The 49,601-nt window shown below is 67.6% G+C and carries 57 protein-coding genes and 2 tRNA genes; 37 read left to right on the top strand and 22 right to left on the bottom strand.

The window, feature by feature from the left end; all coding sequences use genetic code 11:
- Positions 1 to 386 precede the first annotated feature (386 nt).
- Positions 387 to 1,412: a ferredoxin--NADP reductase gene (locus J0J01_RS30635; protein WP_296387431.1), complete on the bottom strand. Its 1,026-nt coding sequence runs from the start codon at positions 1,410 to 1,412 to the stop codon at positions 387 to 389.
- A gap of 147 nt (positions 1,413 to 1,559) precedes the next feature.
- Between J0J01_RS30635 and J0J01_RS30640 the strand changes: the two genes are divergently transcribed.
- The gene (locus J0J01_RS30640; RefSeq protein ID WP_296387432.1) at positions 1,560 to 2,627 is read left to right on the top strand and encodes a ferritin-like domain-containing protein; all 1,068 of its coding nucleotides are present in this window, start codon (positions 1,560 to 1,562) and stop codon (positions 2,625 to 2,627) included.
- A 6-nt stretch (positions 2,628 to 2,633) separates the two neighbouring features.
- Here J0J01_RS30640 and J0J01_RS30645 read toward each other — a convergent pair whose 3' ends face one another.
- The 3 genes from J0J01_RS30645 to J0J01_RS30655 form a co-directional block, all read right to left on the bottom strand.
- A complete protein-coding gene (locus J0J01_RS30645; RefSeq protein WP_296387433.1) occupies positions 2,634 to 3,287 on the bottom strand; it encodes a hypothetical protein in 654 nt (217 codons plus the stop codon).
- Positions 3,287 to 3,949, bottom strand: a complete 663-nt coding sequence (locus J0J01_RS30650) for a hypothetical protein (protein ID WP_296387434.1) — start codon at positions 3,947 to 3,949, stop codon at positions 3,287 to 3,289. The genes J0J01_RS30645 and J0J01_RS30650 overlap by 1 nt, the downstream gene beginning before the upstream one ends.
- Before the next feature lie 17 nt (positions 3,950 to 3,966).
- Positions 3,967 to 4,042: transfer RNA gene (locus J0J01_RS30655), tRNA-Ala, on the bottom strand.
- A 99-nt stretch (positions 4,043 to 4,141) separates the two neighbouring features.
- On the opposite strand from J0J01_RS30655, the gene J0J01_RS30660 reads away from it, so the two are divergent.
- From J0J01_RS30660 to folD, 6 genes are read left to right on the top strand one after another with little or no spacing between them, the layout of a single operon-like run.
- Positions 4,142 to 4,534 (top strand): RidA family protein, encoded by a 393-nt coding sequence (locus tag J0J01_RS30660; protein ID WP_296387435.1) that lies wholly within the window; start codon positions 4,142 to 4,144, stop codon positions 4,532 to 4,534.
- A 19-nt stretch (positions 4,535 to 4,553) separates the two neighbouring features.
- The gene (locus J0J01_RS30665) at positions 4,554 to 4,802 is read left to right on the top strand and encodes a hypothetical protein (protein WP_296387436.1); all 249 of its coding nucleotides are present in this window, start codon (positions 4,554 to 4,556) and stop codon (positions 4,800 to 4,802) included.
- A 2-nt stretch (positions 4,803 to 4,804) separates the two neighbouring features.
- Positions 4,805 to 5,434 carry an FHA domain-containing protein gene (locus J0J01_RS30670; protein WP_296387437.1) on the top strand — a complete coding sequence of 210 codons (630 nt, stop codon included), beginning with the start codon at positions 4,805 to 4,807 and terminating at the stop codon, positions 5,432 to 5,434.
- Positions 5,435 to 5,450: 16 nt separating this feature from the next.
- Positions 5,451 to 5,741 (top strand): YggT family protein, encoded by a 291-nt coding sequence (locus tag J0J01_RS30675; protein ID WP_296387438.1) that lies wholly within the window; start codon positions 5,451 to 5,453, stop codon positions 5,739 to 5,741.
- A gap of 35 nt (positions 5,742 to 5,776) precedes the next feature.
- A complete protein-coding gene (locus J0J01_RS30680) occupies positions 5,777 to 6,046 on the top strand; it encodes a DUF167 domain-containing protein (RefSeq protein WP_296387439.1) in 270 nt (89 codons plus the stop codon).
- On the top strand, positions 6,039 to 6,941 hold the full coding sequence (gene folD / locus J0J01_RS30685; protein ID WP_296387440.1) for a bifunctional methylenetetrahydrofolate dehydrogenase/methenyltetrahydrofolate cyclohydrolase FolD: 903 nt from the start codon (positions 6,039 to 6,041) through the stop codon (positions 6,939 to 6,941). Before J0J01_RS30680 ends, folD begins: the two co-directional genes overlap by 8 nt.
- A 68-nt stretch (positions 6,942 to 7,009) precedes the next feature.
- On the opposite strand, the gene J0J01_RS30690 is transcribed toward folD, so the two are convergent.
- From J0J01_RS30690 to J0J01_RS30700, 3 genes are all read right to left on the bottom strand, one after another.
- A complete protein-coding gene (locus J0J01_RS30690; protein WP_296387441.1) occupies positions 7,010 to 7,864 on the bottom strand; it encodes a zinc ABC transporter substrate-binding protein in 855 nt (284 codons plus the stop codon).
- A gap of 41 nt (positions 7,865 to 7,905) precedes the next feature.
- Entirely contained in the window at positions 7,906 to 8,364 is a 459-nt protein-coding gene (locus J0J01_RS30695; RefSeq protein WP_296387442.1) for an SRPBCC family protein, read from the bottom strand.
- Positions 8,365 to 8,425: 61 nt separating this feature from the next.
- The gene (locus tag J0J01_RS30700) at positions 8,426 to 8,956 is read right to left on the bottom strand and encodes a prolyl-tRNA synthetase associated domain-containing protein (protein WP_296387443.1); all 531 of its coding nucleotides are present in this window, start codon (positions 8,954 to 8,956) and stop codon (positions 8,426 to 8,428) included.
- Between the two features lie 22 nt (positions 8,957 to 8,978).
- On the opposite strand from J0J01_RS30700, the gene rfbA reads away from it, so the two are divergent.
- From rfbA to J0J01_RS30725, 5 genes are all read left to right on the top strand, one after another.
- Entirely contained in the window at positions 8,979 to 9,848 is an 870-nt protein-coding gene (gene rfbA, locus J0J01_RS30705) for a glucose-1-phosphate thymidylyltransferase RfbA (protein WP_296387444.1), read from the top strand.
- 87 nt (positions 9,849 to 9,935) lie between these two features.
- A tRNA-Gly gene (locus J0J01_RS30710) sits at positions 9,936 to 10,010 on the top strand.
- Positions 10,011 to 10,086: 76 nt separating this feature from the next.
- Entirely contained in the window at positions 10,087 to 11,148 is a 1,062-nt protein-coding gene (hisC, locus tag J0J01_RS30715) for a histidinol-phosphate transaminase (protein ID WP_296387445.1), read from the top strand.
- Positions 11,149 to 11,155: 7 nt separating this feature from the next.
- Positions 11,156 to 12,235: a hypothetical protein gene (locus J0J01_RS30720; RefSeq protein ID WP_296387446.1), complete on the top strand. Its 1,080-nt coding sequence runs from the start codon at positions 11,156 to 11,158 to the stop codon at positions 12,233 to 12,235.
- A gap of 81 nt (positions 12,236 to 12,316) precedes the next feature.
- Positions 12,317 to 13,369: a hypothetical protein gene (locus tag J0J01_RS30725; protein ID WP_296387447.1), complete on the top strand. Its 1,053-nt coding sequence runs from the start codon at positions 12,317 to 12,319 to the stop codon at positions 13,367 to 13,369.
- 3 nt (positions 13,370 to 13,372) lie between these two features.
- On the opposite strand, the gene J0J01_RS30730 is transcribed toward J0J01_RS30725, so the two are convergent.
- The 3 genes from J0J01_RS30730 to J0J01_RS30740 form a co-directional block, all read right to left on the bottom strand.
- Positions 13,373 to 13,984, bottom strand: coding sequence for a LysE family translocator (locus J0J01_RS30730; RefSeq protein WP_296387448.1), 612 nt, complete (start codon positions 13,982 to 13,984; stop codon positions 13,373 to 13,375).
- Between the two features lie 148 nt (positions 13,985 to 14,132).
- Complete coding sequence (locus tag J0J01_RS30735; RefSeq protein ID WP_296387449.1) at positions 14,133 to 15,410, bottom strand: acetyl-CoA C-acyltransferase; 1,278 nt, start codon at positions 15,408 to 15,410, stop codon at positions 14,133 to 14,135.
- Between the two features lie 11 nt (positions 15,411 to 15,421).
- Positions 15,422 to 16,312, bottom strand: a complete 891-nt coding sequence (locus tag J0J01_RS30740) for a TauD/TfdA family dioxygenase (protein WP_296387450.1) — start codon at positions 16,310 to 16,312, stop codon at positions 15,422 to 15,424.
- 51 nt (positions 16,313 to 16,363) lie between these two features.
- Between J0J01_RS30740 and J0J01_RS30745 the strand changes: the two genes are divergently transcribed.
- The 4 genes from J0J01_RS30745 (at position 16,364) to J0J01_RS30760 (ending at position 19,553) form a co-directional block, all read left to right on the top strand.
- Positions 16,364 to 17,356 carry a D-2-hydroxyacid dehydrogenase family protein gene (locus J0J01_RS30745; protein ID WP_296387451.1) on the top strand — a complete coding sequence of 331 codons (993 nt, stop codon included), beginning with the start codon at positions 16,364 to 16,366 and terminating at the stop codon, positions 17,354 to 17,356.
- 148 nt (positions 17,357 to 17,504) lie between these two features.
- A complete protein-coding gene (locus J0J01_RS30750) occupies positions 17,505 to 17,912 on the top strand; it encodes a YciI family protein (RefSeq protein ID WP_296387452.1) in 408 nt (135 codons plus the stop codon).
- Positions 17,913 to 17,949: 37 nt separating this feature from the next.
- The gene (locus J0J01_RS30755) at positions 17,950 to 18,330 is read left to right on the top strand and encodes a YciI family protein (protein ID WP_296387453.1); all 381 of its coding nucleotides are present in this window, start codon (positions 17,950 to 17,952) and stop codon (positions 18,328 to 18,330) included.
- Entirely contained in the window at positions 18,330 to 19,553 is a 1,224-nt protein-coding gene (locus tag J0J01_RS30760) for a DUF6596 domain-containing protein (RefSeq protein ID WP_296387454.1), read from the top strand. Before J0J01_RS30755 ends, J0J01_RS30760 begins: the two co-directional genes overlap by 1 nt.
- Before the next feature lie 492 nt (positions 19,554 to 20,045).
- Here the strand turns inward: J0J01_RS30760 and J0J01_RS30765 are convergent, their stop codons facing one another.
- On the bottom strand, positions 20,046 to 21,296 hold the full coding sequence (locus J0J01_RS30765; RefSeq protein ID WP_296387455.1) for a methyltransferase: 1,251 nt from the start codon (positions 21,294 to 21,296) through the stop codon (positions 20,046 to 20,048).
- Between the two features lie 34 nt (positions 21,297 to 21,330).
- Between J0J01_RS30765 and J0J01_RS30770 the strand changes: the two genes are divergently transcribed.
- From J0J01_RS30770 to J0J01_RS30790, 5 genes are read left to right on the top strand one after another with little or no spacing between them, the layout of a single operon-like run.
- A complete protein-coding gene (locus tag J0J01_RS30770) occupies positions 21,331 to 21,903 on the top strand; it encodes an RNA methyltransferase (RefSeq protein WP_296387456.1) in 573 nt (190 codons plus the stop codon).
- Complete coding sequence (locus tag J0J01_RS30775) at positions 21,900 to 22,457, top strand: DUF2585 family protein (protein ID WP_296387457.1); 558 nt, start codon at positions 21,900 to 21,902, stop codon at positions 22,455 to 22,457. Before J0J01_RS30770 ends, J0J01_RS30775 begins: the two co-directional genes overlap by 4 nt.
- A gap of 34 nt (positions 22,458 to 22,491) precedes the next feature.
- Complete coding sequence (gene rlmN, locus J0J01_RS30780; RefSeq protein ID WP_296387458.1) at positions 22,492 to 23,628, top strand: 23S rRNA (adenine(2503)-C(2))-methyltransferase RlmN; 1,137 nt, start codon at positions 22,492 to 22,494, stop codon at positions 23,626 to 23,628.
- 32 nt (positions 23,629 to 23,660) lie between these two features.
- Positions 23,661 to 23,924: an AbrB/MazE/SpoVT family DNA-binding domain-containing protein gene (locus J0J01_RS30785; protein WP_296387459.1), complete on the top strand. Its 264-nt coding sequence runs from the start codon at positions 23,661 to 23,663 to the stop codon at positions 23,922 to 23,924.
- On the top strand, positions 23,905 to 24,297 hold the full coding sequence (locus tag J0J01_RS30790) for a type II toxin-antitoxin system VapC family toxin (protein WP_296387460.1): 393 nt from the start codon (positions 23,905 to 23,907) through the stop codon (positions 24,295 to 24,297). Before J0J01_RS30785 ends, J0J01_RS30790 begins: the two co-directional genes overlap by 20 nt.
- On the opposite strand, the gene J0J01_RS30795 is transcribed toward J0J01_RS30790, so the two are convergent.
- Positions 24,298 to 25,326 carry a class I SAM-dependent methyltransferase gene (locus J0J01_RS30795; RefSeq protein ID WP_296387461.1) on the bottom strand — a complete coding sequence of 343 codons (1,029 nt, stop codon included), beginning with the start codon at positions 25,324 to 25,326 and terminating at the stop codon, positions 24,298 to 24,300. It abuts the gene before it with no gap.
- A 94-nt stretch (positions 25,327 to 25,420) separates the two neighbouring features.
- Between J0J01_RS30795 and J0J01_RS30800 the strand changes: the two genes are divergently transcribed.
- The 12 genes from J0J01_RS30800 to phoB all read left to right on the top strand — a co-directional run bounded on the left by J0J01_RS30800 (position 25,421) and on the right by phoB (position 36,875).
- A complete protein-coding gene (locus J0J01_RS30800) occupies positions 25,421 to 26,677 on the top strand; it encodes an argininosuccinate synthase (protein WP_296387462.1) in 1,257 nt (418 codons plus the stop codon).
- Complete coding sequence (locus J0J01_RS30805) at positions 26,674 to 27,378, top strand: prolipoprotein diacylglyceryl transferase family protein (RefSeq protein WP_296387485.1); 705 nt, start codon at positions 26,674 to 26,676, stop codon at positions 27,376 to 27,378. Before J0J01_RS30800 ends, J0J01_RS30805 begins: the two co-directional genes overlap by 4 nt.
- Positions 27,379 to 27,387: 9 nt before the next feature.
- Positions 27,388 to 28,803 (top strand): radical SAM protein, encoded by a 1,416-nt coding sequence (locus J0J01_RS30810; protein WP_296387463.1) that lies wholly within the window; start codon positions 27,388 to 27,390, stop codon positions 28,801 to 28,803.
- Complete coding sequence (locus J0J01_RS30815) at positions 28,800 to 29,069, top strand: hypothetical protein (protein WP_296387464.1); 270 nt, start codon at positions 28,800 to 28,802, stop codon at positions 29,067 to 29,069. Before J0J01_RS30810 ends, J0J01_RS30815 begins: the two co-directional genes overlap by 4 nt.
- A 72-nt stretch (positions 29,070 to 29,141) precedes the next feature.
- Positions 29,142 to 29,813, top strand: coding sequence for a rhomboid family intramembrane serine protease (locus J0J01_RS30820; protein ID WP_296387465.1), 672 nt, complete (start codon positions 29,142 to 29,144; stop codon positions 29,811 to 29,813).
- A 3-nt stretch (positions 29,814 to 29,816) separates the two neighbouring features.
- A complete protein-coding gene (locus tag J0J01_RS30825) occupies positions 29,817 to 31,199 on the top strand; it encodes an ATP-binding protein (protein ID WP_296387466.1) in 1,383 nt (460 codons plus the stop codon).
- Positions 31,200 to 31,583: 384 nt separating this feature from the next.
- Positions 31,584 to 32,630, top strand: a complete 1,047-nt coding sequence (gene pstS, locus J0J01_RS30830) for a phosphate ABC transporter substrate-binding protein PstS (protein WP_296387467.1) — start codon at positions 31,584 to 31,586, stop codon at positions 32,628 to 32,630.
- A 100-nt stretch (positions 32,631 to 32,730) separates the two neighbouring features.
- The gene (gene pstC, locus J0J01_RS30835; RefSeq protein WP_296387486.1) at positions 32,731 to 33,714 is read left to right on the top strand and encodes a phosphate ABC transporter permease subunit PstC; all 984 of its coding nucleotides are present in this window, start codon (positions 32,731 to 32,733) and stop codon (positions 33,712 to 33,714) included.
- Position 33,715: 1 nt separating this feature from the next.
- Positions 33,716 to 34,570 carry a phosphate ABC transporter permease PstA gene (gene pstA / locus J0J01_RS30840; protein ID WP_296387468.1) on the top strand — a complete coding sequence of 285 codons (855 nt, stop codon included), beginning with the start codon at positions 33,716 to 33,718 and terminating at the stop codon, positions 34,568 to 34,570.
- Between the two features lie 6 nt (positions 34,571 to 34,576).
- A complete protein-coding gene (gene pstB / locus J0J01_RS30845; protein WP_296387469.1) occupies positions 34,577 to 35,401 on the top strand; it encodes a phosphate ABC transporter ATP-binding protein PstB in 825 nt (274 codons plus the stop codon).
- 26 nt (positions 35,402 to 35,427) lie between these two features.
- The gene (phoU, locus tag J0J01_RS30850; protein WP_296387470.1) at positions 35,428 to 36,141 is read left to right on the top strand and encodes a phosphate signaling complex protein PhoU; all 714 of its coding nucleotides are present in this window, start codon (positions 35,428 to 35,430) and stop codon (positions 36,139 to 36,141) included.
- A complete protein-coding gene (phoB, locus tag J0J01_RS30855) occupies positions 36,138 to 36,875 on the top strand; it encodes a phosphate regulon transcriptional regulator PhoB (protein WP_296387471.1) in 738 nt (245 codons plus the stop codon). Before phoU ends, phoB begins: the two co-directional genes overlap by 4 nt.
- Positions 36,876 to 37,016: 141 nt before the next feature.
- Here phoB and J0J01_RS30860 read toward each other — a convergent pair whose 3' ends face one another.
- The 4 genes from J0J01_RS30860 to moeB are packed head-to-tail and all read right to left on the bottom strand — an operon-like array spanning position 37,017 to position 40,578.
- Positions 37,017 to 38,429: an MFS transporter gene (locus J0J01_RS30860; RefSeq protein WP_296387472.1), complete on the bottom strand. Its 1,413-nt coding sequence runs from the start codon at positions 38,427 to 38,429 to the stop codon at positions 37,017 to 37,019.
- Positions 38,426 to 39,397, bottom strand: coding sequence for an adenosine kinase (locus J0J01_RS30865; protein ID WP_296387473.1), 972 nt, complete (start codon positions 39,395 to 39,397; stop codon positions 38,426 to 38,428). Before J0J01_RS30865 ends, J0J01_RS30860 begins: the two co-directional genes overlap by 4 nt.
- On the bottom strand, positions 39,394 to 39,777 hold the full coding sequence (locus tag J0J01_RS30870; protein ID WP_296387474.1) for a DsrE family protein: 384 nt from the start codon (positions 39,775 to 39,777) through the stop codon (positions 39,394 to 39,396). Before J0J01_RS30870 ends, J0J01_RS30865 begins: the two co-directional genes overlap by 4 nt.
- A gap of 30 nt (positions 39,778 to 39,807) precedes the next feature.
- Positions 39,808 to 40,578, bottom strand: a complete 771-nt coding sequence (moeB, locus tag J0J01_RS30875; RefSeq protein WP_296387475.1) for a molybdopterin-synthase adenylyltransferase MoeB — start codon at positions 40,576 to 40,578, stop codon at positions 39,808 to 39,810.
- A 33-nt stretch (positions 40,579 to 40,611) separates the two neighbouring features.
- Between moeB and J0J01_RS30880 the strand changes: the two genes are divergently transcribed.
- Together J0J01_RS30880 and J0J01_RS30885 are read left to right on the top strand one after the other, a co-directional pair.
- Positions 40,612 to 41,841 (top strand): Bcr/CflA family multidrug efflux MFS transporter, encoded by a 1,230-nt coding sequence (locus tag J0J01_RS30880; RefSeq protein ID WP_296387476.1) that lies wholly within the window; start codon positions 40,612 to 40,614, stop codon positions 41,839 to 41,841.
- Positions 41,841 to 43,034 (top strand): Bcr/CflA family multidrug efflux MFS transporter, encoded by a 1,194-nt coding sequence (locus J0J01_RS30885; RefSeq protein ID WP_296387477.1) that lies wholly within the window; start codon positions 41,841 to 41,843, stop codon positions 43,032 to 43,034. The genes J0J01_RS30880 and J0J01_RS30885 overlap by 1 nt, the downstream gene beginning before the upstream one ends.
- Positions 43,035 to 43,079: 45 nt before the next feature.
- Here the strand turns inward: J0J01_RS30885 and J0J01_RS30890 are convergent, their stop codons facing one another.
- From J0J01_RS30890 to J0J01_RS30905, 4 genes are read right to left on the bottom strand one after another with little or no spacing between them, the layout of a single operon-like run.
- Positions 43,080 to 43,517, bottom strand: coding sequence for a HEAT repeat domain-containing protein (locus J0J01_RS30890; RefSeq protein WP_296387478.1), 438 nt, complete (start codon positions 43,515 to 43,517; stop codon positions 43,080 to 43,082).
- Positions 43,518 to 43,546: 29 nt separating this feature from the next.
- Positions 43,547 to 43,792: a hypothetical protein gene (locus J0J01_RS30895; protein WP_296387479.1), complete on the bottom strand. Its 246-nt coding sequence runs from the start codon at positions 43,790 to 43,792 to the stop codon at positions 43,547 to 43,549.
- Positions 43,793 to 43,795: 3 nt separating this feature from the next.
- Positions 43,796 to 44,845, bottom strand: a complete 1,050-nt coding sequence (locus J0J01_RS30900; protein WP_296387480.1) for a WD40 repeat domain-containing protein — start codon at positions 44,843 to 44,845, stop codon at positions 43,796 to 43,798.
- On the bottom strand, positions 44,842 to 45,819 hold the full coding sequence (locus tag J0J01_RS30905) for a GTP-binding protein (protein ID WP_296387481.1): 978 nt from the start codon (positions 45,817 to 45,819) through the stop codon (positions 44,842 to 44,844). The genes J0J01_RS30900 and J0J01_RS30905 overlap by 4 nt, the downstream gene beginning before the upstream one ends.
- Positions 45,820 to 45,933: 114 nt before the next feature.
- On the opposite strand from J0J01_RS30905, the gene J0J01_RS30910 reads away from it, so the two are divergent.
- Positions 45,934 to 47,148, top strand: coding sequence for an MFS transporter (locus tag J0J01_RS30910; protein WP_296387482.1), 1,215 nt, complete (start codon positions 45,934 to 45,936; stop codon positions 47,146 to 47,148).
- Positions 47,149 to 47,216: 68 nt separating this feature from the next.
- A complete protein-coding gene (locus J0J01_RS30915; protein WP_296387483.1) occupies positions 47,217 to 48,023 on the top strand; it encodes an alpha/beta hydrolase in 807 nt (268 codons plus the stop codon).
- A 19-nt stretch (positions 48,024 to 48,042) separates the two neighbouring features.
- On the opposite strand, the gene J0J01_RS30920 is transcribed toward J0J01_RS30915, so the two are convergent.
- Positions 48,043 to 49,329: a UbiH/UbiF/VisC/COQ6 family ubiquinone biosynthesis hydroxylase gene (locus tag J0J01_RS30920; RefSeq protein ID WP_296387484.1), complete on the bottom strand. Its 1,287-nt coding sequence runs from the start codon at positions 49,327 to 49,329 to the stop codon at positions 48,043 to 48,045.
- Between the two features lie 62 nt (positions 49,330 to 49,391).
- Positions 49,392 to 49,601, bottom strand: a 210-nt coding sequence (locus J0J01_RS30925; protein WP_296387328.1) for a TorF family putative porin, incomplete at its 5' end; no start/stop codon positions are given.

A 49,601-nucleotide genomic window follows, 5' to 3' on the forward strand; every position in this document is an offset into this window, starting at 1 on the left:
CTTCTACGGCTTCAAATCCGAACAGGTCCGCGATACACTCTGTGGGCATCGGAGCATTCCTTTGGGAGTGAGACGGTCGTTGTTGCAAAACAACTTTCTCAGAACCCGCGCTCCGATGCACCTCTTCCTGTGAGATATCCGGGCTAGAGAACACAAGAGGCCATTGCCCATATTGGGAGTCTGGCGCGCGCTGCTGCAGTGTGGCGCGCGTGACGACACTCCTCTTTTTTTCGAACTGCCGCGCGCCACGGGCGGGAGAGCCGGTGCGCAAAAAGGCAGGACTTCTCAAAAATTTTTTGGGACTCAGAGGCCTCCGATGTTGATGCCATCGGCATTCATCCATCCCGTCCCACGGCGCCTTGGGACGGGTGGAGCGGGGGCTGAGGCTAGACGACGTCGTAGGTGATCTCGACCTCTGCGCCGAAGCAATGGCCCTGGCAGGTGAGGATCCAGTTGTTGGCGAGATCGTCGGTCGTATAGATGTCGTTCTTGGCCAGCACGACCTTGCCCTTGATGGTCTTGGCCGCGCACGAGGCGCAGAAGCCCTCCTCGCAGGACGACAACGGATTGAGCCCCGCGGCGCGTGCCGCCTCGAGGATGGTCTGGCCCTTCTTGTAGGGCACCTTGTGGACCTTGTTCTCGATGTGGATGGTGATCTCGCTCGGGATCACCTCGCCCTCTTCCTGCGGCGGGACGGGGACGGCGTCGTTGCCCGACGCTTCGAAGCGCTCGAGCAGCACCTTCTCCCGCGGCATGCCCGCATCGACGAGCGTGCGTTCGACGAGCGTCATGAACGGCCCCGGGCCGCAGAGATAGGCCTCGGCGTCCTCGAAGCCCTTGAGCGCGCCGTGGATCTCCTCCGGCCTGGTCAGGCCCTGCTCGGCGTCGAGGTGATGAATCACCTCCAGCCGGCTGGAATGGTCGGCCAGCAGCTCGAGCAGCTCCTTGTCGAAGATGATCGAGGGCCTGTCGCGGTTGGCATAGAACAGCCGGATCTTGCGCGCGCCCGAGCGCAGCGCCGACTTGATCAGCGACATCATCGGCGTGATGCCGCTGCCGCCGCCGAACAGCAGCAAGGGCGCATTGCCCTCCTTGAGCACGAAGCGGCCGGCCGGCGGCAGGACGTGCAGGGCATGGCCCTCGATCAGCTGGTCATTGAACCAGTTCGAGCCCTTGCCACCCTCGACTCGCTTGACCGTTACCTTGAGGTGCCGGCCGTCGGTCTCGGGCGCGCTCGACAGCGAGTAGCAGCGATTGAGGTCGCCCGCCTCGTGCGGCACCCGGAAGGTCAGGAATTGGCCGGCGCGGTACTTGAACCGATCCGCCAAATCCTCAGGTACTTCCAACACGAAAGACCGGGCATCCGGGGTCTCCTGGACGATCTTGGCAATGCGCAACTGATGGTAGGCCATAAGTAAATCCACGTTCACACGGCGTGCGGGTTTCCCCGAGGACTTGCGTACCGCTTTGTGGTACGTTTCCTGGGAAAATGAACACGGCGTCAGATTTTATCTGCCGCCCGTGAAAGAACGAAATTCAGCGGCCGGAGGCAAGACCCCATGACGACGCAAAAGATCTATCAGCTCCCCGTCGAGGTCACGAACTGGAAGTTCGACGGCGCGACCGAGATCGCCTTCAACTGGGAATACGAGGACGGCTCGGCCGATCTGCTGGGCCTCTACGAGAAGGGCAAGCAGCAGCAGTGGGACACCTCGACCCGCATCGACTGGAGCCAGGAGCTGTTCGAGGACAACCCGATGGGGATGGCCGACGAGTCGATCCCGATCTACGGCTCGCCGTTCTGGGAGAAGATGACCGAGAAGGAGAAGAGCTGGCTGCGGTTCAATCTCCAGTGCCATTCGATCTGCCAGTTCATGCACGGCGAGCAGGGCGCGCTGATCGCGACCGCCAAGATCGTCAACACCGTGCCGGACATGAACGCCAAGTTCTACGCCGCGACCCAGGTGATGGACGAGGCGCGCCACGTCGAGAGCTACAAGCGGCTGATCCACGAGAAGTTCAGGCAGGCCTATCCGATCACCGACTCGCTCAAGAACCTGCTCGAGCAGACGCTGAGCGACCGGCGCTGGGACATGACCTATCTCGGCATGCAGGTGCTGATCGAGGGCCTGGCGCTGGCCGCCTTCCAGCGCATCCGCGATTCGGCGAAGAACAATTTGGCCGCGGCGGTGAACGCCTACGTCATGCAGGACGAGGCGCGGCACGTCACCTTCGGCCGGATGGCGCTGCGCGAATACTACCCGCACCTCTCCGACGCCGAGCGCGCCGAGCGCGAGGAGTTCACGGTCGAGGCGCTCTACTTCATGCGCGACCGCTTCAACCAGGGCGAGGTCTGGATGCGCTCGGGCCTGCCGGTCGATAAGCTGATGGAATACGCCTACAACTCGGGCGCCATGCAGCAGTTCCGCTCGCGGCTGTTCACCCGCATCGTGCCGATCCTCAAGGAGATCGGCCTGTTCGGGCCGAAGGTGCAGAAGGCGCTGGGCGACATGGGCGTGATGGAATACGCCAAGATCGACGTCGAGCAGCTGATCGGCAACGACATGAAGGTCGCCGAGGATTTCGACGCCAAGAAGTTCGTCAAGAACGCGCTGGCCGCCGAATAGCGCGAGCTACCGGCAGCTCTCCACCTTGGGCGGCGCGTCGATGACGAGCGCCACCTTGGAGATGTCGACGCAGCGCGTGCCCAGCCACCCCTTCTCCTGCACCAGCAGGCCAAAGCGCGAGAAGGTCGTCGCCTGCTCCGCCGGCGTCGGCCGCGAGCGCGCCAGCAGCCAGGCCAGCGCATAGAGATTGCCGGTGGCGAAATCCGCCGCCGCCATGTCGAGATGCTGGCTCCACAGCTTGGCGTTCTTCTGCGCCGCCCCCGTCGGGTCGGCGAGGCCGGCCAGCCAGGCATGGGCGTTGGTGGCGAGCGCATAGGAGCCGCCCTGCTCGGCGATCAGGGCCTTCACCTTTTGCGCCATCGCGACATAGGGCTGGCCCTCGATTGTATTGCCGGGGCAACCGGGCACCCGGCACAGCGCGGCGAAGATGAGATACTCGGCGAGCGTATTCTCGACATTGCCGTTGTTGTATTGCCGCCAGGTGCGCGCCAGCGACCAGCCTTGGCGCAGCTCGGGACCCCAGGCCTTGTTGGCCAGCGGCGTATCGCGCTCGAACTCGCCGATCACCGCCTGCGCCGCCGCCTGCCATTCGGCCGGCGGCTGCACCTGCGCATGGACCGGCGCCGAGATCAGCAGCAGGACGGCGACGAGCCAGCCCATCAGTATCTCCGTGCGCGCCGCCGGTCGGCGCTTTCGTATTGCACCATGTCGTCGGCCCGCATCTCGATCGCGTCGCGCGGCAGCAGGCGGCGCTCCTGGGCGCGCGTCAGCACGCGGAAGTGCCTGACGTCGCACAGCGCGGCGCCGACTTCCCAGCAATCCTCCTCGCTGGTCACCCACATGTCGGTCGGGAAACGGCGCAGGTCGACCGGCAGCGAGTAGGTGCGCAGCGACTTGAGGCCGTCATTGTTGGCGTATTCGTGGAAGTACGACATCACGAGCTCGCGCGGAGAACGGTAGATCGGATCGCGCCAGCGTAGCCAGATGTGGTTGCTCTTGGAAATGGCACCCCAGAAGCTGCCGCGCTTGAACACGGTGATGACATGGTCCGAATCGCCCTTGGCGACAAGGTCGAGCACCAGCGGCGGCAGGCCCTGCAGCCACAATGCGCAGGCCGCGGTGAAGGCCGCCTCGATGCAATGCGCCCGGCGATGCCGCAGCACGCCGCGCACCGAGCGCAGGGTGTCGCCCTGCTCCTCGAAGTTGGCGCTGAGGCCGATGATGAACTGCTGGATGTCTTCCGGCGTGCGTAGGGCGCCGAGGGTGTCGCCCTCGTCGGGGGTCAGTCCTATTTGCGCGGGGGTCGGACGCTTGAGCCGCAATACGTCTCTCTCGGGGTTGGTGGAGCTGAGGGGGATCGAACCCCTGACCTCCTCATTGCGAACGAGGCGCTCTCCCAGCTGAGCTACAGCCCCCCACGTCCCGAGGATGCGCCGGATAGAGCCTGCAGCGCCGCCTGTCAAGCAAACGGCCATATGCTAGCGTGTTTCCGCCTTTTTAGGAGTGCAAACCCAGTGTCCAACGGCAAGAAGATGGTGAAAACCGATGCGGCTCCCGGCGCTCTCGGGCCCTATTCGCAGGCGATCGTGGCCGGCGGGATGGTCTATTGCGCGGGCCAGATCCCGCTCGATCCCGCCACGGGGCAGATCGTGAGCGGCGGCGTTGCGCCGCAGACCGAGCAGGTGCTGAAGAACCTGCGAGCCGTCCTGAAGGCCGCCGGCAGCGATCTCGACCGCGCCGTCAAGACCACGGTCTTCCTCAAGGACATGAACGACTTCGGCGCCATGAACGAAGTCTACGGCCGGCCCGAGTTCTTCGGCGCCGAGCCGCCCGCCCGCTCGACCGTCGAGGTCGCGCGCCTGCCGCGCGACGTCCGGGTCGAGATCGAAGTCGTGGCGCTCGCCTGAAGTGGATGTCGAGGCCAACATGATGACCGTGATCGGCTGGCTGATCGGGCTCAGCATGTTCGCCCTGATGGCGATCCTGGTCGTGCACGTGCTGTTCGCGCTGCTGCTGATCGTGCCGAGCTGGCGCATCTTCGAACGCGCCGGCTACTCGGGGCTGCTGTCGCTGTTCCATCTCGTGCCGGCGATCGGCCCGTTCATCGTCATGGCGATCCTGGCCTTCGGCGACTGGCCCACCGGCGAGGGCCGGCCCAAACAAGCAGGATCGTGATCATGGGCTTCGACGTCGCCGCCGTCCTCGGCCTGTTCGGCTTGACCAGCGCCTTCGCTCTGGTCGCGTTGGTGCTCGCCGGCTGGATGTGCTGGCGCATCGCCGAGAAGGCGGGCCTGCCCGGCTGGGCCGGCGCGGCTGCGATCCTGCTGACGCTGACCGGCATCGGCTCGCTGATCTCGCTGATCCTGCTCTGGGTGTTCGCCTTCATGCGCTGGCCGCGCGACAGCGTGGCGCTCGCCGGCGCCGCCCATGCGCCGATGCCATCCGGCATGGCGCCACCGGCGCCGACTGCCTTGCCGCCGCCCCCCAGGGTGCTGGCCGACCGGCGCGGCTGGATGCTGAGCGGCGGGGGCGTGACGCTGCGTTTCGATGACAGCCGGGCTGCCTACACCCTGACCGGCGTGGCCGCCGGCGGACCGGACGAGCTGGTGCTGGCCGATCCCTCGGTCGGCCAGCCGCATGCGCGGTTGCTCACCGCGGCGGGCCGCATCGGGTTGCAGGATCTCGGCAGTCCCGGCGGCACCTATATCGACGGCGCCCGCCTGCTGCCGGCCCACGGACCGCGCGATATCACCGCCGCGCGCACCCTGACGCTCGGCAACGTCGAGCTTGCCCTATCGCGAACCTAGGGTAGGGTGCCGCCCCATGAATCCCTTCATTTGGTTGATCGAGGCGCTGATCGAGCTGGTCACCTGGATCGTGATCGCGAGCGCCATCATGAGCTGGCTGGTTGCGTTTGGCGTGGTCAACATGCGCAACCAGTTCATCCGCACCATCGTCGAGACCCTGTACCGGCTGACCGAGCCGATGCTGCGGCCGATCCGCCGCATGCTGCCCAACCTGGGCGGCGTCGACATCTCGCCGGTCATCCTGCTGCTCGGCCTGTTCTTCGTGCGCGAGGCCCTGCGCTACTACATCTGGCCGTCCTTCTATTGAGCGATCCCGGATTCCTGAAACGCAGCGTCTCCGGCGTGACCGTGGACCTGCACGTGCAGCCGCGCGCCCGGCGGGCCGTGCTCGCGGCGGCCGACGGAGCGCTCAGGGCCCAGGTCATCGCGCCGCCCGAGGACGGCAAGGCCAACCAGGCGGTGATCGCGCTGCTGGCCGAGGCGTGGCGGCTGCCGAAATCGTCGTTCGACGTCATCAAGGGCCAGACCGCGCGGGCCAAGACCATCCGCGTCGCCGGCGCGCCCGAGGCGATCGTCGAGCGTGTCACCCATTGGATGCAGGTCCATGGCTGAGGCGAAGCTGATCGACGGCAAGGTCTTCGCCGCCGGCCTGCGTGCGCGCGTGGGCGCGGGTGTCGCGGAGCTTCATGCCGTCACCGGCATCAAGCCCGGCCTCGCCACCGTGCTGGTCGGCGACGATGCCGCGAGCCAGGTCTATGTGAAGAGCAAGGGCCGGGTCGCGGCCGAGCTCGGCATGGCGAGCTTCGACCATCGCCTGCCCGCGAGCACGACCGAGCTCGAGCTGCTGCAGCTCATCACCCGGCTCAACAAGGATCCGGCGGTGCACGGCATCCTGGTGCAGCTGCCGCTGCCCAAGCACATCGTCACCCCCGACATCCTGCTCGCGGTCGATCCCGACAAGGACGTCGACGGCTTCCATCCGATGAACGTCGGCCGGCTGGGCTCGATCGCATCCGGCGCGCCGCTCGATTTCCCGGTGCCCTGCACGCCGCTCGGCTGCTCGATGCTGCTGGCCGACGCGCTGGGCGCGCTTTCGGGCAGGCACGCCGTCGTGCTCGGCCGCTCGACGCTGGTCGGTCGGCCGGTGGCGCAGCTTCTGCTGAAGGCCGATTGCACGGTGACGATCGCGCATTCGCGCACCCGCGATCTGCCCGCGCTCTGCCGCACCGCCGACATCCTGGTGGTGGCGATCGGCAAGCCCGCGTTCGTGCGCGGCGACTGGATCAAGCCGGGTGCGGCGGTGATCGACGTCGGAATCAACCGCATCTCTGCGGGTGACAGCAAGACCAGACTGGTGGGTGACGTCGCCTTCGACGAAGCGCGCGCGGTCGCGGGCCATCTCACGCCCGTGCCGGGCGGCGTCGGCCCGATGACGGTGGCGTGCCTGATGTACAACACGCTGCAGGAAGCCCGCCGCCGCGCAGGTTTGCCCTTCACGGCGGTCTGATCATTGGACCGCGGGCTTCCAGCCCGCTCATCATTCATGAGCGCGCAGGATGCGCGCGGTCCAATGAGCTAGTTCCTCTGCATCCCCGCGACCAGCGCGCTGACGTTGTGGCGCATCATCGCCTCGTATGTCGCGGCCGGGCCGTCGGGCCTCGACAGCGCATCGCTATAGAGGCGCGGGCCGACCACGGCGCCCGAGTCGCGGGCGATCTCGGCGACCAGCGACGGATTGGTCATGTTCTCGACGAACACCGCCTTGACCTTCTGCTCGCGCACGTGGCGGATCAGGTTGGCGACGTCGCGCGCCGTCGGCTCGCTGTCGGTCGAGTAGCCGCGCGGCGCGCTGAAGCGCACGTCGTAGGCGCGCGCGAAATAGCGGAACGAGCTGTGGCCGGTGATCGCCTGCCGGCGGTCTTCGGGCACGCCGGCGATCTCGCGGCGGATCCAGTCGTCGAGCGCCGCCAGTCGTTGATCGTATTGCGCCGCGCGATCGCGGTAGGCGGCGGCGTTGGCGGGATCGGCCCTGGCGAGGCCTTGGGCGATGTTGGCGATGTAGCGCCGCGTGCAGGCGACGTCCTGCCAGCAATGCGGATCGGCCTCGGCCGGCGCGCCGGCGGAAGCGACGATGCGCGTGCCCTTGAAGCCCGCCGCGTCGGCCAGGCGATCGATCCAACCCTCGAAGCCCAGCCCATTGCTGACCAGCACCTTGGCCGTGGCGAGCGTGCGCGCGTCGGTGGGCCTGGGCTGGTAGGTGTGGGCGTCGCTGTCCGGCCCGACCAGCGTCGTGACCTCGACCGCCTCGCCGCCGACCTCGCGTACCAGATCGGCCAGGATTGAGAAGGTGGCGACGACCTTCAGCCGGGAGTCCGCCCAGGCGGGCGCGGCGGTCAGCAGAACGGCAAGCAACAAACAGGCGAAGCGCATTTGTTACAATGTAACATCCGCGCCGGCCTTGTCACCTGCGGCTAGAGAGTCTTGGCCAGCGCCGCCATCTGGTCGGTGGCGATGCCCCAGCCTTCATGGAAGCCCATCTTCTCGTGGGCCTCGCAGTCTTCCCGGGTCCAGTGCAGCGCACGGGCCGTGTAGAGGGTCTGGCCGCCCTGGGTCTCGAAGGTCAGCACGCCGGTGAAGAACGGCTTGGCCGACGGCTGCCAGGAGCTGGTGTAGGCGTCGGTGAAGACCAGCTTCTCGTTCGGGATCACCTCGAGATAGACGCCGCGGTTGGGCATCTCCTGGCCCTCGGGGCCCTTCATGACGACATAGCTCGAGCCGCCCGGCCGCACGTCGGTCTCGGCATGGATGGTCTTCCACGGCGGCGGCGTGAACCACTGCACCATCAGCTTCGGCTCGGTCCAGCAGCGCCATAGCCTCTCGCGCGGCGCGTCGATCAGCCGGGTGAGCACCAGCTCCTTGTCGGTCGTCATGGCAGCAACCTCGCTACACTTAACTATATGGTTAAGTATCTAGGATCGACTGACGCAGGTGTCAACCCGCCGCCAGGTGCAGCCCCAGGTCCAGCCCCAGGTCCAGCCCCAGGTCCAGCCATTGCGGGGTGTGGCCGGTGGCCTCGAAGAAGCGCAGCAGGTCGGCCAGCGCGATCGCCGTAGTCATGCTGTTGGTGAGCGGATGGGCGTTGACCGGGCCGCTTTCCTTCAGGCCTTCGTCGAGCACCAGGCGTACCGCGTGGCGGGTGTCGTTGACCACGGAGAAGGGCGTCACCGAGCCCGGCTCGACGCCGAGATAGCTGCGCAGCCGCTCGGGGCTGCCGAAGGAGAGGCGGCCGGCGCCCAGCCGCTCGCCCAGCTTCTTGAGGTCGATCGTGCGATGCTCCAGCGCCACCACCAGCCACATCGCCTCCTTCTTGTTGCGCAGGAAGAGGTTCTTGATGTGATGGCCGGGCAGCACGCCGCGATGCTGCTTGGACTCCTCGACGGTGAAGACGGGGACATGCTCCACGGTGCGATGGGCGAGGCCCAGCGCGTCGAGGCGGGCGAATAGTTGTTGCGGGCTCAGCATCGGGGCGGTCTACAGTGCCTTAATGAAGGGAATCGTCCTCAGCGGCGGCAGCGGCACGCGGCTTTACCCGATGACCCGGGCCGCCAACAAGCAGCTCCTGCCGGTCTACAACAAGCCGATGGTCTATTACCCGCTGACCACGCTGATGCTGGCGGGCTGCCGGGAGATCCTGCTGGTCGTCAATCCGCACGACGAGGAGTCCTATCGCCGCCTGTTCGGCGACGGCCGGCAGTGGGGGCTCGAGATCAGCTACGCCGTGCAGTCCCGGCCTGGCGGCATCGCCGAGGTCTTCCTGGTCGGCCGCGGGTTCGTCGGCTCGGACCGGGTCGGGCTGATCCTGGGCGACAACCTGTTCTACGGCGATTCGCTGCCGGCGGTGGCCGAGCGCGGCGCGAAGGGCAGCGGCGCGGTGATCTATGCCTACTGGGTGAGCGATCCCTCGGCCTATGGCGTGGTCGAGTTCGAGCGCGATGGCGAGACGCCGCGCGGCATCGTCGAGAAGCCCAAGGCACCGCGCTCCAACTGGGCGGTGACCGGCCTCTATTTCTACGACGCCGATGTTTGCGACGTCGCCGCGCAGATTCCGCGATCGGCGCGCGGCGAGCTCGAGATCACCGACGTCAACGCCTGGTACCTCAAGGAGCGGCGGCTGACCGTCGAGAAGCTCGGCCGCGGCTATGCCTGGCTCGACACCGGCACGCCGTCGAGCCTGCTCAGGGCGGCGCAGTTCGTCGAGACCGTCGAGGACCGCCAGGGCCTGCAGATCGGCAGCCCCGAGGAGGTCGCCTGGCGCAAGGGCTATATCGACGATGCCGGGCTGGAGCGCCTGATCGAGCCGATCGCCAGCAGCGAATACGGCAAATATCTGCAAAGGCTGTTGGAGCAGGGCTGATTGTCTGATGTCTGTCGGGCTTGCAAAGGCTCGGAAAACCCCCTATCACCACCGCCTTCCGGCAACCTACCCGGCCGGATACGGAGCGCGGGCGTAGCTCAGGGGTAGAGCACGACCTTGCCAAGGTCGGGGTCGAGGGTTCGAATCCCTTCGCCCGCTCCAATTTTCTTCCGGTCTTTGCCGCTTTCCCGGGCCGATGGCATAAGCCGTCGCTTGGAAGCCAAGCCGGACGCCCCCGATGAACGCATTCTGGAGCCAGATCGCCGGCGAGCTGTCGCCCTACGTGCCCGGCGAACAGCCGCGTATCGCCGATCTGGTGAAGCTCAACACCAATGAAAGCCCGTTCGGCCCGTCGCCGCTGGCGATCGAGGCGATGCGTGCCGCCGCGGCCGACACGCTGCGGCTCTATCCCGATCCCGAGGCGACCGAATTGCGCGGGGCCCTGGCCGACCATCACGGCGTGAGGCCCGAACAGGTGTTCGTCGGCAATGGCTCGGACGAAGTGCTCGCCCATGCTTTCGTCGGGTTGCTGAAGCAGCCGAGGCCGCTGCTGTATCCGGACGTCACCTACAGCTTCTATCCGGTTTGGGCTCGATTGTTCGGCCTCGCCTGCGAGACCGTGCCGCTGGACGGCCAGATGCGCCTCCGGATCGAGGACTATCGGCGCGAAGCCGGGTCGATCGTGATCGCCAACCCCAACGCGCCGACGGGGATCGCCCTGCCACGCGCGCTCATCGCCCAACTGCTCGAAGAGCATGCCGACATCCCGGTGCTGATCGACGAGGCCTATGTCGATTTCGGCGGCGAGAGCGCGGTTCCGCTGGTCGCCGACCATCCGAACCTGCTGGTCGTGCAGACGATGTCCAAGTCGCGCGCCCTGGCCGGGTTGCGCGTCGGCTATGCGATCGGCGATGCCGGTCTGATCGAGGCGCTGAGCCGCGTAAAGGACAGTTTCAACTCCTACCCGCTCGGCCGCATCGCGCTCGCGGGCGCGACGGCGTCCGTTCGCGACGATGCCTGGTTCCGCGAAAGCTGCGCCAAGGTCGTCGCGGGTCGTGAGGCGATGACGCGCGAGCTGGTCCGGCTGGGCCTGGTCGTTCTGCCGTCCAGCGCGAACTTCGTCTTCGCCCGGCGTCCGGAGCGCGACGGGGCGGCATTCGCGGCGGCGCTCCGCGAGCGTGCGGTGCTGGTCCGACACTTCGACAAGCCGCGCACGGCGCCGTATATGCGCATCACAGTCGGGTCGGCGGACGACATCCGACGGCTGGTCGCGGCGGTGGCGGATATTCTTGGGGGATGACGGGGGCATGAATCCCAAACTGCGCGAGCCCCTGGAGAGCTGGCGATCGATTCTCTGGCTGGCGGGGATCGCGATTGCCGCGCAGATCGTGTTCGGCGGCATGCGCCCGGTCGACGGCTCGGTCCTCGCGGCGCTGGCGCGCGACGGCTTCCGCGCCGAGCTGCCGGCCTTCGCGCAGTACCTGTTCGATTCGCCGCTCAAGATCGTTCTGCTGAAGGCGATCGGCCTCCAGTCGCCGACCCTGCTGGCCGGGCTGTTCCTGGTACTGTCGTTCCTGCCGTTCGCCGCTTCGTTCCTCGCCGCGGATGACGAGCGGCGGAAGTCTGCCTTCCTGCTCGCGGCGGCCTTGCCGCTGACCCGCATCTCCTTCGGCAGCCTCGGGGTGGGTGACGCCGTGATGTTCGCGGGCGCCATCGCCGTCGTCGCCAGCCGCTCGCGGCTGGTGCTGTTGGTCGCATCGTTCATTCTGGCTGGCTGGCATGTGCAGCAGGGCATCCTGCTGCTCGGGATCGTGGTCGTGCTCGGCTGGGTGACCGGCGAGCGGCGCGATCGCGCGAGCCTCGCCATGATCGTCGCGGGCGTGGCGCTGGGCATCGCCTTCTTCCTGCTGAGCCGCACCTGGCTCGCCTTTCCCTATCAGAGCCGGTTGGGCTTCCTGCTGGCGCATCTCGACCGCTTCCTGCTGCGCATCGTCTTCTACTGGCCGGCGGCGATCGCGGTCGCGCTGCCCGGCTTCCTGCTGCTGTGGCTGATTCGGGGCTTCCGATCGGTGTCGTGGTGGCTGTTCGCCGGCACGGCGGCGAGCTTCGTGGCGGCCAGCGTCACGTCGGATGTCAGCCGCGTGTTCTTCGTCCTGCACTGGCCGATGCTGCTGATGGTCCTGATGTCGAAACCGGACACGATTCGCTCAGTGCGCAGTCCGACGGTGATCGTGCCCGTGATGCTGCTGAGCGCCGTCGTGCCGTTGCTCACCTGGTCGGGCGTCGAGGTGTTCGATTGGAAGGCGCTGGCCCAGACCTTGCAGAAGTATGGCGGTCCGTCGGGCTGGGCGCAGCTGTTTCTCTCGCTGGCTGGGGCTTTCGACTAGTGGCGAGTTGCAGGCGCGCCGGCATCGGTCCAAATTAGCCCGAGCCTGAAATTTGGCCTGAGGGAGAGAACGCTGAAGATCATGATCATGGGCGCGTCCTACGGGTCGCTGCTCGCTTCCAAAGCGCTGTTCGGCGGCCACTCGGTGCACCTGATCTGCCTGCCGGCCGAAGCGGACCTGATCAATTCGGAGGGCTTCCGCGTGCGCATGCCGATCCGCGGCCGCAAGGACCCGGTCGAGATCGACTCGCGCAAGCTCCCGGGCAAGGTCACCGCCGGCGGCACCGACAGCGCCAACCCGGCCGACTTCGACCTGGTCGGGCTCGCCATGCAGGAGCCGCAGTACCGCTCGCCCGGCGTGCGCGAGCTGCTCGATGCCGTCGCCAAGTCGCGCAAACCCTGCATGTCGATCATGAACATGCCGCCGCTCGCCTACATGCGCCGGCTGCCCGGGCTCGATGCCGAGACGCTGAAGCCCGCCTACACCGATGCCAGCGTGTGGGACAATTTCGATCCCGAGCGCGTCACGCTGTGCAGCCCCGATCCGCAGGCGATCCGTCCGCCGGACGAGAAGGTCAACGTCCTGCAGGTCACGCTGCCGACCAACTTCAAGGTCGCCAAGTTCAAGGACGCCGCGGCCAACGCGCTGCTCGCCCAGCTCGAGAAGGACATCGACGCCGTCCGCTTCGACGCGCCCGAGGGCAACATCGAGCTGCCGGTGAAGCTCAGGGTCTACGACTCGCTGTTCGTGCCGCTCGCCAAGTGGGCGATGCTGCTGGCCGGCAACTACCGCTGCGTCACCAAGGACGGCATGCGCACGGCGCAGGAGGCGGTGCACAGCGACATCGAAACCTCGCGCTCGGTCTACAACTTCGTCTTCGACCTGTGCGTCAAGCTCGGCGCCAACCCGGCCGACCTCGTGCCGTTCGAGAAGTACGCCGCGGCGGCGCAGAGCCTGACGCGGCCCGCCTCGGCGGCGCGCGCGCTCAACAACGGCCTGCCCAACATCGAGCGCGCCGACAAGCTGGTGCAGCTGATCGCCAAGCAGAAGGGCCTCAACCACCCGGTGATCGACGCCGGCGTGGCGCTGGTCGATTCCCGCCTCGAGGCCAACCGCAAGAAGGCGGCGGCTTAGTGATCAGCGCTCGGCCAGGGCGAGCCGGGCGCCGAGCATCACGAACGCGGCGGCGAAGGTGCGGCGCATCCAGGCCAGCACCTTCGGCCGCGAGATGACGTGAGTCCTGATCGACGCGGCGAACAGGCCGTAGCCCACGAACACCACGAAGGTCAGCAGCATGAAGACGGCGCTCAGCTCCAGCATCAGGGGCAGGCCGTCGCTCGCGTCCGCCGGCACGAACTGCGGCAGGAAGGCGAAGAAGAAGATCGTGAGCTTGGGGTTCAGGATGTTGATCAGGATCGCATGCGCGATAACCTGCAGGGTGGAGCGCGCGTCGGTCTGCTTGTCGACGCCGAGCGCGCCCGATTCCTTGAGCGTCATCCAGGCCATCCAGAGCAGGTAGGCGACGCCGGCATATTTCAGCATCTGGAAGGCGATCGCGCTGGTGTGCAGCAGCGCCGCGAGGCCCAGGATCGCCGCCGCCATGTGCGGCACGATGCCGAGCGTGCAGCCGAACGCCGCGACGACGCTCGCCTTGCCGCCGCGCGCGAGGCCGGTCGCCAGCGTGTAGAGCACGCCGGTGCCCGGCGAGACGACGACGATCAGGGCGGTCAGCAGGAATTCCCAGCTCATGACGTTTTCCTCTCCTCCGGTGGCGGCTCCCAGCCGAAGACGCTGCGGCCATCATACTCGCGAGACGAGCCACGGCGGCACGCGGCCGCTGTGCAGCGGCGGGTCGGCGCTTTCGGATCGTCGGGCCATCGCGCCTTTAGCCGTCGAGTTAGGCCGATTCGAGGAGCAGCACGCTGCCCAGGCCGCCGTCGGCGCAGATGCTGACGATGGCGCGGCTACCTTTCGGCATCGCCGCCAGCTCCTTGACCGCCATGCTGATGATGCGTGCACCCGTCGCGCCGAAAGGATGGCCGAGCGCCGTGCTGCCGCCGTTGGGATTCATCCGCTCGCGCGGGAACGGCCCGAAGTCGCGCGGCACATGCGCCCGCTCGGCGAGGAACTCCCGGTCCTGCAGCGCCTTGAGATGGAAGGCGACCTGGGCCGCGAACGCCTCGTGGATCTCCCAGAGATGGACGTCCTCGTAGCGCAGGTCATGGCGCGCCAGCAGCCGAGGGATCGCGAAGGCGGGCGCCATCAGCAGGCCCTCGACGCGGAAGTCGACCGAGGCGATCTCCCAGTCGACCAGTTTTACCCGCGGTGTCGTCGAGGGAAGGCGCGCCATGCCCTTCGACGAGCCGACCCAGATCCCGGCGGCGCCGTCGGTCAGCGGCGAGGAGTTGCCGGCCGTGAGCGAGCCGTTACCGCTGGTGCGGTCGAACGTGGGCGGCAGCCTGGCGAGCTTCTCCAGCGAGGTGTCCTTGCGCGGGATGGTGTCGCGCTTTGTGCCGGCCACTTCGATCACGATGTCGTCGAAGAAGCCCTTGTCCCAGCCTGCCACCGCGTTGCGATGGCTCTGCAGCGCTATTTCGTCCTGCTCCGGCCGGCCGATCTGCCACTCCTTGGCAGTGATCTCGGTGTGCTCGCCCATGCTGAGGCCGGTGGTGCGGTTGGCGATCGCCGGGATGAACAGCCGGATGTCGCTGAGCTGCACGTGCGTCACCTGGTCGATCTTCTGGCCGAGCGAGCGCGCCGACTGGAACTTGCGCAGCCAGTCCGACAGCTTCTGCCCCAGCCCGATCTGGATGCGGCTCAGGCTGTCGACGCCGCCGACCAGCGCGAGATTGCAGGCATCGCCGTCGATCATGCCGGCGGCTTCGATACAGCCCATCATGCTGGTCGAGCAGGCCATCACGGTCGAGAAGGCGGGCGTCGTTGGATCGACGCCGGCATCCATCAGCACCTCGCGGCCGATGTTGCTCCACATCAGGCTCGGCACCACCGCGCCCCACACCGCGAGGTCGGGCTTGCCGCCGTTCAGCAGCCCCACCATGTGCCGCGCCACGGGCACCGACAGCTCGATGGCATCGAGCGCCTGCAGCGCGCCGTCGACCTTGGCGAAGGGCGTGCGCACGCCCGAGGCGAGCCAGACGTCGTTCGGTCTCGGCATCGGGTGTCTCTCTAGGCCGCTTGTTCGAGGGTCGAGGCTGTATCACGCGTCGTGACGCGGCGCAGGTCGCGCGCCTTGGTGGTGTCGAACGGCCGCGCGCGATGCATGGTGCAGCGGTTGTCCCAGATCACCAGGTCGCCCTCGCGCCATTTGTGGCCGTGCACGAACTGCGGCCTGGTCGCGTGCTCCATCAGGTCCATCAGCAGCAGCCGGCCGTCGGGCACCGGCATGCCCTCGATGTGCGAGGCGTGCGCGGCGAGATAGAGTGTCTTGCGATGCGAGCCGGGATGGGTGCGCACCAGGCGCTGCGGCACCGGCGGCAGGCTCGCCAGCTCTTCGTCCGTGTACTTCGAGCGGTTGACGTCGAGCTGACCGCGCGAATGCCAGATCGAATGGATGGCGATCAGGCCTTCGAGCTGCTTCTTCGTGCCGTCGGGCAGCGCATCGTAGGCCGCGCGCATGTCGGCGAACTCGGTATCGCCGCCTTCATCCGGAATGACGTGGGCATAGAGCAGCGACAGCGCGCCGGGGATGGCGCGGAACGAGGCGTCGGTATGCCACAGCCGGTTGGCCAGCCAGTCGAGCCGGCGCTTGGCGTTGGCGTCGAGGATGTTGCCGTCGCCGTCGAGGTTGGAGATGTCGGCGAGCTCGGTGCGCTCCAGGCGGTGTTTGATGCCGGTGTGCCGCGCGCGCTGGGCGGAGGAATGGATCGGCCCGAAATGGGCCGAGAAATCGATCTGCTGGGCGTCGGTGAGCGTCTGGCCGCGAAAGACCACGACCGCGTAGCGGTTGATTGCATCCGCGACGGCGTCGCGGTCGTTGGGCTGCAGCGGCCGCGCGAGATCGATGCCGGAGATCTCGGCGACGAAGGACGGGGTGATGGGCGCAACCGTGATGCTCACCGGAGCCTCCTGCGGCTATAGTGCGGCGACCATTTTCTCCCAGGAAACGCCATGCCGCAAACCATCAAGCTCGCCCTGCTCGACGATTACCAGAAGGTCGCCCTGCGCATGGCGGATTGGGACCGCCTGAAGAAGCGCGGCATCGAGATCACCGTGTTCCACGAGGCCTTCAAGTCGGTCGACGAGGCGGCGCAGAAGCTCGCGCCCTTCGAAATCCTCGGCCTGCTGCGCGAGCGCACGGCCTTCCCGCGCGCCCTGATCGAGAAGCTGCCGAACCTCAAGTTCATGGTGCTGACCGGCGCGCGTGCCGCCAGCCTCGACGACAAGGCGGCGGCGGAGCGCGGCATCCCGATCTCGACCACGCCGGGCGGAGGCTCCAACGCGGCGACGGCCGAGCTCGGCTGGGCCCTGCTGATGATGTGTGCCCGCGACCTCGGCAAGGCCGAGCGGCTGGCGCGCACCGGCAAGTGGCACGACGGTATCGAGCAGGCGATCGTGCTCGAGGGCAAGCGGCTCGGCATCCTGGGTCTCGGCAAGCTCGGCAGCCGAGCCGCGCACTACGGCAAGGCCTTCGGCATGGAGGTCGTCGCCTGGAGCCAGAACCTCACACCCGAGAAGGCCGCGGCCGGCGGCGCCAAGTATGTCAGCAAGGACGAGCTGCTTTCGACCTCGGACTTCGTGTCGATCCATCTCGCTCTGTCGGATCGCACGCGCGGCCTGATTGGCGCGGCCGATCTCGCCAAGATGAAGAAGACCGCGATCCTGGTGAACACCTCACGCGGTCCGATCGTCGACGAGGCGGCGCTGATCGCGGCGCTCGAGAACCGCACGATCCTGCATGCCGGCCTCGACGTCTACGACAAGGAGCCGCTCTCGGCCGACCATCCCTTCACCAAGCTCGACAACGTCACCCTGATCCCGCACCTCGGCTACGTGGTCGAGGACAGCTACCGGCATTTCTACAAGGGCACGATCGAGGACATCGAGGCCTGGCTGGACGGCAAGCCGATCAACGTCCTCAACCCGGACGCGCTCAAGAAGTAGGTCAGCGGTTCTGTCATCCCGAGCGCAGCGAGGGATCCTTCCGGGCCAGAAAGATCCCTCGCTTCGCTCGGGATGACAAATTTTAGATTTGGATGTCGATTCCGGGCGCTCTCGAACGTCAATCGGAGAGCCCTCAAGGGAGGTCGACATGGCGGCCTATTTGCTCATCCTGCATCGCGACCGTAACCGGCCGGCGCTTTCGCCGGCGGAAATGGCTGAGATCGTGCGGCGCTATGCCGAGTGGGGCGATGCCTTGCGCGCCAGGGGAAAGCTCATCAGCAGCGAGAAGCTCGCTCCCGGCGGCCATTGTATCCGCCGGCAGGAAGGCGCGCTGCTCGTCACCGACGGGCCGTATGCCGAGACCCGCGACGTGATCGGCGGCTACTATGTGTTCGAGGCTGAGGACGAGGCCGAGGCGTTGGCCATCGCCAAGTCGAGTCCCCACCTCTGGAGTACCAACTGGATCGAGCTGCGCGCCGTCGACCGTGACGCAGTGGCCGAGGCGAGAGCCCGCGTGGAAGAGATGTCGATTCCCGCCGGTGCCGAACGTCGTTGAGGTGGCAGGCAACTGCCACAAACCGAAGGAGATCGACATGGCTCAATTCATGGCATTGTTGCACCAGGCCCCCAACGACAACGTCGACCTGCCGCGCGAGAAGATGCTGGAGATGACCAAGCGCTACATGGCTTGGGCGGACAGCATGCGTCAGCGCGGCAAGCTGGTGGGCGGCGAGAAGCTCGCGGCGCATGGCGGCCGCCAGTTCCGGGTCAAGGACGGCAAGACCGTCGTCAGCGACGGCCCTTATGCAGAGGCCAAGGACGTGGTCGGCGGTTATTTCGTGATCGAGGCCAAGGACCTGGCCGAGGCCGAGGCGCTGCTCCTCGACTGCCCGCACTTCACCCTGTCGCCGACCAACTGGGCCGAGCTGCGGCCGATCGACGACATGAGCCAGGCGCGCGCCGCGGCGGGCTGATGGATCGCACCGTCCACCGGCTCGTCGATTCGCTCGCCCGCGATTCGACGAGCCGGCTGGTCGCCGCCCTGGCGCGGCGGTTGGGCGCCGGCCGCATCGCCGTCGCCGAGGACGCCGTCCAGCACGCCCTGATGCAGGCGCTGTCGCTCTGGCCGTTCAAGGGAGTGCCCGACCGGCCCGAGGCCTGGCTGGCGACCGTCGCCCGCAACCGCGCGCTCGATCTGTTGCGCAGCGAGCAGCGCAGCCTGGCGCTCGCCGAGGAGCTGGTGCCGCTGGCGGCGGCGGCCGATGCCGGCGAAGGCCGATTCGACAGGGAGCTGAACGACGACGAGCTGGCGCTGCTGTTCGCCGTCTGCCATCCGGTGCTGTCGCCGGAGATGCGCGTCACCTTCGCGCTCAAGACGGTGTGCGGCCTGACCGTGCCGCAGATCGCCGCCGGCCTGTTGTCCGAGCCGACCGCGATCGCGCAGCGCCTGGTCCGCGCGCGTCGCCAGCTCGAGACGGCCAACGTCGCCATCGAGACGCCGCCGCCCGATGCACTGCCCGAGCGCGCCGAGTCGGTGCGCACCGCGCTCTACCTGATGTTCAACGAAGGCTACTCGGCATCGTCCGGCGAGGCGCTGGTGCATCCTGAGTTCTGTGTCGAAGCGGTGCGGCTGGCGCGCGCGCTGGCCGCGCATCCGATGACTGCCGGCCCTGCGAGCGACGCGCTGGCAGCGTTGCTGGCGCTGACAGCGGCGCGCCTGCCGACCCGGGTCGGGCCGGACGGCGTGGCGCAACTGCTGGAAGACCAGCCGCGCGATCAATGGGACCAGAACCTGATCGCGCTCGGGCTTGTTCAACTTGGACAATCGGCGCGCGGCGAGGAACTCACGGTCTGGCATCTGCGCGCGGAGATCGCCTTGCTGCATTCGACGGCGCCCAGCGCCGACGAGACCGACTGGCCGCGCATTGCGGCGATCTACGATCAACTGATCGCGATCGATCCGTCCCCCATGGTGGCGCTCGCCCGTGCGGTTGCGATCGGTCGTGCGAAAGGTGCAGCGGTGGGCTTGGCGGCGCTGCCGGAGATGTCGGGCAACCCCTACGCCGAAGCGGCGCGCGGCGTGTTCCTGTCGGAGGTGGGCCGCTCGGCCGAGGCGCGTGGCTATTTCGAGAAGGCTTTGGCGCTCGCGCGTACCGAGCCCGAGCGCCGGCTGATGGAGCGGCGATTGCGGTCCTGAAGAGCGACCTTCGAGGCCGATTCAGAACTCCTCGCGAAATTTGTTTTTCGGGCCGACGTAAATTTTCCACCGGCCGAGCCTCGATTTCCGGGGAGATCTCGGGCGCGAGCCCCAAAGACAACGAATTCGGCGCGTGCGCCGACTGCATTACGGGCAATGGACGGCGATTCGAAGCAGCAAACAGGGGCTTTTTTCCTCGGCCATTGCCCATAATAGGTGTTCGGTGCGCGATGGCGCAGTGTGGCGCGTATGATGATCATTGCGCTGAGCCTGCTGTCGCTCTTGTGTCTCCAATGCCGCTCCGAAACCCTGGAAAGGTGTTTTTTCGGGGGCCCCCGGGGTCGGTGGATTCGTGGACTCCGGGGCGAAAATGCCGATGCCATCGGCATCGAACCGGTCCACGGTGGTGTGGATTCTTGCGGACTTTCGTGGACTCCCGGCAGGGACGATTCGAGCTCCGGTCGAGACGAGCGGAGCTCGACCCACAGCGCTCTAGGTCCTGAACCGCAGCAACAGGTGGTTGACGCCGTTCAGCTTGACGTAGAGGTCCTCGAACTGGGCGTAGAAATCCTCCCAGCGCGGCAGGCCGCCTTGCGCACCCATCGCGGTGTAGATCTCGGCCACCGACTTGCGGCCGTCGATCTGGCTGATGATGCGCGGTGCCAGCGCCGGCAGTTGCGCCCGCCACGGGAAGCCGTCGAGGTTGGCGATCAGCGGCGCGCCGGGCTGCAGGCTGGCGGCGAGCGTCGGCCCATCCATCTCGCGCAGCACCGGGATCGACTGGGTGTCCTCGGGCCGCGCCACCGTGTCGAAGCCGGCGCGCGTGGCATAGAAGACGTGGGTGCGCAGGTTGCCCGCGAGGCGCTCGGCGAAGGCGGCGCGCTCCAGCAGCGGCAGCGCGCTCGCCAGCCGCGCGATCACCGGATCGCTCATGTAGGTCGAGGGCTCGTAGCGCACCGGCTCGAGGAAGGCGACGACGCGCAGGCCGGCGCTCGCGGCCATGTCGCCGATCTCCGGCACGGTGTAGGCGCGGTCGATGCTGTGCAGCAGCAGGTCGTAGAGCCCGGCATCGCCGCCGGTGACGTGGTCGTTGAGATAGGGATTGCGGCGGAACAGGTTGGTGGTCGGCAGGAAGCGGATCAGCCGCTTGGCCATGGCGATGCGGTCGTTGACCTTCATCGACAGCGGCGCCAGCGTGCGCAGCAGCTCCTGCATCGGATAGACGCCGGTGCGGCCGTACTGGCCGTAGAGCATGATGCCGACGCCGCCCTCGTCGCGGAGCACCGAGGCCAGCGCCTGCATGCCGGCCGTCGGGTCGGGCAGGTGGTGCAGCACGCCGGTGCAGTCGACGTAGTCGAACTCGCCGATCGCCATGCCCGGCAGGTCGAGCAGCGAGCCGGTCAGGAAGGTGATGTTGCGCAGGCCGCGGACCTTGGCGCGGGCCTCGCAGATCGCCCGCGAGGCGGTCGACAGATCGAGATAGACGACCTCGCCCGGGCAGCGCCGGTCGACCAGTTGCTGGGCCAGCATGATGCAGGCATCGCCGGTGCCGCCGCCGGCCACCAGGGCGCGAAAGGGCCGGGCGAAGTTGAGCCGGCCGGAGAACAGGTAATGGTTGACCTCGAGGATATGGCTCGGGGTGCCGGTGATCAGCCGCAGGGCCTCCTCGCGCGGGTCGCGCGGCGGGTAGGGCAGCGCCTCGTACTGCGCGCGCACCTCGTCCAACGGCTGGGGAACGGTCATTATGACCTTGGTTCATGCTACAAATTCCCCGGTCATGAAAGGCTATTTCGGCATCGGGGTTGAGGGCATCAGCAAGGCGGTGAACGTGGGAACGCTGTTCCGCACCGCCCACGCCTTCGGCGCCTCGTTCGTGTTCACCGTGCGCGCCCAATACAACAGGCGCGAGGGCGGTCACGTCGACACGTCCGACACGCCGCGTTCGGTTCCGACCCATCATTTCGCCGGGCTGGAGGACTTCCGCCTGCCGCTCGGCTGCCGGCTGGTCGGGATCGAGATCACCGACGACGCGATCGAGCTGCCGTCGTTCCGCCATCCGCGCCAGGCGGCCTACATCCTGGGCGCCGAGCGCGAGGGCCTGTCGGCGGACATACAGTCGCGCTGCGATTATGTGGTGAAGATCCCCACCGCCTTCTCGGTCAATCTCGGCGTGGCTGGGGCGCTGATCATGTACGACCGGCTGATCAGCCTCGGCCGCCACGCGCCGCGGCCGGTGGCCGAGGGCGCGCCGACCGAAGCCGCACCGCTGCCGGTGTTCGGCGACCCGATCTACAAGCGCAAGCAGCGCCAGCGCGCCCGCGCCCAATCGAAAGCAGAGGCCAAGACATGACCGCACGCCTCGGCCTGGTGGTCGTCGGCGGCCTGCTGCTGGTGCAGGCCATCACCCTGCATCTGCTGGGCCGGGTCTGGATCTGCGAATGCGGCACGATCCGGCTGTGGGTCGGCGACATGCATTCGTCGGAGCTGTCGCAGCAGATCATGGACGTCTACACGCCGAGCCACGTCATCCACGGCATGCTGTTCTACGGCCTGCTCCATCTGCTGATGCCGCGGGCGCCGGTGCTGCTGCGGCTGGCGATCGCCGTCGGCATCGAGGCCGCCTGGGAGATCGCCGAGAACTCGCCACCGGTGATCGCCGAGTACCGCAAGCAGGCGACCGCCGCCGGCTACACCGGCGACAGCATCCTGAACTCGCTGCTGGACACCGTGGCGATGATGATCGGCTTCACCCTGGCCCGGCTGCTGCCCTGGCAGGTCACGGTGGCCTTGGCGATCATTGCCGAAGTGACCACCGGCGTGTTGTTCCACGACAACCTGACGCTCAATATCTTGAACTTTATTCATCGTTTTCCGGCGATCGAGGCTTGGCAGCGCAGGGTCTAGCGGGGCGGGGTCCAATGCACTATTTCAACGCCAAATGCCGGTCCTGACCCCCGAGCCGCTGCAGATCGTGGAGCCGTTCCGCGGCCGCAACGACACGCGCCGCAACCTGGTCGGCCTGTCGCGCGACGCCCTGAAGGCGACCCTGGCCGAGGCCGGGCTGGAGCCGTTCCGCGCCCGCCAGGTCTGGCAGTGGATCTACTGGCACGGCGTCACCGACTTCGGGTTGATGACCAACATCGCCAAGAAGACGCAGGGGCGGCTGGCCGAGCTGTTCGTCATCGAGCGGCCGCAGATCGTCACCGAGCAGCGCTCGGTCGACGGCACCCGCAAGTGGCTGCTGCGCTTCCCCGACGGCAACGAGGCCGAGACGGTCAACATCCCGGAGGAGGATCGCGGCTCGGTCTGCATCTCGAGCCAGGTCGGCTGCACGCTGACCTGCAGCTTCTGCCACACCGGCACCCAGCCGCTGGTGCGCAACCTGACGCCGGACGAGATCGTCGGCCAGTTCATGGTGGCACGCGACAGCTACGGCGAATGGCCGACGCCGACCGAGACCACGCGCATGCTTAGCAACATCGTCATGATGGGCATGGGCGAGCCGCTCTACAACTTCGACAACGTCGCGACCGCGTTGAAGATCGTGATGGACGAGCAGGGCATCGCCCTCAGCCGCCGCCGCATCACCCTCTCGACCTCCGGCGTCGTCCCGATGATCCCGAAGGTGGGCGAGGTGCTGGACGTGAACCTCGCGGTGTCGCTGCACGCGGTGAACGACGAGGTCCGCGACACGCTGGTGCCGATCAATCGCAAGTGGCCGATCAAGGAGCTGCTGAAGGCGTGCGCCGCCTATCCCGGCGCCAGGAACAGCCGGCGCATCACCTTCGAGTACGCCATGCTGAAGGGCGTCAACGACAGCGACGCCGACGCGCGCGAGCTGGTGCGGATCCTGACGCCGATCCACGCCAAGGTGAACCTGATCCCGTTCAATCCCTGGCCGGGCGCGCCCTACGAGTGCAGCTCGAACAACCGCATCCACCGCTTCGCCGAGATCGTCAACGACGGCGGCCTCAGCGCCCCGGTGCGCACGCCGCGCGGCCGCGACATCTCCGCCGCCTGCGGCCAGCTCAAGAGCGAGAGCGTGCGGGCGAAGGGCCAGCGCGTCCGACTTTGACGCGACACGGTCTTACTTGTAAGATACTGCTGATGGAAACCAAGATTTCGAGCAAGGGACAGGTCGTGCTGCCGAAGGCGCTTCGCGACAAGCGGCGCTGGAAGATCGGCACGCGCCTGACCGTGGAAGAGCGCGTCGACGGGGTTTTGCTCAAGCCCGTCGAGAAGACGAAGAAGCTCACCATCGACGACTGGGCGGGCATCTTCAGATACAAGGGGCCGACTCGAACGATCGGGGAAATGGACGCTGCGATCGTAGAGGAGGTTCGCCGGCGGCATGCGCGCGGTCGATACTAACCTCATCGTCCGGCTTTTCGTTCAGGATGACGCGGAACAGGTCAAGGCCGCGCGACTGGCGTTGGCCGCCGATACGGTCTTCCTACCGAAGAGCGTGATCGTCGAATTCGAATGGGTCATGCGCGGCGTATACCGGGAAACGAAAGCCGCGATCGCATCGGCGATCGAAACGATCCTGGCCACCGCGAATGTCGAGGTCGAGGATGCGGCGGCTGTCGCGCGGGCTGTCGACTGGTTCCGCAAGGGCCTGGATCTGACCGACGCCGTTCACCTCGCTTCGAGCGGCCATGCCGACGGGTTTGTCACTTTCGACGCACAAATGCGTCGGCGCTCGCAAGGCTTGGCCACAAGACCAGCGGTTATCGCTCCTTAGTTATCGGGAGTACGCCGCGACCTTCGACAGGAAGGCACGCTCGCTGGCGACCTGCGAAAGGTCGGCGTCGCTGGCCCAGGTGTCGAGGCTGCCGGTGGCGTATTCGGCGTAATAGGGCTCGTGGAAGTAATGCGGGAAGAGGTCGAGCAGGCCGTCCCAGGACGGCATGTCGCCCTTCTGCATCGAATCGACGATGACGACGAGCCCACCGGGCTTGAGCACGCGCGCCATCTCCTTGAGGACGGTGATGCGCACCTCGGTCGGCAGCTCATGCATCAGGAAGGACGAGACGACGAGGTCGAGGCTCTTGTCCTCGAACGGCAGCGTCTCGGCGGCGCCCTCGATCAGCTTCACCCGCGCGGTGCGGCCGATCAGGCGGCGGGCCTCGGCGAGATAGGGCGGGCTGAGATCGAGGCCGGTCCAGCGCAGGCCGGGCCAGGCATCGTGCAGGAAGGCGAGCAGCCGGCCGGTGCCGCAGCCCACGTCGAGGCCGCGCAGCTCGCGCTGGTTGCGGTCCTTGATCCAGTCGGCGATCGGCTTCAGGGCGCGGCGGCGCATGACGTCGGCGGCGCCGGTGAACAGCACCTCGACCTGGGTGTCGTAAAGGATAGCCGATTGCTCGCTCAGCCAGCCGTCGCTCTGGTGATGGAAGTTCTGGCGGTAGTACTCCGGCAGGCCGTCGGCCTGGGTGCCGGGCGGCAGCTCGTCCTCCAGTTTGCCGTGGCGGCGGGCATCGACGCTGGGCAGGTCGCGGAAATAGAGCAGGCTGCGGCGCAGGAACTCGCCCGGCTCGGCGTCGATCGCCCGCGGCGCGGGGAACAGGCCGGCCTCGATGTCCTGCCATTCGCGCGCGAACAATGCGCGCATGTCGGCCGTCATCTCGGCCCGGCTGGGCGTCGGCCCGACCGGGAAATCCGGCTTGGGCAAGGGCTTGAGCAGCCGCCGGCCGGCGGCATAGTGGCCGGCGTACCAGGCCACCCGTGCGGTCTGGCGGGCAGCATAGGTGAGGCGATCTAGGGTCGAGGCCATGGTTCGCGTTCCATTATAGCGTGCTTGCCCCCATAAAACCGGTGGCTATAGTCCCGCGCTTTCCGAAGCCATCGTAAAACGCCCGAGGGGCAGCATGAGCGTTTCTTATACCGGGCCCTACAAGAAGGGCGACATCAAGAAGGTGGTCCTCGCCTATTCGGGCGGCCTCGACACCTCGGTCATCCTGAAGTGGCTGCAGACCGCCTATGGCTGCGAGGTCGTGACCTTCACCGCCGATCTCGGCCAGGGCGAGGAGCTCGAGCCCGCGCGCAAGAAGGCCGAGATGGCGGGCGTGAAGCCCGAGAACATCTTCATCGACGACGTGCGCGAGGAGTTCGTGCGCGACTTCGTCTTCCCGATGTTCCGCGCCAACGCGCTCTACGAGGGCCAGTACCTGCTCGGCACCTCGATCGCCCGGCCGCTGATCGCCAAGCGCCAGATCGAGATCGCCAAGCAGACCGGCGCCGACGCCGTGGCGCACGGTGCCACCGGCAAGGGCAACGACCAGGTCCGCTTCGAGCTCACCTATTACGCGCTCAAGCCCGACATCAAGGTGATCGCGCCATGGCGCGAATGGGAGCTGACCTCGCGCACCAAGCTGCTCGAATTTGCCGAGAAGCACCAGATCCCGATCGCCAAGGATAAGCGCGGCGAGGCGCCGTTCTCGGTCGACGCCAACCTCCTGCACTCCTCGAGCGAAGGCAAGATCCTGGAGGATCCGTGGGAAGAGGCCGACGAGATGGTCTACCAGCGCACCATCTCGCCGGAAGCGGCGCCCGACAAGCCGACCTACATCACCATCGACTTCGAGAAGGGCGATGCCGTCGCGATCGACGGCGAGAAGATGTCGCCGGCGACGCTGCTCACCAGGCTCAACGAGCTGGGCAAGGCCAACGGCATCGGTCGCCTGGACCTGGTCGAGAACCGTTTCGTCGGCATGAAGAGCCGCGGCATCTACGAGACGCCGGGCGGCACGATCCTCTACGCCGCCCATCGCGGCATCGAATCGATCACGCTCGACCGCGGCGCTGGCCACCTCAAGGACGAGCTGATGCCCAAGTACGCCGAGCTCGTCTATTACGGCTTCTGGTACTCGCCCGAGCGCGAGATGCTCCAGGCGGCAATCGACAAGAGCCAGGAGAACGTCACCGGCACGGTGCGGCTCAAGCTCTACAAGGGCAACACCACCGTGGTCGGCCGCAAGTCGCCCAAGTCGCTCTACTCGATGCAGCACGTCACCTTCGAGGACGACCAGGGCGCCTATAACCAGCGCGACGCCGAGGGCTTCATCAAGCTCAACGCGCTGCGGCTGAGGCTGCGCGGGCTGGGGCAGGGCGGACCCAAGGCCTGACCTTCGGCCTCCCCTATATCCATAGCCTTTTCGACGTCGCGGCCTGGCTGGCCTCGATCGCGACGTTCTGGTTTTCCAGTCGCCGGTTGCCGGCGGCGGCCCTGCCCGGCAACCGCACCGATCAACCCGGCGCCTACGCTCTCACGGCTGGCACGGGTGCGCTGCTCGGCGCGGTATTCTTCGGCACCGTGAACACCTGGCTGAGCGGCCTGCACGCGCTCGGCTTCTCGATGGTGGGCGGCATCGCTGGCGGCATCGCCGCGATCGAGGTCTTCAAGCGCCTGACCGGTATCACTGGCTCGACCGGCATCGCCTTTGCCGCCCCTTTCGCCGCGACGGTGGCGGTCGGCCGGCTCGGCTGCTTCTTCGCCGGCCTCGACGACTACACTTACGGAACGCCGACCGGCCTGCCGTGGGGCGTCGATTTCGGCGACGGACCGCGCCATCCGGTGCAGCTCTACGAAGCGCTGGCGATGGCGGCGATGTGGGCGCTGCTGCTGGTCAAGCTGGCGCGCCGCGACCGCTTCTGGCTGGCCAACGGCTTTTATCTCGTCGCCGGCTGGTACGGCCTGCAGCGCTTCGCGTGGGAGTTCCTCAAGCCCTATGCAACCGTGGCCGGGCCGTTCAACCTGTTCCACTTGGTGTGTCTCGGACTGGTCGTATACGCTGTCGTGATGATCCGGAGGAACCCGGCTTCCTGAAGGAGGCGCATGTACGACGGTATCGCGCGCAAATCGGCACCCTACCTCTTCCTCGGCCAGACGACGTCGCTTTGCGAGACCTGCCTCGGCCTGGTGCCGACCAAGATCGTCGAGGAAGACGGCCGCATCTACTACTCCAAGCGCTGCACCGAGCACGGCGTGATGAAGACGCTGGTGTCCGACGATCCGGTCTACTGGCGCCGCACGCTCGAATATCTCAAGCCCGGCGACCGCCCGCTGGCGCCGGCCACGCGCACCGAGCGCGGCTGTCCCTGGGATTGCGGGCTCTGCCCCGACCATGAGCAGCATTCCTGCGTGGCGATCGTCGAGATCAACGAGGCCTGCAATCTCGCCTGCCCGGTCTGCTACGCCGATTCATCGCCCAAGCGCGACAGCCATCGCAGCCTCGCCGAGGTCGAGCGCATGTTCGACGCCCTGGTGGCGAGCGAGGGCGAGCCCGACCTGGTGCAGATCTCGGGCGGGGAGCCGACCATCCATCCGCAGATCCTCGAGATCATCGCGGCGGCGCGCGTCAGGCCGATCAAGCACGTGATGATCAACACCAACGGCATCCGCATCGCCGAAGATCCGGCGTTCGTCGACGCGCTGGCCGCGTTCAAGCCGGGCTTCGAGGTCTACCTGCAGTTCGATTCGCTCGACGATGCGGCGCTGCGCAACATCCGCGGCGCCAGCCTGTCGCGCATCCGTCGCGATGCGCTGGCGGCGCTCGAGCAGCGCAACATCTCGACCACGCTGGTCTGCACGGTGAAGCGCGGCGTCAACGACGGCGAGATCGGCGCCATCGTGAAGCACGCGCTGAAATACAAGTGCGTGCGCGGCATCAACTTCCAGCCGGTGCAGGATTCCGGCCGCAACGAAGGCTTCGATCCGGCGCGCAACCGGGTCGTGCTGTCGGAGATCCGCCGCCGCATCGTCGAGGAATCGGGCATCTTCGCCGATGGCGACATGATCCCGCTGCCCTGCAATCCGGCCTCGATCTCGATCGGCTACGGCCTGCGCGACGGCGAGACGGTGCTGCCGCTAACCTCGCTGGTGCCGCGCGAGGCGCTGCTGCCCGCCATCCCCAACGCGATCTCCTTCGAGAAGTATCCCGAGTTGCGCAAGCGCTTCGTCGACCTGCTGTCGCTCTCGACCGCCGACACCAACACCGCCGAGCGGCTGGGCTCGCTGCTGTGCTGCCTGCCCGACGTGCCGATGCCGCAGGGCTCGGGCTACGAGAACGTGTTCCGCATCACCATCGTCGAGTTCCTCGACCGCTTCAATTTCTGCCTCGGCAACGTCAAGCGCTCGTGCGTCCACTTCGTCACGCCCGACGGCAAGATCATCCCGTTCGACACCTACAACACCTTCTACAGGCCGGGCGCCGCAGGGAACGCCAGGCTCGCGGCGGAGCGCGCCCGATGAGCGACGACCGGCCGCCGCCACCACCTCCACCGCCGGTGCCGCCATTCCTGCCGACCGAGCCGAAGAGTCGGGGCCTCGGCTGGTTCTTCGCGGTGTCGGGCGGCATCGTGCTGGTGCTGACGCTGGGTTGCGTGCTCGCCGTGACCGGCGGCGACCTGTTCGGCGAGATGGGCGGGGTGGCGATCGTCTTCGGCGCGCCGACCTTCATCCTCGGTGCGGTCTTCCTCTGGCTGGGAACGCGCCGGCTGAAGCGACCGCTGCCCTAAGGGGTGCGCTTTTTCTCTGTCTGGGCAGGGATCGCCCAAAGCGCTAAGTCTCCCCCAATGCCCTTCGATGACGTGAGACGCCAGGGTCCGGGCGGCGGTTCCCACGAGCGTGCGATCAACCTGCCGCCGGCGCTGCTGGTGCTGATCGCGATCAACCTCGCCGTCCATCTGGCGCGCCAGATGATGAGCGAGTCGATGGATCAGCAGGTCGTGACCCAGCTCGGCCTGGTCCCCGAGGCCTATACCGGCGAGTCCGGCGGGCCGTGGTGGTCGCTGCTGCTGGCGCCGATCACCTACCAGTTCATCCATGGCGGCTGGGTGCATCTCGGCGTCAACATGATCACCCTGGCCGCCTTCGGCGCGCCGGTCGAGCGGCTGCTGGGCGTGCGCCGCTTCGTGCTCTTCTACCTGTCGGCCGGCGTGGTGGCGGGCTTCATCCATGTCGCCTTCTTTTCCACGTCGCCCGATCCGGTGGTCGGCGCCTCGGGCGCGATCAGCGGCGTGTTCGGCGCCGTGCTGATGGCGTTGCACCATGTCGGCCGGCTGAGGTCGCTGCTGCCGGTCGCCGGCATCTGGATCGCGCTCAACGTCTTCTTTGGCCTGTGGGGCAACGGCCCCGGCACCGGCGGCGAGCCGGTCGCCTGGGCCGCCCATATCGGTGGCTTCGTCTACGGCCTGGCCGCCTTCCGCCTGTTCCTGCCGGCGGCAATGCACGTGCCGCCGGAAAATCCCGGCGACGGCTGAGCCGTGGGCGAGGAGCTTCCGTTCCGGCGCTACGTCTCGGCCAACGTGGTGGCGCTGGCGCCGTCGGGCGTGGCGCTCGCGATCCTCTACTGGATGGGCGCGCTGGCCGGCCATCACGCGCTCGCCGCCTTCGTCGGCATCGCCGTCGTGACGGCGATCCTGGTACACCGCTATCTCCATTCGCTGAGCCGCTTCGCTCGCTTCGTCAGCGAGCTCTCGGGCGAGCAGGAGCCGGTGATGCCGCGTCTGTCCTTCGCGCCGGCCACCGAGGAGCTCGCCACTGCCGCCGCGACGCTAGCCGCCGGCTGGCGCCGCCAGCGCGCCTCGATCGACAATCTCGCCGCCTCGGCGCAGGCGATCGTCGACGGCCTGCCCGACCCGCTGATCGCGGTCGACCGCCAGCGCCGCATCGTGCGCTCCAACCGCGCCGCGGTGGCGCTGCTCGGCCCCCTGCTGCCCGACCGTGACCTGTCGACGGGCCTGCGCCAGCCCGAGCTGCTGGCGGCAATCGATTCGCTGCTGGCGACGGCCGACGGCAACTATGTCGGCCCCACCCACGTCGCCGTCGACCTCGTGCTGTCGGGTGTCTCCGAACGCGACGTCATCGCCCATGCCCGCCGCCTGCCGCGCGCCGCGGCCGACGGGTCGCTGGCGCTGGTCGTGCTGCACGACACCACCGCCCTGCGCCGGGCCGAGCGCATGCGCGCCGACTTCGTCGCCAACGCCAGCCACGAGCTCAAGACGCCGATCGCCGGCATCATGGGCTTCATCGAGACCCTGCGCGGGCCGGCGCGCGACGATGCGGTGGCGCGCGAACGCTTCCTCGGCATCATGGCCGAGCAGGCCGACCGCATGCGCCGTCTGGTCGACGACCTCCTGATGCTGTCGCGGATCGAGCAGCACGAGCACGCCCGGCCCGAGGCGCCGGTCGATGTCCGCCGGGTGCTCGAGGGCGTGCGCGACCTGCTGCAGCTCAAGGCCTCCTCGCGCAAGGTCGCGATCGAGCTGTCGATCGACCCCGGGCTGCCCCAGGCGATCGGCGACCACGACGAGCTCACCGTGGTGTTCCAGAACCTGGTCGACAACGCGGTGAAGTACGCCAAGCCCGCGACCACGGTGAAGGTGGCGGCCCGGCTGGTCGGGGCTGAGCGGCTGGCCATCGCCGTCAGCGACGAGGGCGATGGCATCCCGGCCGCCCACCTGCCGCGCCTGACCGAGCGCTTCTACCGGGTCGACAATGCCCGCTCGCGCCTGCTCGGCGGCACCGGGCTGGGCCTCGCCATCGTCAAGCACGTGGTCAACCGCCACCGTGGCCGGCTCGACATCCAGAGCACCCCGGGCAAGGGCTCGGTCTTCACCGTCACCCTGCCGGCCGTGGCGTCGTAGAAGCTGTGGATAAGCCTGGTCGGGCGAGTCGCTTTACGGGCAATGGAACGCGAGTCGCTGCAGTTTGGCGCGCATGACGATGTCCCGACTTTTCGTCCGAACCGCTGCGCGCCCGGGCGCTGAGGAACCGGGCGCGGGATAGGGGAAATCCGTCAAAAAAATTTTGGGATTCAGCGGCCTCCGATCCCGACGCCATCGGCATTTGCCCCGTCCCACGGCCCCCTGGGACGGATGGGACGCTTGTTGGAGGAGGGGCCAAATGTCACGCCAAGGCATTAATCCTCAGGGTCGCCGCCGCTGTAACTCAACTGTCACATAACAGTCATATTACGGAGAGGTTGGCCTTCTACCCGTGGCGCACTGCTTCTGAAGGAGGGGCATCCCGTGAATTTCATCAAGACCCTGCTGACCGGCGCCGTCGCCGTGACGGTGTCGTGGTCCGCTTCCGCCGCTGACATCTCCGGCGCCGGCGCGACCTTTCCGTACCCGGTCTATGCCAAGTGGGCGGACGCCTACAAGAAGGAGACCGGTGTCGGCCTGAACTACCAGTCGATCGGCTCGGGCGGCGGCATCAAGCAGATCAAGGCCAAGACCGTGACCTTCGGTGCCTCCGACGCGCCGCTTCCGGGCAAGGAGCTCGACGAGTCGGGCCTCGCCCAGTTCCCGATGGTGATGGGCGGCATCGTGCCGGTCGTGAATCTCGAGGGCGTGGCCCCGGGCGAGCTGACGATCGACGGCCCGACGCTGGCCAACATCTTCCTCGGCACGATCAAGAAGTGGGATGATCCGGCGATCGCCAAGCTGAACCCCGGCAAGAAGCTGCCCTCGAGCGCCATCGCGCTGGTCCACCGCTCCGACGGGTCGGGCACCACCTACAACTTCACCTACTACCTCTCCGACGTGAGCCCGGACTGGAAGAGCAAGGTCGGCACCAACACCGCCGTGCAGTGGCCGGCCGGCATCGGCGCCAAGGGCAACGAGGGCGTCGCCAACAACGTGGCGAACACCAAAGGCTCGATCGGCTACGTCGAGTACGCCTACGCCAAGCAGAACAAGCTCACGCACACCAAGATGATCAACAAGGCCGGCAAGACCGTGTCGCCGACCGCGGAGACCTTCCAGGCCGCCGCCGCCAACGCCGACTGGAAGAGCCAGCCGGGCTACGGCGTGATCCTCGCCAACCAGCCGGGCGACCAGTCGTGGCCGATGACCGCCGCGACCTGGATCCTGATCTACAAGAAGCCGACCGACGCCGCGACGACCGGCGAGGCGCTGAAGTTCTTCGGCTGGTCGTATGCCAAGGGCGCGACCATGGCCAAGGACCTCGACTACGTGCCGATGCCGGCCAACGTCGTCGCCGACATCCAGAAGATGTGGTCGGCCGACATCAAGGACTCGAGCGGCAAGCCGCTCTACTCGATGACGCATTGAGGAAGATCCCTCGCTGCGCTCGGGATGACAGTTGTCGTACCGGGCGCAGGCCGAGGGTTCCTTCGTTTACCTGGGGTGCGAGGGGGCGTACGTGTCCGAAGTGGCATTGAAGGAAACGACACTATCCGGGGGGCAGGCGACGTCGCGCGCCGCGGTGCTGCGGCGCCTGCGGACCAGCGACATCCTGTTCAAGTCGCTGACGCGGGCCGCGGCGATCGCCGTTCTGGTGCTGCTGAGCGGCACCATCCTGTCGCTGGTCATCGGCGCGGCGCCGGCATTCGGCGCGTTCGGCTTCGGCTTCCTCGTGACCGAGGTGTGGAACCCGGTGACCGAGCAGTTCGGCGCGCTGGCGCCGATCTACGGCACCCTGGTGACCTCGTTCATCGCCATGCTGATCGCGGTGCCGGTGGGCATCATGATCGCCTTCTTCCTGACCGAGCTCTGCCCGATGATGCTGCGGCGGCCGATCGCCATCGCCATCGAGCTGCTGGCCGGCATCCCGTCGATCATCTACGGCATCTGGGGCCTGTTCGTCTTCGCGCCGTTCGTGCAGAAGTACATCCAGCCGGCCCTGATCGGCACCTTCGAGAACGTGCCGGTCCTGAATTCGCTGTTCGAAGGCCCGCCGTACGGCATCGGCATGCTGACCGCAGGATTCATCCTGGCGATCATGGTGCTGCCCTTCATCACGGCGATCTCGCGCGACGTGTTCGACGCGGTGCCGGCGGTGCTCAAGGAGGCGACCTACGGCCTCGGCTGCACCACCTGGGAAGTCTTCAAGCACGTCATCCTGCCCTATACCCGCATCGGCGTGATCGGCGGCGTGATGTTGGGCCTCGGCCGCGCGCTCGGCGAGACCATGGCCGTGACCTTCGTGATCGGCAATGCCCACAAGGTGTCGGCCTCGATCCTGGCGCCGGGCACCACGATCTCGGCCTCGATCGCCAACGAATTCACCGAGGCGGTCGGCGACCTCTACACCTCTTCGCTGATCGCGCTCGGCCTGATCCTGTTCTTCATCACCTTCATCGTGCTGGCGGCCGCGCGTTACATGCTGCTGCGTCTCCAGCAGAAGGCGGGCTGAGATGGCTGCTGCCAGCACTGCGACCTCGTCGCTCTATTCCCGTCGGCGGCGCGGCGACCACATCGCCACCGGGCTGGCCTATGCCGCGGCCGCCTTCGGCCTGGGCTGGCTGATCCTGATCCTGGGCGTGCTGGTCTACGAGGGCATCGGCGGCCTGTCGCTGTCGGTGTTCACCGAGAACACGCCGCCGCCGGGCTCGGCCGGCGGCCTGCTCAACGCCATCACCGGCAGTATCATCATGACGGTCCTGGCGGTCCTGATCGGCACGCCGATCGGCATCCTGGCCGGCACCTACATGGCCGAGTACGGAAGGCACGACAAGCTCGCCATGATCGTGCGCTTCATCAACGATATCCTGCTCAGCGCGCCGTCGGTGGTGGTCGGCCTGTTCATCTACGAGATCATGGTCGCGCCGATGGGCCACTTCTCGGGCTACGCCGGCTCGGTGGCACTGGCGGTGATCGTGATCCCGGTCGTGGTCCGCACCACCGAGGACATGCTGCGCCTGGTGCCCGACACCCTGCGCGAGGCGGCCGCCTCGATCGGCCTGCCGCGCTCGCTGATGATCATGCGCATCGCCTACCGGGCGGCCCGTGCCGGCATCGTCACCGGCATCCTGCTGGCGATCGCCCGGATCAGCGGCGAGACCGCGCCGCTGCTCTTCACCGCGCTCAACAACCAGTTCTTCAGCACCAACATGAACGCACCGATGCCGAGCCTGCCGGTCGTCATCTTCCAGTTCGCGCTGTCGCCCTACGAGGAGTGGCAGAAGCTCGCCTGGACCGGCGCGCTCCTGATCACCGTCACCGTGCTGGCGCTCAGCGTCCTTGCCCGTTCTCTCACCGCGAGAAAATAAATGAGCATGGCTTCCTCCCAGGACGTTTCGGCCGGCACGGCGACGGTGACCCACCGCGGCGTCGAGGCCAAGGGCCTGACGCCCAAGGTGTCGCTCAAGAACCTCGAGTTCTTCTACGGCGACAGCCGGGCGCTCAAGGGCATCAACCTGTCGCTCTACGCCAACAAGACGACCGCCTTCATCGGCCCGTCGGGCTGCGGCAAGTCGACCCTGCTGCGCGTCCTGAACCGCATGTACGACCTCTACCCGGGCCAGCGCGCCACCGGCGAGGTGATGTTCGACGGCGAGAACCTGCTCGACGCCGGCGTCGACATCAATCTGTTGCGCGCCCGCATCGGCATGGTGTTCCAGAAGCCGACGCCGTTCCCGATGACGATCTACGAGAACATCGCCTTCGGCATCCGGCTGTACGACAAGCTGCCGCGCGCCGAGGTCGACGCCCGCGTCGAGCACGCGCTGCGCCGTGCCGCGCTGTGGGACGAGGTCAAGGACAAGCTCGCCTCGTCGGGCCTCGGCCTGTCGGGCGGCCAGCAGCAGCGCCTCTGCATCGCCCGCACCGTGGCGGTGAAGCCCGAGGTCATCCTGTTCGACGAGCCGTGCTCGGCGCTCGATCCGATCTCGACTGCCAAGATCGAGGAGCTGATCGACGAGCTGAAGCAGGACTACACGATCGTCATCGTGACCCACAACATGCAGCAGGCGGCGCGCGTCTCCGACTTCACCGCGTTCATGTATCTCGGCGACCTGGTCGAGTTCGACGTCACCGAGAAGATCTTCACCAACCCCAGCGACAGGCGCACCCAGGCCTACATCACCGGCCGGTTCGGCTGACCAACGATCGCAAAAGGAACAGCGACATGGCGAGCGACCACATTCTCAAGCGTTTCGACGAGGACCTCGAGCGCCTCAACGCCACGATCAACGAGATGGGCGGCCTGACCGAGAGCCAGTTCTCCAAGGCGCTCACCGCGGTGCGCGAACGCGATTCGCAGACCGCCGAGGAGGTGATCGCCGAGGATCCCCGCGTCGACGCCCTGGACCAGGCGGTCCAGGAGCAGACGGTCAAGCTGCTGGCGCTGCGCCAGCCGATGGCCAACGACCTGCGCGTCGTGCTGTCCTCGATCAAGATCGCGGCGGCGCTGGAGCGCATCGCCGACTACGCCAAGAACACCGCCAAGCGCAGCATCGTGCTGACCCAGGGCTCGGTGCCGCCGTCGGCGGTGGTCGGCATCGACCGGCTCGGCCGGCTGGTGCGCACGGCGCTCAAGGACGTGCTCGACGCCTTCGCCGACGACGACGTCGAGAAGGCGCACGACGTGTGGACCCGCGACGAGGAGATCGACCAGGTCTACACCGGCCTGTTCCGCGAGATCCTGACCTACATGATGGAAGACCCGCGCAACATCTCCTCCTGCACGCATCTGCTGTTCATGGCCAAGAACATCGAGCGTGCCGGCGACCATGTCACCAACATCGCCGAGCTGGTGAGCTTCCGCTCGACCGGCCAGAGCTTCGCCGAGGCCCGCCGCAAGGGCTCGGGCGCCCTCTACAGCACGGATGCCACGCCGTGAACGTCGCGACCGCCCCTTCGCGCCGCGAAGCCCACACCGCGTCGGTCAAGCCTCGGGTGCTGGTCGTCGAGGACGAGACCGCCCTGGTCGAGCTGCTGCGCTACAACCTCGAGCAGGCGGGCTTCCACGTCTCGGTCGCCTATGACGGCGAGGAGGCGCTGGCCTCCGTCCAGGAGGACGTGCCCGACCTGGTGCTGCTCGACTGGATGCTGCCCTTGATGTCGGGCATCGAGGTCTGCCGGCAGCTCCGCCGCCAGACCATCACCGCCAACCTGCCGATCATCATGCTGACGGCGCGAGGCGAGGAGGGCGACCGCGTGCGCGGCCTCGACGCCGGCGCCGACGACTACGTCGCCAAGCCGTTCTCGCCGACCGAGCTGGTGGCGCGCATTCGCGCCGTGTTGCGCCGCATCAGGCCGGCGCTGGCCGACGAGGCGCTCTCCTATGCCGACATCGTCATGGACCTGGTGGCGCACCGCGTGACCCGCGGCGGCAAGCCGGTCCATCTCGGGCCGACCGAGTTCCGCCTGCTGCGCCATTTCATGGAGCATCCCGGCCGCGTCTTCAGCCGTGAGCAGCTGCTCGATTCGGTGTGGGGCAAGGACGTCTATGTCGAGGCGCGCACCGTCGATGTGCACATCCGCCGCCTGCGCATCGCGCTGAACGGCGACGACCGCGCCGACGTGATCCGCACCGTCCGCGCCGCCGGCTACGCCCTCGATGCCCAGGCCTGACTGACGGCCGTCAGTTTTCCACAGTGCCCGTCACGGTTTTGTAGCCGCCTGCCGGTACACCGACCTTGCCTATTCCGCGCCGGCATCCCACGCCCCGCTCCGGATAGGCAGGTTCCCCGGCGCGGTTCAAAACCCGCCGTCCTACTGCCCCTCCTTCGTGCCCGAAGGAGGGGTTTCTTTTTCGAAGTGCCGCCACACGATCAGCGACAGCACCAGCGCCGGCACGCCGAGCAGGGTGGTGTAGACGAAGAAGATCGCATAGCCGCCGAACTTGTGGCCGGTCGCGTTGCCCGCCTGCAGCGTGTCGACCACCCAGCCGGAGTAGCCGGCGATCACCTTGCCAGGCAGGGTCATGATCGAGCTGAACAGGGCGTACTGGGTCGCCGTGTAGGCGGCGTTGGTCAGGCCCGACAGGAAGGCGATGAACACGGTGCCGGCCATGCCGCTCACCAGGTTGTCGATGCTGATGGCGGCGGTGAGGATCAGGGTGTCGGGCTGGCCGACCCAGGCGAGCCAGGTGAAGGCGAGGTTCGACACTGCGATCAGGATCACCGACGGCGCCAGCAGCCGCGCCGCGCCGATGCGGAACACCAGCGTGCCGCCCAGGAACGCGCCCAGCATCTGCATCACGAAGCCGTAGAGCTTGGTGACGTTGGCGATCTGGTCGAGCGAGAAACCGATGTCGATGTAGAAGGGGTTGGCCATCACGCCCATGGCGATGTCGCTCAGCCGGAACAGGCCGATGAAGGCGAGCAAGGTCAGGCCGTGCCAGCGGTAGCGTACGAAGAAGTCGACGAACGGGCAGACGATCGCGCCATAGAAGAAGACCAGCGCGTCGCGCAGCCAGGACGGCACGTGGCCGAGACGCTCGGCGAAGTCGGCGATCTTGCCCTCGCGCTCGGCGGCCTCGGCCGGCATCCGCTTCTCGGGCTCGGAGATGATCAGGGTGGTGACGAGGCCGACCAGCGCGCAGGCCGCCATCGACTTGTAGGCGACCGGCCACGAGCCGTATTCGGCGATGTAGAGCGCGCCGGCGCCGGCGACCAGCCGCACGGCAATGCCGTAGCCCAGCTGGTAGGTCGCGGCAGTGGCGCCCTGCAGGCTCTGGTCGGTCGCCTCGATGCGGAAGGCGTCCATCGCGATATCCTGGGTCGCCGAGGAGAAGGCGACGATCAGGGCGAACACGACCAGCCACCACAGGTCCTCGCGCGGATCGCAAAACGACATGGCGAGCAGGCCCGAGCCGATGCCGATCTGGGCGAGCAACATCCAGGAGCGGCGGCGGCCGAGCCACCGGGTCAAGAGCGGCAGCGGCACGCGGTCGACCACCGGCGACCACACGAACTTGAAGGAGTAGGTGATGCCGATCCAGGAGATGAAGCCGATCGCGGTGCGGCTGACGCCGTACTGGCGCAGCCACGCCGACAGCGTCGAGAACACCAGCAGGAACGGCAGCCCGGCCGAGAAACCGAGGAACAGCAGCGTGACGACGCGCGGATGCGTGTAGGTGGCGAGCGTCTCGCCCCAGTCCCGCCGCCGGGACTCGACGGTCAAATCAGGTCCCTGAGCGGCGTCTCCGGCCGCGGGCCGACATGGGAGATGATCTCGGCCGCCGCGACGCCGCCGAGTCGTGCGCATTCGGCGAGCGGCTTGCCGCGGGTGAAGCCGTAGAGGAAGCCCGACGCGTAGAGGTCGCCGGCGCCGGTGGTATCGACCAGCTTCGTGATCGGCGCGGCCGGCACGGCATGGGTCTCGCTGCCCTTGATCACCACCGAGCCTTTCTCGCTGCGGGTGAGGGCGGCGATCTTGCCTTCCTTGCGGGTGGCCTCGAGCGCCTTCTCGAAACTGTCGACCTGGTAGAGCGATTTGATCTCGGCCTCGTTGCCGAACAGGATGTCGATCTTGTCGCGGATCAGGGCGCGGAACTCGTCGCGATAGCGGTCGACGCAGAACGAATCCGACAAGGTGATCGACACCAGCCGGCCGGCAGCGTGCGCGGCATCGAAGGCCTTCAGCACCGCCTTCTTGGCCTCCGGCTCGTCCCACAGATAGCCTTCGACGTAGGTGACCTGCGCCGCGGCCACGAGCTTGGTGTCGATGTCTCCGGGGCCAAGGCCGGTGCAGGCGCCGAGATAGGTGTTCATGGTGCGCTGCGCGTCGGGCGTCACCAGGATCAGGCAGCGCGCGGTCGAGGGGCCAGAGGTCGCCTGCGGCGTGTCGAAGGCGACGCCGATCGCTTTCAGGTCGTGGCTGAACACCGCGCCGAGCTGATCCTGCTTGACCTTGCCGATGTACGCACCCTTGCCGCCCAGCGAGGCGATGCCGGCCATGGTGTTGCCGCACGAGCCGCCGGAGACCTCGACGCCCGAGCCCATCGCCGCATAGAGCGTCTCGGCGCGCGCTTCGTCGATCAGCATCATGCTGCCCTTGGTCAGCGTGTGCTTCTGCAGGAACGCCTCGTCGGCATGGCTGATCACGTCGACAATCGCATTGCCGATCCCGAGCACGTCGTATGAGGTCATGAAATCTCCAACAGATGCATACCGGGCCTGGTTTCTTCCAGGAGCGTCACGATGCCGGCTACGGTGAAGGGAACGTCGCTGCGCAGGGTCGTGCGGTCGATGTCGAGGGACCGCAACCCCATCTCGCATACGATGAAGCGAGCGCCAAGCTCGATGCAGGCTTGCAGCAGCGTCTCGAAGTCGCCCACCCCGCGCTCGCGATTGAGGGCATCGCGCTCCCAGTCCTGGAGCTGCGGCGGCGTCATCAGCGCGCGCAGGCCGCCCATGGTGAAGAACAGGACGGCGGTCTGGTTGATCGCGAGCGCAGCACTCGCCATCGCCAGCGCATAGTGCGCGTCCTCGTACTTGTCCGAGCGGACGATGATCGACAAGCCGCTCATGAGGGGCCGCCGCTCATGCGTGCCCGCCCCTCATGAATGGCCACAGGTTGGGCAATTGGACTGCTTGGCGATCGCCATCTCCTCCCACGAGCCGTCGAGCGCGTCGTAGGTCAAGAGCCGGCCGCTGAGCGAGCGGCCGACGCCCAGGATCTCCTTAACCACTTCTGTCGCCTGCAGCGCGCCCAGGGTGCCGGCGAGCGCGCCCAGCACGCCCGCCTGCGCGCAGCTCGGCACGGCATCCTCCGACGGCGCCTCGGGGAAGACGCAGCGCAGGCAGGGATGGCCCGCGCCGTGCCATGCCTTGTAGGTCGAGATCTGGCCGTCGAAGCGCAGGATCGCGGCAGCGACCAGCGGCTTCCTGAGGCGATAGCAGGTGTCGTTCAGCAGGTAGCGGGTGGCGAAGTTGTCGCTGCCGTCGGCGACGATGTCGTATTCCGCCACCAGCCGCTCGGCGTTGGCCGCCGTCAGCCGCTCGTTGTGTGCGTGGACGGCGACCTCGGGATTGATCGCCGCCAGGGCCCGCGCGGCGCTCGCGACCTTGGCCACGCCGATGTCGCCGGTGCGATGGATGACCTGGCGCTGCAGGTTGGAGAGATCGACCGTATCGTCGTCGACCACGCCCAGGGTGCCGATGCCCGCGGCGGCAAGATATTGCAGCAGGGGCGCGCCAAGCCCGCCGGCACCCAGCACCAGCACCTTGGCCGCGATCAGACGCGATTGGCCCACGCCGCCGATCTCGGCCAGCACGATATGCCGTGCGTACCGTCTGATCTGCATTTCCGTCATGTCGGGCAGACTCATGGTCCGCTTATAGCATGGGTGATACGTACACCGATGACCACGACCGCCGAGCCGCCCTCCACAAAGACCCGCCCGACCCTGACGCCCATGCTGCTGGCGGTGCTGGCGCTGCTGTCGTCGTTCACGCCGCTTTCCATCGATATGTACCTGCCGGCCTTGCCGGTGATCGCCGTCGATCTGCACGGCACGGTCGGCGATATCCAGCTCACCCTCTCGGCCTTCATGATCGCCTTCGGCTTCGGCCAGATCTTCTACGGTCCGGCGGGCGACCGGTTCGGCCGGCGGCCGGTCATCCTGAGCGGCATCGCGATCTATGTCGTGGCCTCGATCGGCTGCGCCTTCGCCGCGGAAGCGGGGCATCTGGTGCTGCTGCGCTTCCTGCAGGGCCTGTCGGCCTGCGGCGGCGTGGTGCTGGCCCGCACCATGGTGCGCGACCTCGCCGAGAAGGACCAGGCGGCGCGCGCCATGTCGCTGATGATGGCCTGCACCTCGATCGCGCCGATGCTGGCGCCGCTGATCGGCGGCCAGATCCTGTGGTTCCTGGGCTGGCGTGCGATCTTCTGGACCCTGGCGGGGATCGGCGTATTCGCTCTCGTGGCGGCGTATTTCCGCCTGCCCGAGACGCTGCGACCCGAATACCGCCAGCCGCTGGTCCTGACCTCGATCCTCAAGCGCTTCGGCGAGCTGCTGCGGCATCGCGCCTTTATGGGCTACGCCTTCACCACCTCCTTCATGTTCTCCGCCCTGCTGTCGTTCCTCTCGGGCTCGCCCTTCGTCTTCATCGAGAGGTATGGCGTGGCGCCGCGCGACTACGGCCTGATCTTCGGCGGCATGATCGTGTTCATGACCATCGGCAGCCTGCTCAACGCCAGATTCGTGCGCGTTTTCGGGGCCGGCACCATCCTGCGCTACGCCGTGATCGTGCCGGCGATCTCGGGGTCGGCCGCGCTCATCCTCGGCCTGATCGAGGCACGCTACGGCACCATCGGCATGTGGCCGTTCCTGCTCTGCTTCGGGCCGCAGATCGCCACCATCAGCCTGATCGGCCCCAACGCCATGGCGATGGCGCTGCAGCGCTACCCGCATATGGCGGGCACCGCCTCGTCGCTGATGGGCGTCATGCAATTCGGCCTCGGCGCGGTATTCGGCGCTATCGTCGGCCAGACCTTCGATGGCACGATTGCCCCCATGACCACCGCCATGGGCATCGCCGGCATCCTCTGCCTCGTCAGCAACTGGTTGCTCGTCGGCAAGCGCGGTTGATGCCGCGACTGACGCCGACCCTGCTCGGCCTGCTGGCGCTGCTGTCGGCCTTCACGCCGCTCAGCATCGACATGTACCTGCCGGCGCTGCCGGTGATCGCGACCGAGCTCAGGGCCAGCGCCGGCGACATCCAGCTCACGCTGTCGGCCTTCCTGCTCGCCTTCGGCTTCGGCCAGATCTTCTACGGGCCGTCGGGCGACCGCTTCGGCCGCCGCCCGGTGATCCTCACCGGGCTCGCGAGCTACATCCTCGCCAGCATCGGCTGCGCCTTCGCCGCCGAAGCGGGCCACCTCGTGGCGCTGCGCCTGCTGCAGGGGCTGGCGGCGTGCGGCGGCGTGGTGCTGGCCCGCACCATGGTCCGCGATCTGGCCGAGAAGGACCAGGCGGCGCGGGCGATGTCGCTGATGCACGCCTGCAGCTCGATCGCGCCGATGCTGGCGCCGCTGATCGGCGGCCAGGTGCTGTGGTTCTTCGGCTGGCGCGCGATCTTCTGGGTGCTGGCGGGTATCGGCGTCATCGCCTGGACGCTGGCGTATATCCGCCTGCCCGAAACCCTGCGGCCGGAGTATCGCCAGCCGCTGCATCTCGGCGCGGTGCTGAAGCGCTACGGCGAGCTGGTGCGGCATCGCGCCTTCATGGGCTACGCACTGACCGGCGGCTTCCAGTTCGCCGCGCTATTCTCCTTCCTGTCGGGCTCGCCGTTCGTGTTCATCGAGCGCTACGGCATCGCGCCGCGCCTCTACGGCGTGATCTTCGCCGTCCAGGTGGTGTTCCTGACGGCCGGCAGCCTGGCCAACGCGCGCTTCGTGCCGAGGGTCGGCGCCGACCGCATGCTGCGTCGGGCCGTCATCGTGCCGGCCCTCGCCGGGCCGGCGATGCTGGTGATGGGCCTGATCGAGGCGCGCACCGGCGCGATCGGCCTGTGGCCGTTCCTGCCGCTGTTCGTGCTGCAGATCGCCGCCAACAGCTTCGTCGGCGCCAACGCCATGGCGCTGGCGCTGCAGCGCTACCCGCACATGGCGGGCACCGCCTCGTCGCTGATGGGGGTGATGCAGTTCGGCCTGGGCGCGCTGTTCGGCACGATCGTCGGTCAGGCCTTCGCCGGCAGTACCGTGCCCATGACGACGGCGATGGGTGTGGCCGGTTTGCTCTGCTTCATGAGCAACCGCCTGCTGGTCGGCCGCAGCGGCTAGTGGCGGTCCGCGCGCAGGCCGGCAACGAGGTCCTCCACCGGCCTCTCATCGCTGTCGTCGACGCCGAGAATAGGTCCTGGCCGCATCCTCGAAGTAGTAGGCGTGCTCGTCGCCGGCCAGCTCGGCGAGCAGCAGCGGCACGGCCCGCCGGTCGCCGCGCCATGTAAGACCATGCAGCGCCTCGCCCCGCGTCATGGCATCGTTGTCCGACATCGCACGCTTGAGCAGCGCCGCGCGGATTTCGGGGGTGTCGAAGAGGGTTGCCGCGCCGAGCGTCGTCGTCGCCCAATCGCGCGCTCCGTCATGGGGATCATCCATCAGCCGAAGCAGCACTGGAACCGCCTCCGGAAGCGTCGTGCCCAGCAGTGAAAAGGCCACGCCCTTGCGGATCGTCGGTTCCGGATGGGTTTCGAACGGCAGCAGATGCGGATCGCAACGGTGATTGCCGAGATGGCCGAGGCCATAGAGGGCAGTGATCAGCACGTCTTCGTCGGAATCGTGCAGCAGGGCGATCAGGGCGTCGCAGCATTCCTCCGGGAAGGTCCCTCGGGCGTGCCGGGCTGGCCCAGGACGCAGGCGGCAACCGATCGCCATCCAGAATCGAGTGAGCCGCAGAGGGTCAGGGCCGTGCCCAGCACCTCGCGCGTGCCGCGGCCTTGCAACTCGACGGTCGCCGGGCAGGGGCTATCGAAATCGTCGTCCTGCAGCTCGGTGAAGGCCGCCGCCAAGAGCGCCGAGATCGACCAGGTCTCGTGCATGGCTCACCGCCTGAGGTCGATCACCAGCAGGTCGCCGTTGTCGTTGCCGGCGGCGAGAGCGAAGCCGTCGGGCGACCAGGCGAGGCAGCTCACCGCCGCGCCGTCGGCCATCTTCAGCACCGCCGAGCGGCGGGTCTTGATGTCGCCGAGCTGCAGCTCGCCCGAATCGTAGCCGCCGACCACGAATTCCGCCGCGGGGTGCGCGGCGACCACGGTGATCAGGCCGGCGCCCTCGTCGCCGAACTGCAGCGGCGGCTTGCCTTCGGGGCCCTTGCCGGCGAACGGCCAGGCAGTGAAGACCGGCTGCGCCGAGGTGTAGAGCCAGCGCGCATCGGCCGACCACGACAGCGACTTCACCTTGGCGGGATAGCCCTGCATGCGCATGTCGCTCGACTGGGCGACGCGCCAGACATGGATGTCGTTCTCCTGCGTGCCGGTGGCGATGAACTTGCCGTCGGTGCTCCACTTCAGCGCGACATGGCTGCCCTGCCAGCCGAGCTTGCGCGGCGGCAGGGTCACCTGGCCGATGCTCCACACGGTGATGCCGCCGTAATGCGCGGCGGCGATGCGGCTGCCGTCCTTGCTGAAGTCGATCGCCGCGACCGTGCTCGGGTGCGGCCCGAACTCGCGGACCTCGCCCGCCTTGTCGACCACCACCGCCATCTTGCCGACCGAGGCCGCGAAGGTGCCGTTGCTGCGATGGGCGGCGAGCTTGTCGATCCACTTGCCCTTCTGGTTGACGATCTCGGTGGTGCCGCCGTCGGGCGCGATGCGCAGCAGGCGGCCGTCGTCGCCGCCGCTCAGGAAGCCGTCGCCCATCGGATCGGCGATCAGCGACAGCACCGCGCCTTTGTGGGCAGATTCCGGCGCCGCGCCGGCGACTTCCGTCACGTCTGCCGGCAACAGGCGCACGCGGCCGTCGCCCAATGCGAAGGCGACCGTCTTGCCGTCACGGCTGAAGGCGCAGGCGGCAGCCGGTGCGTCGGCCGCGACCGCGCGGGAGGACGGCAGCCGCGACCGCCACTCCGGATTGCCGAGATCGATCTTGCTCACTTCAGGCAGTCTTCGAAGCCGCGCTTCAGGTTCTCGGCGTCGAGGCTGCGGCCGATGAAAACGAGCTTGCTCGAGCGCTTCTCGCCCTCCTTCCACGGCGTGCCCCAGTCGGCGTCCATCATCATGTGCACGCCCTGGAAGACGTAGCGGCGGGGCGCGCCGTCGATCGCCAGGATGCCCTTGCTGCGCAGGATGTCCTGGCCCCTGAGCTGCAGCAGCGCGCCCATCCACTTCTGGAACTTGTCGGGATCGACCGGCCGGTCGCTGCTGAAGCTGAGGCTCGCCACCTCGTCGCCATGGTCGTGGTCGTGGCCGTGATGCAGGAAGTCGGGCTCGAACTCGAGAATGCGCTTCAGATCGAACGCGCCCTTGTCGAGGATGGCGTCGAGCTCGATCTTGCTCTTCTGGGTGCGATGGATGCGGGCGTAGCGGTTGATCGACGTGATCTTGGCCTCGACCTTCGCGAGGTCGTCCTCGCTCACCAGGTCGGTCTTGTTGAGCAGGATCACATCGGCGAAGGCGACCTGCTCCTCCGCCTCGTCGCCCTGCTCGAGCTGGCCGAGGAAATGCTTGGCGTCGACCACCGTCACGATGGCATCGAGCCGGGTCCGCGCCTTGACGTCGTCGTCGGTGAAGAAGGTCTGCGCCACCGGGCCGGGATCGGCGAGGCCGGTGGTCTCGACCAGGATGCCGTCGAACTTGTCCTTGCGCTTCATCAGGCCTTCGATGATGCGGATCAGGTCGCCGCGCACGGTGCAGCAGATGCAGCCGTTGTTCATCTCGAAGACTTCCTCGTCGGCGTTCACCACGAGGTCGTTGTCGACGCCGAGCTCGCCGAACTCGTTGACGATCACGGCGTACTTCTTGCCGTGCTGCTCGCTCAGAATCCGGTTGAGCAGCGTGGTCTTTCCGGCACCGAGATAGCCGGTGAGCACGGTGACGGGAACTTGGGCCGGTGCAGCGGAAGGGGCCATGGGAATCCTCGAAATTTGGCCCTTGAGATAGGGGCTTCGCCGGGGGCGCGCAACTCCGAGCTTCCTTCGGCCGCGGCCGAACAGTCCCGGGGCCGGTCCGTGCTAGCAGGGCCGATGTCCCGGCTCTTCTACGGCTGGCGCATCGTCGGCGTGTGCCTGATCGCCGCCGTATTCGCCAATGCGCTCGGCCTGTTCGGTGCCGGCGTCTATCTGCATGCGCTGGTCGAATCGCGCGGCTGGCCGACCGGCCTGGTCTCGGGCGCGATCACGGTGTTCTACGTCACCAGCGCGCTGCTGCTGATCCCGGTCGGCAGCGTGATCGGTCGCGCCGGCCCGCGGCCGATCTTCACGCTGGGCGGAACGGCGCTCGCGCTGGGCGTCGCCGCGATCGGCCACGTGACGGCGCCCTGGCAGGCCTATGCGGTGTTCCTGGTGATGGGCATCGGCTGGGCCTGCCTGTCGACGACGGCGGTGGCGACCACGCTCGCGCCGTGGTTCGAGCGCTTCCAGGGCCGCGCCGTGTCGATCGCGTCGCTGGGCGCCAGCGTCGGCGGCATGGCGGGCACGCCGGTCTTGCTGTTCGGCATCGACCGTGCGGGCTTCCCGGCAACCACAGCGGTCGCCGCCATCGCATCGTTCGTCGTGCTGGTGCCGCTTGCGCTGTTCGTGATGAAGCGTCGGCCGCAGGATCTCGGCCTGTTCCCCGACGGTGCCGCGGCCGCACGCGTGGCGACGACCGGCGCGGCGCCGCTGTGGAATCGGCGCGACGCGCTGCGCACCGCCGCGCTGCGCAGTGTCACCCTGGGCTTCGGCATCGGCATGATGGTGCAGGTGGGCTTCGTCACGCATCAGGTGACCCTGCTGTCGCCGATGCTCGGGGCGGGCAGCACGTCGGCCACCGTCGCGGCGACGGCGATCACGGCGCTGTGCAGCCGCTTGATGCTGGCGCGCTTCGCCGACCAGATCAGCGCACGCCTCACCGCCTCGGTCATGATGGTGATTGCCGCCGGATCGCTGGCGATGCAGGCCTTGGTTCCGGGACCGGCGGTGCTGGTGGCCGGCAGCGTGCTGATGGGCCTGACCATCGGCAACATCACGACGCTGTCGCCGATCATCGTGCGCCGCGAATTCGGCGCGGCGTCCTTCGGCGCGGTCTACGGCATCGCCTCCTGCATCATCCAGCTCGCGACCGGCCTCGGCCCGAGCTTCTACGGCCTGCTGCACGACGCCTTCGCCGGCTATCGCGTGCCGCTGCTGCTGGCCGCGGCGGTCGATCTCATCGCGGCTGCAGTGGTCGTGACCGGTGGAGGCAAGACCGTGCGTCGATGACGGCCGAAGCGCGTGTGCATCCTTGGCCGGGGCGCTACCATGAAGCCGCTTCAGGGAGGAGGCGGCACATGATCCGGCGCGTTTTCGCGACCCTTGTGGCGTGTGTGATGGCGTACCTGGCTCTTTCGGCAAGCGCGCTGGCACAGGACAAGCTTGGCGTCATCATCCTGCATGGCAAGCAAGGCACGCCGACCGGCAACCAGGGCCTGAGCGTGATCGCCTCGAACCTGCAGGCGGCGGGGCACAAGGTGGTCCAGCCGGCGGCGCCGTGGGGCCGCGGTGCCTGGGAGACCATCAACGTCACGGTCGAGGAGGCGCTGACCCAACTCGACGGCTACGCCGCGCAACTGCGCGCGCAGGGCGCGACGCGCATCGTCGTGATCGGCCACAGCCTCGGCGCCTGCGTCGGCCTCGCCTATGCCGTCGAGCGCGGCAATCTCGCGGGTCTGGTGATGCTCGCGCCGGGTCACAATCCGGCCGGCCGCTATCGTAGCAACGACAAGGCGCGCAAGGACATCGACCACGCCCGCGCGCTGGTCGAGCAGGGCAAGGGCAAGGAGACGATGACCGGCAGCGACGCCAACCAGGGTTCGAACATCACCATGTCGGTGCGCGCGGCGGTCTATTACTCGTGGCAGAACCCGGCCGGCCTCGCCTCGATGCCCCATGAAGCGCCGCGTCTGCCCGCCTCGACGCCGCTGCTGATGGTGGTCGGCGAGAAGGACCCGATGCACGACCGCGCCGAAGGGCCGATCTACAAGCCTGCCGCCAAGAACCCGTACAGCCGGTACGTGACCAACGGCGCCAGCCACTTCGAGACGCCGATGGCCGCTGCGAAGGTGACGACCGACTGGGTGCTTGGACTTCCGCGGTAGATTCATCGGCCCTAAGAGATTACGGCCGCTCGCCGCGGATCAGCTTCGGGAGATCGCCGGACAGGCCCATGGCGTGGCGGGCGAAGAAGCGGCGCAGCGGCGGCACGCGGTGCACGGCGGCGAGGCCGATGTCGCGCACCAGCCTGAGCGGCTTGATGTCGTTGGAGAACAGCCGGTTCAGGATGTCGGTCGCGGCGACCATCGTGAGGTTGTCGGTGCGCCGCCAGCTTGCATAGCGCTCGAGCGTGTCCGATGCCCCGATGTCGAGACCGAGCCGCTTGGCATCGACCAGCACCTCGACCAATGCGGCGACGTCGCGGACGCCGAGATTGTAGCCCTGGCCCGCGATCGGATGGATGCCGTGCGCGGCGTCGCCGACCAGCACCATGCGCTCGTCGACGTAGCGCTCGGCATGGACCAGGCCCAGCGGGAACCACCAGCGCGGGCCGACCGGCTCGACGGGACCGAGATGGTCGCCGAAGCGGCGCGCGAACTCGGCCTGGAAGCGCGGCGCGTCGAGCTCGAGCAGGCGCTTGGCGATGCTCGCCTTCTCCGTCCAGACGATCGAGGAGCGATGCTCGCCCCCTTTCCCGTCACTTGGCTCGCTGTCGGTCATCGGCAGGATGGCGAACGGCCCGCCGGGCAGGAACTTCTCCTGCGCCACGCCGCGATGCGGCTGCTCATGGCGTGCCACCAGCACGATCGCGATCTGATCGTACGACCAGGCGCGCGCGCCGATGCCCGCATCCTCGCGCATGGTGCCGAAGCGGCCCTCGGCCGAGGCGACGAGACGCGCCGCGATGCTGCGGCCGCTCTTCAGCGCGATCATGACCTTGTCGGGGCTGCGCGCCGTGTCGAGTGCCTCGTCGGGCGCCACCAGCTCGACCTTGGGGCAGGCCTGCAAGCGGCGCAGCAGCGCGGCACGCAGGAAGCGGTTCTCGACGATCCAGCCCATCGGCGCGGCATCGTGCTCGTCTTCGGCCGCTTCGCGATGGTCGAAGTGCAGGAAGAGCGGGCTGGCGCGGCCGTCGTGGCCGGCGTCGGAGATGCGGATGTCGAGGATCGGCTCGGCGCGGCTCGCGAGGTCGCCCCACACGCCCAGCGCCTTGAACAGCTTCTGGCTGGTGTTGGCGATCGCGGTGGTGCGGCCGTCGAAGCCCGCCTCGGTCAGCGATTGCAGCGGCACCCGGTCGACCAGCGCCGTGTGCAGGCCCGACTCGCCCGCGGCCAGCGCCAGCAGGCTGCCGTTCAAGCCGGCACCGATGACGGCGATGTCGAAGCGCTGGCTGTCGGACCCGGGCGACATGCGCCCTACATGGCAGCCGAAGGGCCGGGCGGCAAGTGAGCCGCCCGGCCCTCCAAGAAGTCCTAGAACGTCTTGCTGACGGAGAAGACGACGCGGTCCTCGCAGTTGAGGGTATTGAGGCAGCCGGCCTGGTCGATGTTGGTGCCGATATAGGCCAGCGTCAGGTCGACGCCGTAGACGGTGACGGTTGCGCCGAGCTGCCAGTCCCAATAGTCGTTGTTGGGGATGCCGTAGTTGACGTTGCGCTCGACATACTGGCTGCCGATGGTGCC

The organism is Reyranella sp., from assembly GCF_017305915.1.
Lineage (GTDB): Bacteria > Pseudomonadota > Alphaproteobacteria > Reyranellales > Reyranellaceae > Reyranella.

Excerpts from the sequence above, each read along its gene's own strand:
- J0J01_RS30910 (WP_296387482.1), top strand. The coding sequence starts at position 45,934 with ATGTCCCGGCTCTTCTACGGCTGGCGCATCGTCGGCGTGTGCCTGATC.
- moeB (WP_296387475.1), bottom strand. The coding sequence starts at position 40,578 with ATGAGTCTGCCCGACATGACGGAAATGCAGATCAGACGGTACGCACGG.
- J0J01_RS30720 (WP_296387446.1), top strand. The coding sequence starts at position 11,156 with ATGAATCCCAAACTGCGCGAGCCCCTGGAGAGCTGGCGATCGATTCTC.
- J0J01_RS30880 (WP_296387476.1), top strand. The coding sequence starts at position 40,612 with ATGACCACGACCGCCGAGCCGCCCTCCACAAAGACCCGCCCGACCCTG.
- J0J01_RS30870 (WP_296387474.1), bottom strand. The coding sequence starts at position 39,777 with ATGAGCGGCTTGTCGATCATCGTCCGCTCGGACAAGTACGAGGACGCG.
- J0J01_RS30810 (WP_296387463.1), top strand. The coding sequence starts at position 27,388 with ATGTACGACGGTATCGCGCGCAAATCGGCACCCTACCTCTTCCTCGGC.
- J0J01_RS30865 (WP_296387473.1), bottom strand. The coding sequence starts at position 39,397 with ATGACCTCATACGACGTGCTCGGGATCGGCAATGCGATTGTCGACGTG.
- J0J01_RS30915 (WP_296387483.1), top strand. The coding sequence starts at position 47,217 with ATGATCCGGCGCGTTTTCGCGACCCTTGTGGCGTGTGTGATGGCGTAC.
- J0J01_RS30800 (WP_296387462.1), top strand. The coding sequence starts at position 25,421 with ATGAGCGTTTCTTATACCGGGCCCTACAAGAAGGGCGACATCAAGAAG.
- J0J01_RS30640 (WP_296387432.1), top strand. The coding sequence starts at position 1,560 with ATGACGACGCAAAAGATCTATCAGCTCCCCGTCGAGGTCACGAACTGG.
- J0J01_RS30920 (WP_296387484.1), bottom strand. The coding sequence starts at position 49,329 with ATGTCGCCCGGGTCCGACAGCCAGCGCTTCGACATCGCCGTCATCGGT.
- J0J01_RS30735 (WP_296387449.1), bottom strand. The coding sequence starts at position 15,410 with ATGCCGAGACCGAACGACGTCTGGCTCGCCTCGGGCGTGCGCACGCCC.
- J0J01_RS30785 (WP_296387459.1), top strand. The coding sequence starts at position 23,661 with ATGGAAACCAAGATTTCGAGCAAGGGACAGGTCGTGCTGCCGAAGGCG.
- J0J01_RS30765 (WP_296387455.1), bottom strand. The coding sequence starts at position 21,296 with ATGACCGTTCCCCAGCCGTTGGACGAGGTGCGCGCGCAGTACGAGGCG.
- J0J01_RS30665 (WP_296387436.1), top strand. The coding sequence starts at position 4,554 with ATGATGACCGTGATCGGCTGGCTGATCGGGCTCAGCATGTTCGCCCTG.
- J0J01_RS30895 (WP_296387479.1), bottom strand. The coding sequence starts at position 43,792 with ATGCACGAGACCTGGTCGATCTCGGCGCTCTTGGCGGCGGCCTTCACC.
- J0J01_RS30695 (WP_296387442.1), bottom strand. The coding sequence starts at position 8,364 with ATGACGACCGACAAGGAGCTGGTGCTCACCCGGCTGATCGACGCGCCG.
- folD (WP_296387440.1), top strand. The coding sequence starts at position 6,039 with ATGGCTGAGGCGAAGCTGATCGACGGCAAGGTCTTCGCCGCCGGCCTG.
- phoU (WP_296387470.1), top strand. The coding sequence starts at position 35,428 with ATGGCGAGCGACCACATTCTCAAGCGTTTCGACGAGGACCTCGAGCGC.
- J0J01_RS30755 (WP_296387453.1), top strand. The coding sequence starts at position 17,950 with ATGGCTCAATTCATGGCATTGTTGCACCAGGCCCCCAACGACAACGTC.
- J0J01_RS30760 (WP_296387454.1), top strand. The coding sequence starts at position 18,330 with ATGGATCGCACCGTCCACCGGCTCGTCGATTCGCTCGCCCGCGATTCG.
- pstB (WP_296387469.1), top strand. The coding sequence starts at position 34,577 with ATGGCTTCCTCCCAGGACGTTTCGGCCGGCACGGCGACGGTGACCCAC.
- J0J01_RS30670 (WP_296387437.1), top strand. The coding sequence starts at position 4,805 with ATGGGCTTCGACGTCGCCGCCGTCCTCGGCCTGTTCGGCTTGACCAGC.
- J0J01_RS30815 (WP_296387464.1), top strand. The coding sequence starts at position 28,800 with ATGAGCGACGACCGGCCGCCGCCACCACCTCCACCGCCGGTGCCGCCA.
- J0J01_RS30645 (WP_296387433.1), bottom strand. The coding sequence starts at position 3,287 with ATGGGCTGGCTCGTCGCCGTCCTGCTGCTGATCTCGGCGCCGGTCCAT.
- J0J01_RS30745 (WP_296387451.1), top strand. The coding sequence starts at position 16,364 with ATGCCGCAAACCATCAAGCTCGCCCTGCTCGACGATTACCAGAAGGTC.
- J0J01_RS30690 (WP_296387441.1), bottom strand. The coding sequence starts at position 7,864 with ATGCGCTTCGCCTGTTTGTTGCTTGCCGTTCTGCTGACCGCCGCGCCC.
- hisC (WP_296387445.1), top strand. The coding sequence starts at position 10,087 with ATGAACGCATTCTGGAGCCAGATCGCCGGCGAGCTGTCGCCCTACGTG.
- J0J01_RS30725 (WP_296387447.1), top strand. The coding sequence starts at position 12,317 with ATGATCATGGGCGCGTCCTACGGGTCGCTGCTCGCTTCCAAAGCGCTG.
- J0J01_RS30675 (WP_296387438.1), top strand. The coding sequence starts at position 5,451 with ATGAATCCCTTCATTTGGTTGATCGAGGCGCTGATCGAGCTGGTCACC.
- J0J01_RS30905 (WP_296387481.1), bottom strand. The coding sequence starts at position 45,819 with ATGGCCCCTTCCGCTGCACCGGCCCAAGTTCCCGTCACCGTGCTCACC.
- J0J01_RS30700 (WP_296387443.1), bottom strand. The coding sequence starts at position 8,956 with ATGCTGAGCCCGCAACAACTATTCGCCCGCCTCGACGCGCTGGGCCTC.
- J0J01_RS30635 (WP_296387431.1), bottom strand. The coding sequence starts at position 1,412 with ATGGCCTACCATCAGTTGCGCATTGCCAAGATCGTCCAGGAGACCCCG.
- J0J01_RS30795 (WP_296387461.1), bottom strand. The coding sequence starts at position 25,326 with ATGGCCTCGACCCTAGATCGCCTCACCTATGCTGCCCGCCAGACCGCA.
- J0J01_RS30885 (WP_296387477.1), top strand. The coding sequence starts at position 41,841 with ATGCCGCGACTGACGCCGACCCTGCTCGGCCTGCTGGCGCTGCTGTCG.
- J0J01_RS30770 (WP_296387456.1), top strand. The coding sequence starts at position 21,331 with ATGAAAGGCTATTTCGGCATCGGGGTTGAGGGCATCAGCAAGGCGGTG.
- J0J01_RS30730 (WP_296387448.1), bottom strand. The coding sequence starts at position 13,984 with ATGAGCTGGGAATTCCTGCTGACCGCCCTGATCGTCGTCGTCTCGCCG.
- J0J01_RS30790 (WP_296387460.1), top strand. The coding sequence starts at position 23,905 with ATGCGCGCGGTCGATACTAACCTCATCGTCCGGCTTTTCGTTCAGGAT.
- rlmN (WP_296387458.1), top strand. The coding sequence starts at position 22,492 with ATGCCGGTCCTGACCCCCGAGCCGCTGCAGATCGTGGAGCCGTTCCGC.
- J0J01_RS30775 (WP_296387457.1), top strand. The coding sequence starts at position 21,900 with ATGACCGCACGCCTCGGCCTGGTGGTCGTCGGCGGCCTGCTGCTGGTG.
- pstA (WP_296387468.1), top strand. The coding sequence starts at position 33,716 with ATGGCTGCTGCCAGCACTGCGACCTCGTCGCTCTATTCCCGTCGGCGG.
- rfbA (WP_296387444.1), top strand. The coding sequence starts at position 8,979 with ATGAAGGGAATCGTCCTCAGCGGCGGCAGCGGCACGCGGCTTTACCCG.
- J0J01_RS30750 (WP_296387452.1), top strand. The coding sequence starts at position 17,505 with ATGGCGGCCTATTTGCTCATCCTGCATCGCGACCGTAACCGGCCGGCG.